This window comes from Psychrobacter sp. CX90 (genome assembly GCF_057396305.2).
Map to the genome: position 1 here is coordinate 230,685 of NZ_CM182008.1, position 57,671 is coordinate 288,355.

The following is a 57,671-nucleotide window of genomic DNA, read 5'->3' on the forward strand; positions in this document are numbered from 1 at the left end:
GTGAAGGTAGTGAGTGTAGTAAATTTAATAAATGTAGCGGATTAAGCTGTTTAACGGATGCTAGTATCAATACTGATGAAAGCCTTAACCCACTTGAGTGGATGGAGTTTTAGTGGTGGGTATATCGATCAGAAAAGATCTGTTCCAGCAGAGTAATACGACATCTGACCAGTATGGTTTTACTCTGATTGAGCTGATGATTACTGTCGCTATTCTGGCTATATTAGCGTCAATTGCCATACCGAATTATCAATCGTACTTGATCAAGAATAGAGAAGCGGAACTACAAAATAAGCTACTGTCTTTATCAATTGAATTAGAGCAGTGGCGTGCAAAAGCCTTGTCATATAGTGGGTTTGTACCCAAGGCAGGCTATGCAGCAACTGCGGGCACGGTAAATTTCCCCGCCACTGATCCGCAATATATTATTACGATCGGTCAGCTCATTGATAATTCAGGATCAGTGAGTGTGGTCCCGCTAAATGATGGTCAGGTGCGAGGAAACAGTTGGGTAATGATGGCGGCTCCTAAGGAGAGTAACTCAGACAAACGCTATTTTAAATTAAACAGTCAGGGGTTACGATGTGTTAATAATGTGGCGTTTGATATTACCGATGCTGGTTGCGGTGCGGGGCAACTCTCATGGTAAATTTCTGGCATAGCAAACCGATAAACAATGGTATTAGCGGGTTTACTTTAGTTGAATTAATGATTGTGGTGGCAGTGATTGGTATTCTGTCATCGATTGCGTATCCAAGTTACCTTGGCTATCGTGAAAAAGCCATTAGAGCAGATGCTATGGCAGAGCTACAGCAGGTTGCGGGTCGTATTGAAGCGCAGAAAATAAATTACAAGCGCTATGATAAAATTCCTTTAACGGCTATATTTTCTACGACGCTACAGGCTGATGGTAGTATTAAATATCCTACTTCTGATAAGGCGTATTATCAAATTAGTGTCGCCCCAATTGATACAACTAAAACCCCAGTTACACTAAATGGAGAGCGTTGGAAGCTATCTGCTACACCAATTGCTACAGAGCGTATGGCAAATGATGGCGTTATGACACTTGACTATACCGGTGTCAGGTGTCGTGCTGATAAATGTGGTAAAAGTGATGAATGGCGTCAATAAAATGAATTATTAAGATGTATATCATATGCTATAGGATTAGTGACAGGCTACATTAACAAATGAATAATTTTAATATATATGATATTATTCATTCAAGAATTCTTATTAAAAACAAAGAGTTATGTGAATATCTTAGAGTATAAACAAACCAAAAAAATAGATGGAAAGAAGAAAGCTGTACAAAAAAAGACAAAAAATGTTAGTTTTTGACATAAATTGTCAGGTAGTGTGCTTATATAGTTACGTCAAGTACTTTTATCAAAGAGCATTGTTGACAAATCAGGTTTTTTAAATACCAGGATTTTAGTAAGGGTATAATTAAGATTTAATACTAGTGATGCTATTAATAAAAAATGTTTAATAAACCAACTAAGTTATTGTATTCAATGAATATTTTTTTAAGACAAAAAGCTATGTTAAAACTTGGCATGACAAATGCACTATTATGGACATAACTTAAGGATATATATGCCACACAAGCTAAATATACATAGCTAAGTATACATAGGTGTGGCAAAGAAGATAAATTTAACCACTAATAAGTGAGTTCAATTTATCTAAAATATTTATTTTATGAATTTAACCATAGATTTAAGGCACTATTATGAACAATGCGACAAAAAATACGCAACAAGGTTTTACCCTAATCGAATTAATGATTGTTGTGGCAATTATCGGTATTTTGGCGGCTATTGCACTACCGGCCTATCAAAATTATACTCAGCGCTCAGCAAATACTGCATGTCTCGCTGAAGCAAGATCTTATATTGGTATAAGTGTCGCTGACAAAGCATCGGGTAATGACATTACGAAGTATGAGAAATCCGCTTGTGCGAGTGTAGATAAAGTGGGTCTTGAAAATACTACGGCTGCTACTCGTTTAGCAGCTTTTACTGGCCCAATTGTATTCACTCCTCCTAGTCGTGGTACTGCTTCAGAACTTAAAAAGACTGAATGTAATGCTGAAACAGGTGCTTGTAAATTTCAATAGTATATATATTTATGTCTTTAAAAAATAAATTTTTAAATGTAAAAAGCCAAATGAATTGTTTGGCTTTTTTATTGAAATTTTTTTACGAGCTAAATTATTTATTGGATGCTTATTAATGTCCATAATCGAAGCTGTAGTAATTAAGATTTGACAATATGGTTCTTTTATAAAGTATTGAATGAAATGCAATCAAAAAAAGGCTGAGCAATAAATGCACAGCCTTGTTTGTTTTTAGCTTTCAAAGTTTATTTAAATCTCTATCGCTCAAGATACTGTATCTTACCTTCAACACCATCCCACTTTTCCGCCTCAGGTAATGGGCCTTTCATTTCAGTAATATTTGGCCATTCTTCGGCGAGCTCAGCATTTAACTCTATAAACTCTTCTTGACCCTTAGGCACCTCATCTTCAGAAAAGATCGCATTAGCAGGGCATTCTGGCTCACACAACGCGCAGTCGATGCACTCATCTGGATGAATAACCAAAAAGTTTGGCCCTTCGTAAAAGCAGTCCACAGGGCAGACTTCGACGCAATCGGTATATTTGCAGCGGATGCAGTTATCAGTGACAACAAAAGTCATAGCGAGCTACCTTTCTTAATAGAAGTTACCTTAACGCAGTACTGATATTAGCTACCGTGGCTACTTAACAATTAAATAATGACTGCGCTTTTCGATACGAATTAGAGATGGAAAATTGAGTCATATTAAATGTTAAGTGGCTGAACCGCTAGGGTAAGTGTGTGTTATGAGAGAGTTATAAAATTATATCAAATTCTAATTTAATCAGCGCAGTAATCCGTCATTTAAAATCTGCTACCTAAACGGAGTAGCAAGACATAACATTAAAGCAATATTTAATTTAGGGGCGTATTTTACCTTGTTAAGCCGAATTTAACAAATCTATCTAGTCGCTTGATAAGCCTTGTTTTAAGCTATAAATGAAATCTAATGCTTGCTTGGGGGTTAGTTCATCTGGGTTTAGTGCTTTTAGCTGATCAATGATCTTGGTAGCCTTTTGATTACTAGGGTTTGCGTCGTTTTTTAAGTGTCCAGCCTCATCAGTCATTGAGTTAAATGTATCTAAGCTAAGCGGATTTTTTTCCAGTAATGTGAGCGATTTATCCGTTACCATGTTACGCTTATTGTCCTCATCAGCATAAGCTGTCTCTAATTGAGCATAACGATTATCGGTATGGTTTTTTGGATTGTCTGTCACGTTGCTTAGCGGATTTAAGGCAGCATGTTGTTGCAAATAGTACTGTGCCGCATTTAAAACCCTATCGGGTATACCAGCCATCTTTGCTACGTGTAAGCCAAAGCTTGAGCTGGCAGCGCCTTCTTTAATTTTATGTAGTAATAACAGCTGACCATCAATATGGCTGGCAGCGACATGTACGTTTCTTATACCTTGAGCTGCTCTTTTAGCGTTTTTACGTGTTACTTCATCTTTTGTATTGGCTATTAATGAGCTTTCTATCTGATTGTTTAATAGGCTTGGTAATTTATTGTCTATTTGATTTTTTAATTGAGGTTCTAATTGAGGTTCTAATTGATTTTTTGACTCATTTTGCAAGCTGTTGGATGGGTTTGGTTGATGGGCAAGTTCTGTAAGTTCAAAATAATGTGTCGCAAATAGCGTTAGGCTGCCCATCTCGCATAATTGAAGGGCGCAAGCATGGGCAATAGCCAACCCATCGGTCGTTGAAGTGCCACGACCCACTTCATCCATCAATACCAGAGAGCGATTGGTCGCTAGGTTCAATATTTGTGCAGTTTCAATCATCTCTACCATAAAGGTTGACTTACCCCCTGCTAAATCGTCGGCTGAGCCAATACGGGTAAATATACGGTCTATATCTCCAATAGAGGCATAGTCTGCTGGTACAAAACTACCGCAACAGGCCAGCAAAATAATGAGCGCAGTTTGGCGCATATAGGTTGATTTGCCACCCATATTAGGTCCAGTAATGAGCAATAACCGTTCAGGATAGTTCGCTGTGCCTAACTGGCAATCATTTGCGACAAAATGCTCGCTTGTGGGATGTGTCGCCCTTGTGCTTTCTGTGTTTATATGATCATTTAAGGGTTTGGGTTTGAATTGTGGCTTCGACATCGCCTCTACAACTAGGTGGCGACCCGCCTTGATATCAATATGGGTAGAGTGCCCATCATGACTAGAAGGCGTATTTAACCTGTCTAAATTGGCCGCTGTATTTTGGTTTAAATGTGGTCGTATCCAGCGGTTATCTTTTGCAAGTATTGCCCAGTTAAGCAGCACATCAAGTTGTGCCACTGCACTGCTTAAACGCTGCAAATGGCTGAGTTGCTCACTTAGTTTGGTAAGCAGGGCTTGATACAGTGCTTTTTCACGGGCTAGGGCATTGGTTTGAGCATCTAAGTAATCAATCTCAAGCGTTTTAAGCGCGTCTGTTATAAAGCGTTCGCTGTTTTTTAGGGTTTGTCTGCGGATAAATTCTGTAGGTGCCTGTGTGGCCTGCATTTTTGGCAGCTCAAAATAAAATCCACTGACCTTATTAAAGCCAACTTTTAGACTCGGCAACTTGTATTGCTGGCGGGCATCCTCTGCCATACTGTCAAGTGTCTCTTGGATATTATCATGCAAGTGCACCAGCCTATCAAACTCCTCATCGTAGCCTGTGGCTATCATACCCCCTTCTCGAATATGGGCTGGCGGCTCGGGTACAATGGCCTGATCCAGTAGGGTGGCTATCTGTAATAGCTCAGTATGCTGCTGGGGAAGCTGCAGGGCTAACAGGGGCAATAAACCTGTTTGTAAATTATCCAGCCCTAAGTTTATTAGAGTGAGTGACAGTTGCTCACTGGCATAAATACTGTCTGCTAAGCGCCTTAAATCACGTGGTTTAGCACTATTTAAGCCAATACGGCTGCTAATGCGTTCAATATCGGCAATGTCTTTGAAGGCTTCTTGTAGTGTTGTTAAGGACGATGACGATAATTGATTGAGCCACTCAACCGCATCAAGACGCAATGCTAACGTGTCATACGCTGATGCAATACGCAGGGGACGTTTTAGCTGATTTACTAATAAACGCTTTCCCATTGGGGTTTGACAGTGATTGACCACCGTGAGTAGACTAGTCCCATTTTGGCTAACTGGCGCAAATAACTCTAGATTGCGGCTGCTGATATCGTCAATAATAAGATAATCATCCTCACGCTCTACGATAAGCTCACTAACTTGTGGCGTGTGGCGCTGCTGAGTTTGCTGGGCATAATGAATTAATGCTGCACTACTGGTTTGTGCCAGAATACTATCGGCAATACCCAAGCCCTCAAGCGTTTGCACCTCAAATTGACGGCAAAGTGTCTGGCTGGCATGCTCGCTATGAAAGTCACTAGCGGCAACACTAATAACAGGACACGACAAACACGTTTGTAACCAGTGTCGCCAGTCGTCATTCATCGTTTCAGGAATGATGACCTCACTGGGTGCAAAGCGAGTCAGCACGGTTAACAAGTGGTGTTGTAAGAGCTTTGCCGCCTGTTCAGTGGTTTTATAGTGTTGATTTGGGCTAATATCGGCAAGTTTGATAGTTTGGGTGCGAATGGTCCCAGCATTTAGGTCTAACTGGCTGATCCCTGCTTGCCATTTATTAAGCTGTTTTTTATTAGTATGTATATCTATTGCCACCACACTGGGTGTATGATTTGGTGCAATGAGTGCATCGTCAGTCAGTGTTCCTGCCGTGAGAGTTTTAACCACTTCACGGCGCATAATGCCTTTAGCTGTAGGTTTACTGGTGTCGTCTAATTTGCTATTAATGTCATCTATATCTTCAATCTGTTCGCAAATAACGACAGTTTGACCCGCTGCAATAAGCCTTGCCATATAGCTTTCAGCAGCATGAAACGGCACGCCTGCCATTGCGATGTTGTTACCTGCTTTGTCGTTACCGCGCCGGGTTAAGGTAATATCTAAAATATCGGCTGCGCGCTGTGCATCTTCAAAAAACAGCTCATAAAAATCCCCCATACGGTATAGTAAGAGTGCATGGGGATATTTAGCCTTCAAGGTTAAATACTGCACCATCATGGGTGTGTGGTTGGCTAAATTGTATTGAGTACCAGCGATATCAATAATGTCGGGATTATTTTCGCTTTCTTCTAAACACAGTTGAGTTTGTGTGGGGTTGGTAGCGGTAGGCATAACAGGGTGGTTCATAGAGTAAATCAAGTGGTATTAAAGTGAGCATGTATTCTAACATTTATAAGCATATTTATATTGCTATTATAAAGAAGAGTATAGTCGAAGTCGTTCTAAACGGTTAGTTGTAACCTTCGCTTATAGTGCTAGTTTTTGCTTACAGTGGCAGTTTTGTCAACCCACTAATACCGACGCTTAGTTGGGTTTTATCAATTTGAGATTACCTATTAGAGTATCAACAAGATAATCAATAGGCGGCTAAAAAGGGTTTAAACTGAGGCGTCATAAGCCAGTTGATTAAATGATAATTTTGATTCATTTGCCCTTGTATCTATCAATACTGTTACCATATATAATACATAAAAAAATTTTACAGTAGGTGTGCAATGATGTGCATCACTGACACGAGAATTAGGTTTACGAAGATATGTTGTCAAAAATAATTGGAAGCGTCATTGGAACAAAAAACGATCGCGAACTAAAACGTATGCGTCAAATTGTCGCTAAAGTTAACGCGCAAGAAGATGCAATATCTGCTTTATCTGACGAGCAGTTACGTGACAAAACCGCAGAGTTCAAGCAGCGCTATGATGAAGGCGCGAGTTTAGATTCATTGTTACCAGAAGCTTTTGCTGTGTGCCGCGAGGCATCTAAGCGTCAGTTAGGGATGCGCCATTACGACGTTCAAATTATTGGCGGTATTACTTTGCACGAAGGTAAGATTGCCGAAATGCGTACGGGTGAAGGTAAAACGCTAATGGCAACCTTAGCCATCTATTTGAATGCCATTAGTGGTAAAGGTGTGCACGTTGTGACGGTAAATGATTACCTTGCTTCCCGTGATGCTGACCTAAACCGTCCGTTGTTTAATTTTTTGGGTATGACAGTAGGGGTTATTTACTCTCAGCAGCCTCCACACGAAAAAGTAGAAGCTTATCAAGCGGATATAACATATGGTACCAATAATGAATACGGCTTTGATTACTTACGTGACAACATGGTATTTAGTCTAGCCGAGAAAAAACAACGGTCGCTAAATTTTTGTATTATAGATGAGATTGATTCGATTTTAATTGATGAGGCTCGTACGCCGCTTATTATTTCGGGTCAAGCCGAAGACTCAGCAGCGACTTATACGCTTATTGATACCATTATTCCGCTGCTGGATCGTTCAACCGATGAAGAGGCGAATAAAGAGAACGAAGATGGCGATTTCTGGATTGATGAAAAAAATCGCCAGATTGAAATCAGTGAGAAAGGCTACGAAAAAATAGAATCTTTCTTAGTAAGTGTTGGCGAGCTTGGCGAAAATGAAAGTTTGTATAGTCCTGCTCGATTGCCGCTACTCGCCCATGTGCAGGCAGCGATTCGGGCGCACCATATTTTCGTCAAAAACGTACACTACATTGTTGATGAAGGTGAAGTGGTTATTGTTGATGAAAATACCGGTCGTACCATGCCAGGGCGTCGTTGGTCAGATGGGTTGCATCAAGCGGTTGAAGCCAAAGAAAAAGTTGAAATTAAGGCAGAAAACCAGACGTTAGCTACCACCACTTTCCAAAACTATTTTCGCTTATACGATAAATTATCAGGCATGACAGGGACGGCTGATACCGAAGCGGCAGAGTTTAAATCAACTTATGATATTGATGTGGTGGTTATTCCAACGCATAAGCCTATTGCCCGTATTGACTTAGATGACCAAATCTTTTTAACCAAGCTGGGTAAATATAAAGGTATTATCCGTGAGATTAAAGGCATTCAAGAGAAAGGCGCCCCCGTACTCGTAGGGACAGCTACTATTGAAGCCAGCGAGGAGCTGTCTTATTTGCTTGATCAGGAAGGCATTAAACATAATGTATTAAATGCTAAGCAGCATGAGCGTGAAGCGGAAATTATTGCTCAGGCAGGCAGCCCACGTGCGGTAACTATTGCCACTAACATGGCGGGGCGTGGCACAGATATTATATTAGGGGGTAATTGGCAAGCTCAAATTGTTGATCCTGAAAACGTGAGCCCTGAGGAAATGAATCGGTTAAGAGTGGTTTGGCAGGAAAAGCACGATGAAGTAATCGCAGCGGGTGGATTGCATATTATTGGTTCTGAACGTCATGAGTCACGTCGCATTGATAACCAGCTACGGGGTCGTGCTGGTCGTCAGGGGGATCCTGGTCAGTCGCGCTTCTTTTTATCGCTTGAAGATGATTTAATGCGTATTTTCGCAGGCGACCGTGTGGTTAATATGATGCGGGCAATGGGGCTTAAAGAAGACGAGGCCATTGAGCATAAGATGGTATCTCGCTCAATTGAGAACGCACAGGGTAAAGTGGAAAGCCGTGACTTTGATGCGCGTAAAAATCTACTTAAATATGACGATGTCGCAAACGAGCAGCGCAAAGTTATTTACTCACAGCGTGATGACTTACTGGCAGAAGCAGATCTTAAAGAAACTATTGAGGCCATGCACCGTGATGTTTACGATGCGTTAATTAGTCAGTTCGTGCCGCCAGGGTCTATCGATGACCAGTGGAATATTGATGCTTTAGAAGATGAGTTAGAAAGTGAATTTAAATACTATATGCCTATCAATGATTGGCTGGATGAAGACCGACGCTTAGATGAAGAAGGGCTCCGTGAAAAAATCATCCAGACAGCCATAGACCGTTATCATGAACGCCGTGAGTTAATGAATGAGGAAAATGCAGCTCAGCTTGAGCGTCATTTTATGTTGCAAAGCCTCGATCGTCATTGGAAAGAACATCTAACGCAAATGGATCAGCTACGCAAAGGCATTCATTTGCGCGGTTATGCACAGAAAAATCCAGAACAAGAATATAAACGTGAATCATTTGATTTATTCCAGATGATGCTGGGCGCTATTAAGTCTGAGACTGTGCAAGATTTATCGCGTGTGCATATTCCAACACGCGAGGAATTAGATGCGATGGAAGCGGAGCGACTAGCACAAGCCCAACGCCAGCAAATGCACTTTGAACACGACGAGGTCGATAGCTTGACAGGTGAGCATCACAATTCGCCAGAAGTAGAAGCTCGCAATCAAGATGCTGGCAATGTTAATATGCAAGTTAACAATCAAGTTCAACAAGTATCTGCTAGCGCAGTAGGTGCGGTAGATCCTACTAAACAGAACCCATATGCTGATATGAATATTAGCCGTAATGCACCATGCCCTTGTGGTTCAGGGCTAAAATATAAACAATGTCATGGCAAGATATAAATCAATCAATAGAACCCAAATAAGTACATGCTTTAAAAATTAACCATAAAATAAGGACAGTCAATAATGCGAGGATTGAATAAAAAGACAAAGGCAGCTTTATTGACAGCTTTATTAGCAGCTAGCTTTAGTGTTACGGGATGTCAAAAGAAAAGTGCTGATGCAGATATTGAGAAGGATGACACTGAAGAGGTAGTAATGTCTGCTGAACCTGCTCAAAATACGCCCCCTGCGATAGTTGCTGGCGATTTGGATGATGCGGATGCACAGCTCAATGTAGGCGATGAGGTTGATACTCCCAATGTTGATGCTCCCAATATTGTAGAGGGCGCTAATTCTAAAGAGGGTGTTCAGACTGAAACTGTACAGACTGACGATGTGCAAGAAGAGAAGCAGGCTATCGTACCTCCATTAGAAGGGGCGGAAGATGAAAAGAGCAATTAAGGTAGATAAATAATTAAGTAATTAATTAAGTGGATAGTTAAGTCAGTAAATATACACAGGCCACTTTTAGCACTAGCCTATGCGCCTAATTTAATGAGCCGTTTTGTTTGGTTGTTGTTTTCTATCATTTTATTGAATATTATCCATTACATCGAAGTATACGTTTTTTAGTCCATAATTGGCCATAAAAAAAGAGCCCCAAAGTTGGGGCTCTTTTGTGTTTAAAAGTAATCATAGTCGTTGAGATGCATGTAGTCAAAGTACTTTAAAGTCGATACATGGTAATCGAATGAAAGAAATGCAATTATAGGCTAAACAAAGTTAATACCGTAGTGATTTATAAGTTAGCCGACTATAGGTGTTAATAGTTATGCCACTTCAATAGCAACCGCAACGGCTTCACCGCCCCCGATGCACAATGAGGCAACGCCTTTTTTACCACCAGTACGTTTCAATGAGTTAATAAGGGTCACTAAAATACGGGCTCCTGAACAGCCTACTGGATGACCAAGTGCACAAGCACCACCCTCAATATTAACTTTAGAATGAGGGATATTTAGTTCTTCCATCGTTACCATCGTAACCATGGCAAAGGCTTCGTTGATTTCCCATAAGTCGACGTCTTCAACTGACCAACCGGCTTTGTCTAAAACTTTCTCAATAGAGCCAATCGGCGCAATCGTAAATTCGCTTGGATGGCGTGAGTGAGAGGCGGTAGCTACAATGCTGGCTTCGATGTTAAGCCCTTTATCTTTAGCTACTTGTTCAGAAGTAACCACGACTGCCGCTGCGCCATCAGAGATTGAGCTGGCATTTGCAGCAGTGATAGTACCGTCTTTAGCAAAAGCAGGACGAAGCGTAGGAATACGTTCCGCATTGGCATTACCTGGCTGTTCATCAGTGTCGATACTCACATCGCCTTTACGATTTTTAATAGTTATCGGGGCGATCTCGTCTTTAAAATGGCCTTCTTTAATAGCGGTTAAGGCACGATTTAATGACTCGATAGCGAAGTCATCCATTTGCTCACGGGTATAGCCCTTCTCATTAGCCATTTCTTGAGCAAATTGACCCATCAGCTTGCCAGTATCTGCATCTTCTAAGCCATCTAAGAACATGTGATCTTGGACTTCTTTATGACCCATCCGGTACCCGCCACGAGCCTGTGGTAAAATATAAGGGGCATTTGTCATAGACTCCATGCCCCCTGCAACAATAATATTAGCGCTGCCAGCTTTAATTGAGTCATGAGCTTGCATTACTGCTTTAAGACCAGAACCACAAAGCTTGTTAATGGTTACAGCGCCTGTGCTATCTGGAATACCTGCATTACGCATTGCTTGACGAGCTGGGCCCTGTTTAACTCCCGCTGTTAAAATACAACCCATGATAACTTCATCCACTTCTTCAGGCTTAACCCCTGAACGCTCGACAGCGGCTTTAATAGCTGTAGCACCAAGTTGGGGTGCAGTTGCACCACTAAGGTTACCTTGAAATCCACCCATAGGGGTACGTGCACCGCTTACAATAACAATTGAATTTGATGACATAATTTTATCCTTAATTTGAAACCTACTCACACATCAGAGTAGGGTAGTAGTGAGTAAGTTACGTTCTAAGTTAATTTAAGAGCGACTAAAAAACATATCTTCTGTCCCTATATTACAGACTTATTATATGTTTTTCCTCAAAAACTAATTAGTAAAGTTTATATTCAATCTAATTCGTGTAGCCTAATACGTACGATATTTGAGGTAATTGCTTCTAATGCTTCTATTTTATTTATGGCGATATTCATTTGACTTTCAACAACCGGTAGAGTCAAAATTATAATTGGAACCTGTCCTTTTTGATGGGCAGGCTTTTGTAATATTGCATCAATATTAATGCCAGCATCGCTTAAGATACGGGTCACGTCTGCCAATACGCCTGGTGTATCATTTGCTTGTAATCGCAGATAGTAACCTGCAATCATTTGTTCAGCGGGTAGGATGGGTGTGTTCGATAGCGCCTCTGGCATAAACGCTAGATGCGGCACATGGTGTCCCTCATCTTCTACCGTTAACACACGAATCAAGTCCATCACATCTGCCATTACCGCAGAAGCCGTGGCGCCAGCACCAGCCCCGTCTCCATAATAAAGAGTTTGGCCTAAGGGATGCGAGTTAACCAATACCGCATTTTTAACGCCATTGACATTCGCCAGTAGTTTATCTTGTGGAATCAAAGTAGGGTGAACTCGTAATTCAATACCCGTTGCTGTTCTATTACAGTCTGTTATATCTTGATCATCATAACGGCGGACGGCAAAACCTAAGTGTTTGATACGGTAGCCTAATTCTTCGGCATATGTTACGTCTTGTAGGGTAATGTTGGTTATGCCTTCACAGTAGACTTTATCAAATTGTAGAGGAATACCAAAAGCAATAGAAGCCAGAAGCGCAAGTTTGTGTGCTGCATCTATGCCTTCAACATCAAAAGTAGGATCCGCTTCTGCATAGCCGAGCGCTTGCGCTTCTGCCAATACATCATGGAAATCACGTCCTTTATCACGCATCTCCGACATGATGAAGTTGCCCGTACCATTGATAATACCCGTTAACCAATCTACTTTATTTGCAGCTAACGCTTCACGCATTACTTTGATAATAGGAATACCACCAGCAACAGCAGCTTCATAAGCGACATGCACGTTATGCTTGTCTGCTAATGCAAAAATTTCGTTGCCGTGTTCTGCAAGTAAAGCTTTGTTAGCCGTTACCACATGTTTGCCATTTTTAATGGCGTGGGTAATTACCTCTTTGGCAATGGTTTGCCCGCCGATGACTTCAATAACGATATCAACATCATCGCTCTCTGCGATTGCCATTAAATCACTGTTTTGTTTTATACTAGGCTCTATGTCATCACGTTGACGGCGAGTTCCTACTTGGGTGATATAAATGTCATGGCCACTACGTCTTTTAAGCTCTGATAGGTTGTCTTTTAGTAGGTCTAGCACGCCTGTACCCACAGTGCCAAGCCCTAGTATGGCAAGTTTAATTGATTTACTCACGGTATCCTCAGTAGTGTTATTAAGCATTATTATAGAGAGTAGATAGTATTAAGGGGGTGCAGCTATCAAATCAAATTATCATTATATAGATAGTACTTCATTACATTATATAGATAGTACTACCCTAGTGCTAACAAGCTAAATAATACAATCTAAAAGGTTAAATAGACTACAGGTTAAAGTTAACACGGTAGTGGTTTAAAAGTAACTTAGCGGTCAGCACTTTAACTGACGGTTTAGTCTAAAACGACACCCATACTATCAGTCAATGTAACGCGAATAAAGTGCTAACCCCCATAAAATCCTAAAGGTACAAAATAATCCGATGATCAGTGCTCTTGATTAACCTTTATATTTTATCAGCTTTTGTTGATTTGGCTTAGGGGTTATTCAGGGTAAGTGGCTGGGTCATTGTTTATGATCCCATTAATTTATAGTAATGATAAGTTATAGCAATGAAATGACCTGTTTATACCCTATTTAAGACGACCTACGACCTGAACTTCAACACGGCGGTCGGGCGCTAGACATAGTTTGGTTTGCTCATTACTCATATTTTGGCAGCTATTTGTTAAAGGTGAGGATTCTCCCATGCTGGATATAGTCATAGAGGAGGGGTTGAATCCTCTGCGAATTAACTCATCTCTTATCGCATTAGCACGTTTAAGCGCTAATTCATAATTATAGGACGCATTACCTAAGTAGTCAGTATGGCCTATTATTTTAATAGAATGAACCTGATTGTATGCTTGATGAATGCTAGAAGACAGTTTATTGATATTGAATGCACTCGAAGATTTTACATCTGCTGAGTCAAAATCAAAAAGTAAGTCAGAAGATAATGTAAAGGTGCGTTTTTTTGGTTGAATGGTTGTTGGTACAGGCTTTAAGGTTGTCTCAATAACTTCAGCACATTGCGGATTATTCCAGTAATAGTTCTCTACCACATCATCTTTATTATAATGTAGTTGTAATTGACACTGTATATAATTTCTTGAATTGGGTAGACGGATATTGAAAATGTAATTCCAATTATTCGAGTTAAACTCATTAAAATGTGGATTTCCGATTAACTGACGCACCGTATCATCGTTAATACCCCTGTCAATATGAGTCAGCTGTATAGGATCATACCGTGGAATATCTTTTAAATAAGATTTACTAACATCAGGAAATTCAATATCCTTATTAATAGGATTGACAGTATTCGCTGAAGCTGAAGCTGTGATGGCTAAAATAGTGCAGGATAGTATTGAAAATAGTCTTTTCATAAGTGATACCTTACTGATTTTGTAATAGTAAATAGGGGAGCCAGACTGGCTAATTCAGGAATAGCAAGTCTGATCAAGAGCATTAAAACTAAGATTTAATCAATAACACCTGAAACACCAATACGGAATAAAGGATCATTTTCTGTATTGGTTGATACGCCCCCATTTATAGACCAGCGACCGTTATCGGCAGTTCGACGCAGGCTAACACCTATTGCTGATTCACTATTATAATGACTTGCTCCTGCAGCATAAGTCCATTTACCAGCAACATAGGGTGCATTTTCAATTGCGGCTGCTGAAGCTATACCTGCAGATAGCTGATTTTCTAAGTCATCTATTTGAACAGCCATTTTATAGCCAAGATCGTTCAACTGATTCACATTGACTGCATCGGTACCATACACGCCTGGTGCAACGTTTTTAATAGTATTCCCCCCATTATTGAGGCCTTGATTAGTGACACTTATAGGATTATTAGCCGTATCTGGATTGGTTATAGTGATACCGTTGTTATCAATAAACGTATCACCGATGCTAACACTCTCCACTGTAATATTATCAGCCAATGCTACTTGAATCCCATCTTCTGAAGTCGTTGTAGCTATATTATTATCGCCTGTAATATTAACAGTATCACCAAGTTGGTAGTTGTTTGCAGTATTGCCATTACCAACATTTAATCCTTTACTGATATTAGCCGTGTTGCCTGCAATATCATTACGATTGGTTGCAATATTGCCAGCATTAAGTGCCACCTTCTGATTAGTATCATTTAATTGACTACCATTAATAGCATCAGAGCTGCCCGCATTAATATCACCATCAGCTACATTAGCCAGTTTTGTCGGTACTGTTGTGGAACCGTTGGCATTTTGAATACTCGTAATAATGTTAGCGTTTTTTACTACATTACCACTACCATCAATCGCAGTATTAAAGCTATTACCTATCTTATAAAGTTTATTTCCTTCAGTGTCTGTATAAACAACAGGTAATTGAGAATTGTTTGTGACACCTTGAGCATTTACTGATAGGTCATAACTGACGCCATTATCCGTTGTGGTTTCAATGACACTGACAGTACCATTATTAGAAGTAACTTTGGTACGGCCGTCATCAACGTATTGTTTGTTGGTCACTGAATCTGGCGTATCTCCAACATTTTTTACCGTCATATCATCAGCAGTAACCGAGTTAAATTTGACATTATCAGCCGTTGATACTTTAATACCGCCATTACCATCGTCTTCTAATTCGATGTTGTCACCCGTTACGAAGTTGGCTGTGTTAGAAGCTTTATCGAGTGTTTTAACATCTTTACCATCTATTTGGGTAATAACTGTTTGTAGGGCACTGTCAGCTATACCGCTAACTTCATTCAATTGACTGACATTAACGGCGTCTGTTGCGTTCACACCTGCTTTAACGTTGGTTATGACTGTATCACCTGCATCGATACCAGCATTATCAATAGTGATTGGACCGACTGTGACTGTATCAGAAATGACTGAATTGAAGGTCACATCCTTGGCTGTGGCTACTTTAATAGAACCATCTTCATCACTTAAGACAATGTTGTCACCGTTTTTAAAGTTGGCAACATTGTCGTCTTGATCAAGCGTTTTCACCTCAGTACCGTTGATCTGAGTAACCACAGTTTGCAGGGCAGAGTCCGCTTTACCTAGACTCACGATAGTGTCTTCAGTGAGCTCAACCTTATAATCAGTAATCTCGGTTGCCTCATCTTTAGTACCGGTAACGCTTAAGCTGTCTGATGACACCGTAGATTTATCAGCATTGATAGTATATTCAGTACCTTCAGCAGCATTAGTATCTGTATCAATAGTCACATTGTTACCTGCAGCTACTGTATTGTGCTTTTTACCGTTTGCGATTGCGTCTTTAGTAGTTTGATTAAGGTCAACCACATAGCCTGTTACGTTGTTGGCATCTGGATCAGTAGCTTCTACAGTTACGGCATCAGAGCCAGCAGAAGCAGTAGTGCCTTTGGCGTTAACCGTGTAAACATCTTGACCGTCTTCATCTTCGGTTTTGACCACCTCTTTAATGTTACTGCCAGCTTTGACTTCGGTTTTTGAAGCAGCAGCAGTAGCACTTAACTGACTGACATTCACCGCATCTGTTGGAGCAGTACCCTTGGCGACATTGATAATCTTGTTATTACCATTGTCTAAACCTGAATTACTAAGGTTCACATCACCCATGGTGACACGACCATTTAGTCCCAAGTCAACTTGCTCAGCAAGTTTAATCGCAATAGAACCATCGGCATTGGCAAGGGTTTGAATGTTGTTTTCGGTACTGTTAGTTGCACCACCTACTAAGCTTAGTGTTTCATTAGGTTTGCGAGTAATAGTGACACCTGCATTGTCGCCTTTGAACTGTTGCTCAGTGTTTGAAATGGCATTGAAAACGTCACCGCCATTAACCACATCTTGACTGCCTGCCGTGACATAGTCTTTATTGCCACCTTGAGCGATGCTGTCTGCGTTATCAACGGTCATGGTATCGGCAGCAACTGTATTTGAAATGACTGAATCAAAGGTGACATCTTTGGCTGTGGCTACTTTAATAGAACCATCTTCATCACTTAAGACAATGTTGTCACCGTTTTTAAAGTTGGCAACATTGTCGTCTTGATCAAGCGTTTTTACCTCAGTACCGTTGATCTGAGTAACCACAGTTTGCAGGGCAGAGTCCGCTTTACCTAGACTCTCGATAGTGTCTGTAGTCAGCTCAATCTTATAATCAGTAATCTCGGTTGCCTCATCTTTAGTACCGGTAACGTTTAAGCTGTCTGATGACACCGTAGATTTATCAGCATTGATGGTATATTCAACCCCTTCAGCAGCATTAGTATCTGTATCAATAGTCACATTGTTACCTGCAGCTACTGTATTGTGCTTTTTACCGTCTGCGATTGCGTCTTTAGTAGTTTGATTAAGATCAACTTCATAGTTCGTTACGTTGTTGGCATCTGGATCAGTAGCTTCTACAGTTACAGCATCAGAGCCAGCAGAAGCAGTAGTGCCTTTAGCGTTAATGGTATAGATGTGTTGTCCATCGTCGCCTGTGGTCTTAACAACGTCTTTGATGTTACTGCCAGCAGCCACTTCGGTCTTAGAGGCAGCAGTGGCGTCAGTTAACTGACTGACATTCACCGCATCTGTTGGAGCAGTACCCTTGGCGACATTGATAATCTTGTTATTACCATTGTCTAAACCTGAATTACTAAGGTTCACATCACCCATGGTGACACGACCATTTAGTCCCAAGTCAACTTGCTCAGCAAGTTTAATCGCAATAGAACCATCGGCATTGGCAAGGGTTTGAATGTTGTTTTCGGTACTGTTAGTTGCACCACCTACTAAGCTTAGTGTTTCATTAGGTTTGCGAGTAATAGTGACACCTGCATTGTCGCCTTTGAACTGTTGCTCAGTGTTTGAAATGGCATTGAAAACGTCACCGCCATTAACCACATCTTGACTGCCTGCCGTGACATAGTCTTTATTGCCACCTTGAGCGATGCTGTCTGCGTTATCAACGGTCATGGTATCGGCAGCAACTGTATTTGAAATGACTGAATCAAAGGTGACATCTTTGGCTGTGGCTACTTTAATAGAACCATCTTCATCACTTAAGACAATGTTGTCACCGTTTTTAAAGTTGGCAACATTGTCGTCTTGATCAAGCGTTTTTACCTCAGTACCGTTGATCTGAGTAACCACAGTTTGCAGGGCAGAGTCCGCTTTACCTAGACTCTCGATAGTGTCTGTAGTCAGCTCAATCTTATAATCAGTAATCTCGGTTGCCTCATCTTTAGTACCGGTAACGTTTAAGCTGTCTGATGACACCGTAGATTTATCAGCATTGATGGTATATTCAACCCCTTCAGCAGCATTAGTATCTGTATCAATAGTCACATTGTTACCTGCAGCTACTGTATTGTGCTTTTTACCGTTTGCGATTGCGTCTTTAGTAGTTTGATTAAGGTCAACTTCATAGGTGAGTAAGCCATCAGCATCCTCTGTACCGCCTGTGAAGGCTACCTTGCCGTCAGTAGCGGCAGTAAGGATGGTTTTAGTGGCGTTAACCGTGTAGATGGTGTGACCGTCGGCTGATGTTGTGTCTTTATCAACTGTCACTTGTTTGCCAGCTTTAACTTCGGTTTTCAAACCTTTAATTTGCGAAACATTTACGGCATCAGTATCTGATGTTCCAGCAGCAACATTAACGATTTTGTTATTACCATTATCTAAACCTGCTGTCGTTAATCTAACTCGGTCTTTTGAAGTATCACTAGGTGTCATAACAACCCCATTGCCAGTGACATTATTAATATTACCGTTAGCATCAATAAATTCAGCATCAGTTAAACCGGTTAAGTTTTTTGCCAGTTTAACGTCAAGAGTGTCAGCTTCGTTACTAACCACACCGATATTATTATCTGTTAACAATGTAGCATCTGTAACACCGCCTTCGACATTGATCGTTTCTCCAAGTTTACGCTCAAAATCAGCCCCTGTATCGCCAGAGAAAGTAAGAGGTGTCTGGGCAACTTGTTTTAACTGTGCAACGTTTACCGCATCGGTATCTTCAGAGCCTGCAGCGACACTGGTAATTTGACGGGTTAGGTCATTACTTACATCACCAACAGAAACTGCAGCTTGGGTGGCTCGCCATGTAGAGTCTTGGATAGTAGAGTTCGTATTCGTAAGAATATCGTAGCCACTTACAGTAGGGATGTCTCTAGTTGCCATAGATGCAGATCCAAGAGCAACACTATTTTCAATAGTAGCTTGGGATTCAGTACCAAGCGCTATTGCGTTTCCAGCTTCAGCTTGTGCACGCTCACCAATTGATATCGTATTGTTTATCGCCTCTGAAGTGCTACCTAAATTTATACCCGCACTTTCACCAATGGCAATATTAGAACTACCTTCTATGTTATTACCAGCACCGATACCTAAAGCAACGTTATTTTTGCCATTAATCTGTTGACCAGAGCGGTAACCAACTGAACTGTTGCCTGTACCGGTTACGTTTTGGCCAGACCAGTGACCTACTGCTGAGTTTTGAGCACCAACTACACCTTGTCCAGATAGTCCACCTAACGAAACGTTACGACTCCCTTCGACATTCTGACCAGCTTGATAACCGACAGATACATTATCTATACCAACATTTTTGTTGTTATCGTCTGTTCCTGAACCAGCTTGCATACCTAAAGAAGTATTACGAGAACCACTGGCATAAGCACCTGCTAATACCCCAACACTTGTATGACCGTCACCTGCGGTACTTCGGCCACTTTGTGAGCCTACTGAAGTAGTTCCTTCACCTTGTGCTTCGGTACGATAACCTATTGCGATACTTTGCTCGCTTTGCGCTTCAGCACGATAACCGACTGCGGTGGCGTTGCGGCCAGTTGCCTCAGTACTAAAACCAACGGCTATGCTACGATCTCCAGTGGCTTTAGCCTTTTCGCCAGCGGTAACAGTAGTTGCACCCGTGGCCCCTGCTGCTTCCTCTATTTTACCTAAGTTTGTGGTGGCATTACCTGTACCAGCGTTAGAACCGTCAGCATTATTAACGTGGAAATAAGTATCTTTATTTAGTTTATTTATCGTTTCATTAAGTTGACTACCATTGATAGCATCTTTGGATGAATCACTAATTAAACCATCAGCTATATTAGTGATTTTATTATTGTTTGCATCAAAGCCATTGGCTTTTACTAAGCCTTCAAAAGTTGGAGCATCAAGCAATTGAATATCAATTTTGCCATCTGTAACAACGGTTTTTACATTATTATTGCGTGAATCAGCAGTTGCTCCACCAGAGATTTCAAGCGTAGATCCTAGCTTTTGTTGTGAACCATCGGCATCTGTATCTTGTAAAACATTACCTGTGAAGGTTAGTGGGCTACTGGCTAAGTTATCTACCGCTTTTAACTGGGCCACGTTCACCGCATCAGTATTTTCTGACCCTGCTGCAACGTTTGTTATTTGACGAGTATTGTCAGCGTTACCGACAGACACAGCAGCAAGATTGCCTTTGACAGTCGCCGAAACAGCATCTTTATCCTTTTGAGTGGCCGAATCTAGAGTATAAACAGTATTGTTGGCAGCAGATGCCGTATTTGAGGTTACTGCACCAGCTGTCAATGCGGCACGATTAGCATCTGAATAAGCGCCAAGTGCGACTGCCCCATTGCCAGTTACTTTTGCCTCATTACCGAGTAATACGCTATTGGCTGTGTCTTCGGTAACTGTTGCGTTAGAGCCAATAATTTGATTATTAGAGATGTTTTTACCGATTTGACCAACAGCATCTTGGAAGCCAAGAATAATATTTCGTTGTGTATCACTACGGTCAGCTGCATCGCCTTCTAGCTGATTGTTATCCCCCATAACGATATTCTGGTTAGCATTTTTAATCGTATTGCTATTACCTTGCTGGGTTAAATTGCTGACATTCTCTGCACTATTTTTATAACCATCAATGGACACAAAGGCACTCGCATCACCACCAGCAACGCTAGTTAAAGTATTTTTAACCCCTTGTACATTAGAGAACAAAGCGTTATCAACTGTATTGCCACCGCCAAGAACACCTACAGAGCCCAATTCAGCATCTTTGATAATCTGATTTAAGCTACCAGGCGTTGTAATATCAGCAAAGCCAAGGTTGCCTGTATTGACATTAACTGCTTGGGCAGAGTTAGAAATAGTATTACCTGCGCCAACGATTAATGCACCATTACTATGATTAATGGTATTACCAGCACCATTGACCACATTTGCAATACCATCAAACTCATCTGCTGAATCTGCTTTGATGGTATTCAATGTGCCAGTCACTGTTGAAGCAAAGCCTTGACTATGAAGACTTCTTAATCCAACAGGTGTGGTTACCATAGGATCAGTTTGAATTTCAGAATAAGAGCCTAAAACAGTTGAGAAATGTCCGGCAGCAAAAGCATCCGCACCCACTGAAGTTACGGCTCTACGATTGGCACCTTTAGTTTCGTTTCCAACAGATTTAGCGCCAATATCAACCGTGCTTTCATTAGCATAGGTATCTTTACCAATGGCAATACCTTTAGTACTACCTGAAATGTAATTATCAACTGCAGGGCTGCTTGGGATAAACCCTCCAAGTGCGCCATCTCTTAACCCACCCTGAACCGATCTTGCATTGGTGCCAATTGCTATACCATCCGAGGTGTTTGAAGTTTTACCAGCTATTGCATAATTATCTACTCGTGCACCCTTACCAATGGCCAGGGCATTATCATCTAATGCCCAAGCGTTGTTACCTACAGCTACGCCAGAATTGCCCGTTGCTCTTGCATTAACACCCGCTGCTGTGGCTTTTACACCACTTGCACCAGCAGTTGCATCAAGTTTGCCTTTGTTAGACCCAACTAGCGGCTGTACCTTACCTGTGGCATTAGTGTGGAAGTAGGTATCTCTATCCACCGCATTGGTGTAGGATTTAAGCTGAGCAACATTTACTGCATCAGTATCTGCTGAGCCTGCCGATAACCCTGATATTTTACCACCATCATTAATGGTAACAGTACCAAACTTAGGCGTTTCCGCCAGTTGAATTTGTACTTGACCATCAGTTACTATCGTTTGCAGGTTTTTAGCAGAGTACGGACCTGCCGTGGCAATATTAGAGTCATCTTCTGCTAAGGTTATTGCAGTTTTTGAACCAATGATATTAAAGTTACTGTCAAGATTTTGTTGCGAACCATCAGCATCTGTATCGGCATTGGTATTACCTGTGAAGGTTAGTGGACTACTGGCTAAGTTACCTACCGCTTTTAACTGTGCCACGTTGACGGCATCAGTATCTTCTGACCCTGCTGCTACATTGATGATTTGGCGGGTATTGGTAAGATTTCCAACAGAGACAGCTCCTTTATTTGCTTTCCAAGTTTTGTTAGTTAGACTGGATGCTTGACCTGTACTAGCATCATAACCACTAACAGTTGGCACGCCTCTATCAGCAACTGATAATGAACCAAGTGCAACAGACTCATCAGCTTTCGCCTCTGATCGATAACCGATTGCTAGACCGTTTGCTCCAGTTGTAACTGAAGCATACCCTAAAGCTGTAGATCCGGGTTTTTCAGCATTTGAATAACCGCCAACAGCAGTGCTGGATACTTCAGAAGCTTTAGAATTTCTTCCTATTGCTACTGCCGCGCCTTTAGTTGCACTGGCTTCAAAACCGATTGCAATATTACCTCTTGCTAGTGCTTGTGTGTCTTTGCCTATGGCTATGGAGTCTGGTCCTGTAGCGCTATCATTGTTATAGTTGCCACCGCCTGTTGAGTTAACATCAAAGTAATGTGTCTGTGCTGCTTTTAACTGCGCAACGTTAACAGCATCGGTATCTTCAGAACCCGCTGCCACACTAGTGATTTGACGGGTTAGGGTAGTACCATCACCAACTGAGACGGCAGCTGTAGTCGCACGCCACGTAGAATCAGTGTTAGTTGAGGGTAGACCAGTTAAGGCATCATAACCACTTACAGTTGGGATATCTCGATTGGCGATAGACTTAGCACCAAGAGCAATAGAATCCACTAAAGTAGCAGTGGATGCGTTACCTATCGCAACAGATCTCGTTGCTTCGGCATTTGCACCTACATTGCTATTATAACCCCCACCTATCGCAACCGCTCCTGATCCACCTGCTTTAGCTGCGCCACTTGCTGTACCACCACCAATGGCAGTAGCTCCAGATTTAGTGGCTTGAGTTGAACGGCCAATTGCTGTTGTGTAAGTTGAAGACGCTTTAGTATCAGCACCTATAGCAATACTATTATTACTTGAAGACTGAGCTTTTTCACCTATAGCAATACTACTACTGCCGCTTGCATCTGTATTCATGCCGATTGAAACGGATTTACTGCCTGAGGCTTGCGCACTCATACCAGCAGCTAAAGCATTAACACCACTTGCACCAGCGGTTTCATCTAGTTTTCCTAAGTTAGATATTACTGGTGTTTGTACCGTACCTGTATCATTGACATGGAAATAAGTATCTTTATCCGCTGCAATAGCAACAGACCTAAGCTGAGCTACGTTTACAGCATCGCTATCTGCCGAACCTGCTGCAACATTAATGATTTGACGAGTTTGATCAGGGTTACCTATTGATAGCGGGGCTAATTCGCCATTTACCGTTGCTGCGATAGCCGTTTTTTCTGCTGTAGCAGCATAATCAGGGGCATAAACCTGTGAATACCCAATAAGCGTTTTATCTTCAGTAGACCTAGTTGAAGAGGTAGTAGTACCGTCATTTAAACTTCTAAGTTCAACATAATCAATTGAGAATACTCTACTTCTATCTTGCGTCGGTTGTGAGGAGGTAGCAGCGACACCTGCAGTAGTACTCAATATAGTAGCTTCACGATTTGCATCACTTTTGGTACCAATTGCTATAGCGCCTTTCCCCGACGCTTGAGCACTTTCACCAAAGGCTACCGTACCATCGCCATAAGCTGACGAAAAACCACCGATTGCGGTTGGCGTCAAGGCTTCACCTCTTGGATCTGAATCTTGAACGGCGGTTGAGTTATCCCCTATTGCCTTTGCACCATAACCTATAGCCACCCCACCATCAGCAGTTAATTTATATTGACCTTTGTCTTCTCTTATAGGAGCATAGACTTTAGAGTTCATTCCGATAGCGACCGCACCTTGCATTAATGCCTCAGCGTTATAACCACAAGCCACTTCAGACTTTAAACCTGTAAAATTATCAGGGTCTATTGCTCTCACATTGGCAAGCGTCTGTTCTTGACTCTGAACCTGTGTTATTCCACCCCCCAGCAAACACTTAACATCATCTTGCTGATTTGCCATAGCTGGAGCGCTCATGCCAAAAGCTGTGCAAATACCGATTACCAAAGCACTCCTATTAAAGACAGAGTTTGACTTAGGTTTTACAGCGGATCTATTGCTTCTTTTGCCTTGGCCTTTGGCGTATTCTGCAACAGCAACAAATGTACCAGTGGCTGTATTAAATATTACTTTATAGACGTGGTTCATGCTAGTTTTCCTAGGGGTATTCAAATATCCTTAGAGGATCTAAATAAGGTTGAAAAAAATAAGTCAATCATAAAAATAATTAATTTCTAAGTAAAAAAAACTAAAAATTTTTATGCTGAATTTATATAAATTTTTAATAATATGTAATATTATTTTATTTATAATTATTAATTGTAATATAGTGTAAATTTATATTAAATAAAACAGTATTTATATATTTTTTTCATGAAAATTGCAATGATGATTTATAACTAATGTTTATGATAATCTAAATTAAGTGATGTTAATCTTTATTAATATAGTGTTTAGTTTTTATAAACTATCTAATCAAAATTGAATCAATAGCTTAAATCGACTCGATAGCCAAACAAATCAGTCAATTAGAAAGGGTTGTCATAGAAAAAATCTAGGCTGAAATATAGTTTAAAACTTTATACAGCATAGCTTTGATGGGGAGTGAGGTTATAAAACAAAAATGCTCGTTATTTTGGTAAAAGACATACCAAAATAACGAGCATAAATAAAGCAAACAAAAGGATAAGTGTTTAAGCCTATAGAAGATTGTTTAATGACAAAGTGACTCAAATAGCATGCGTTGTATCTATTGACAAATAAACGCTATTTTTTAGCGCAAATTTCGTCCCTTGCACTAAGTACCCAATAAATCCTAGGAGATGTCAGACTCTGGCAATAAGGCTGAATGAAAGTTGAATATGTTGTAGAAAAAACTATCTTTTAGGCCATGGTCGAATAGGAACCATACCCCAAAAGATAGGATTGAAATATTTTATCGCAACAGCCAGTAGCTTATCTAAATTTAAGAGTTATCAATTGCCGCTTTAGCGAGTTGTTGAGCAGGCAAATAGCCCCCAATCTGTATACCAGACTCAGTAAATATGGCAGGTGTACCGCTGACGCCTAAGTTCATTCCTAACTTCATATGAGATATAACAGGATTTTTACATGATGAGGCTGTTATGGTCTCACCAGATTTCGCTTTATTCATAGCATCAACTTTGTCATCACTACACCAAATTGACTCCATCTTTGGAATACTTTTTTCACTGCGTGGCCACGCAAGATAACGCACCTCAATACCTAGTTTATTGATTTCTTCCATTTCTGAATGTAGTTTGGTGCAATAGGGGCAGTCGGCATCAGTAAAGGAATAAATAACTGCTTTTGTTTTTCCTTGTGCTGGGTAGATAATCAATTCATCTTTATCAACAGCTGCTAGTTTTTCTTTAGCATTTTTAGCCACTAAAGCAGAGCTTATATCAACAGGATGATCGCCACCTACTTCCACAATTTGACCTTGAATAACATATTTTCCTTCTTTATCGGTGTAAAATGCAGGTGTCCCATCTCCTGTTACCCAGTAGATATCTGGCATGTCGGTAGGTACTGCTGAGGTAAAGGTTTGTTCAATACCTGAAGCTTTGAGGTTGGTTTGAAGTGCACTCAATACATCATCGTTAGATTTTTTTTCTACTGATTTATTGTCAGCATTGTTTACTGAGTTTGAAGATTCAGTAGTTTTATCTACCTTGGCTGTGGTATCTGTAGAATTATTATTACAGCCCACCAAAGCGACACTAAGTGTCAACATGACTATGAGATTTTTAGTAAAAGGTGTTAATTTTTTAACACTGGATTGTTTAAGTATGGGTTGCTTAAGTGTTGAGTGTTTAATATGACGAATCATAATGAGCCCTTTTGGAATAAGCTTTTTAATAATTATTTGATTAAGATAACAGTAAAAAGATAGTAAATAATTTGAACGTTTCTTTTTACCCTATGTTTCTTTTTACCCTATTATATAGGTATTGCCATTTTTGCAAATATTGCTAAGTGTAGCATATTCTTTTTTAAGGGGTGTGTAAGACAGCGGTAAATAGACAGCATAATAAGAGGTTTAACAATGGGTTAAGGCAACACGTGTATCTTTATTAAAATAAGTGTTGAGTAATTAGAATAAGTGTTGAGTGTTAAATGCTAAGTTTTGAGAACACGCCCTGAAAAATGACATAAATAAAAACAGCCACCTTTATGGGTAGCTGTTTCAAAGCGGTCGCTAAACTTTCATAAATAGATGCTATTGATAGATGCTATTTATACAAATATGTCTTTCATTCATCAAAGACGTTTTGCGAGTTAAATATAATTTAGCGATATATTTAATTATTTACATATTAGATAACTATGATAATTAGATAGCTATGACAATTAGATAACTATGATAAACGATTATTTGATGATACAGTTCGCTTGGTAGTTTCTGCCGTTTTTCCACTGCACAGCAAATAAAGACTCATTACCTTTCGTATGCCATTCGATAGTAGAGTTAGGGTTTAAGCTATCCACATAAAGTTCGCCAGAGGCTGATACTTGACGATATAATCTAAGAGATCGGTTTTGAAGTTGCAGTTCAGGAAATGTTGCGGTAAGACGTACAACAGAACTATTATTAAACTCGACAACAGCATTGCCTGCTTCGCCACAGGTGTAATGCACTGGGGTCATGATCTCAGTGGTTTGAGGTGCTCTTTTATCTTGAGTGTTAGGAATATTTTCAGCGCCAAATCCTGTACTGTTGCTGCCACCAGATGCACAAGCGGTTAATAGTGTAATAGCAGGTAATGACATTAAAAATTTTGTTGTGCTTTTCATGGTTACAGCTCCTTCTAATTATAAAAAAACTAATGACGAAAAAAACCCATTATTTTCGTATTGATGAGAAATTTTAGAAAACCTTAATATCGATATATTATGACATTTAACAACTTGCATATGTTAGAAAAATTTTAACATTGAGTTATAGAAAAAATCTCTATTAATTGTTTAAGGTTTTCTAAAGTTAATAGCTAGTCACTTAATAGCTACTTACTCACTCTAGGTGGCAATCCTGTATGCTGTGTCTGGAAGTTGCCTTTTTGCACTTTTTTGTGCTGATTTCTAACAGGCTTAGATTCTGAGCTTTTACGAGAGTTAGCCCCTTTGCCTGAATTAGGTTTATTGCTACGCTTCACTGAATCTGAGCCCACACGGCTGTTTTTCTTACGTGCTGACTGATAAGTGTCTTGACTGTCTCTACCTTCTAAGCGTGAATTAAACGGAGGTACTAGACAATGACGCGCCGTTCCGATCAAATCTTCACGGCCTAAGCGTTTTAGCGCTGCACGTAGCATGCCCCAGTTTTTAGGATCATGATAACGTAGGAAGGCTTTATGCAATTTACGCTGTTTGCCTGACTTGACAATTTCGACATCGCCCTCACTACGTGTCACTTTGTGTAACGGATCTTTGTGCGTGTGATACATGGTGGTCGCTGTTGCCATCGGGCTAGGGTAGAATGCCTGTACTTGATCGGTTCTAAAGTCGTTACGTTTTAGCCACAGCGCTAGATTCATCATGTCTTCATCTGTCGTACCTGGATGAGCGGCAATGAAATAAGGAATCAGATATTGCTCTTTACCGGCCTCTTGGCTGTATTGCTCAAACATTTGTTTAAACGTATCGTACGAACCCATACCCGGTTTCATCATTTTCGATAACACATTGGTCTCAGAATGCTCAGGCGCAATCTTTAGATAGCCACCGACGTGATGGGTCACCAGCTCTTTGACATATTCTGGGTCTTTTACCGCTAAATCATAGCGTAGACCAGAGGCAATTAGAATTTTCTTAACACCCTTAATATCACGGGCCTTGCGATACAGCTTGGTCAGATTGCTGTGATCGGTTAATAGGTTTTCACAGATATCTGGATAGACACAAGAGGGTTTACGACAGTTCTTCTCAATCGTCTCATCTTTACAGCTTAGGCGATACATATTGGCGGTGGGGCCACCAAGGTCTGATATTACCCCAGTAAAGTTAGGCGCGGTATCACGAATGGCTTCTACTTCTCGCAGAATAGACTCTTCAGAACGGCTTTGAATAATGCGTCCTTCATGCTCGGTAATTGAACAGAAGGTACACCCGCCAAAACAGCCACGCATAATATTGACCGAAAACTTAATCATATCAAACGCAGGAATACGCGCATCGCCATAACTTGGATGCGGGACTCGCTGGTAAGGCAAATCAAACACATAATCCATCTCTTCCATAGACAATGGAATAGGGGGTGGATTAAGCCAAACATCGATGTCCGTTTGTGAGTTACCGCCACCCGTGCCATGACGCTGAACAAGCGCACGGGCATTACCGGGGTTGGTTTCCATATGCAAGATACGATTAGCATGGGCATAGAGAACTGGGTCAGATTTCACCTGTTCATAATCGGGCAGGCGAATGACCGTTTTCTCGCGGGGTGGTAATTTTAACTTATGCTTACGCGCGGTTTTTGGTTTATTGGGTTCTGAGAGGCTGTTTTCCGATTGTTGGTCATTATTTTTCGGAGTCTCAAGACCAACCATTTTTACAATCTGAACATCATCATTGACTTGATCGGCATTGATGACCTTATTCTCTACAGGCTCTGATTTAAAGCCTTTATATTGACGTTCCATAGATGACAGGCTTTCTTTTATGCTGTCCTTTTTGCTTTGGTTATAACCACTTTCGGTAATGCCTTTCTCTTTTTCAATAGAGCAACTGTCTAAGTCTTCTGTCATCACATAAGGATTAATAATTGGATCGACACGGCCCACGGTATCCACATCGTTACTAGCGACCTCAACCATGCCAGCCTTCCAGTGACGACGAGAAGGTGTCAATAGATAAGCCGTACCACGTAGGTCGCTCATTTGCTCAAAGGTATAGCCTTTTGACAGACCATGCACCACATCCACAATCGCCCGTTCGGCATTACCATAGAGTAAGACATCGGCACGACTGTCGAGCAAAATACTACGACGAACTTTATCAGACCAATAGTCATAATGCGCGATACGGCGCAAACTGCCCTCTATACCACCGAGTATAATTGGCACATCAGGGTACGCCTCACGGCATCGCTGACTATATACTATCGCCGCACGGTCAGGACGTTTGTCTGGGGCATTACCCGGCGAATAGGCATCATCACTACGGATACGGCGATCCGCAGTGTAGCGATTGATCATGCTGTCCATATTGCCTGCGGTTACGCCATACGCATAAACTGGCTTGCCCAGTTCCATAAACGCCTCTTTACTGGTCCAATCAGGCTGTGCAATGATACCCACACGAAAGCCTTGCGCCTCTAGCAAACGCCCGATAATCGCCATACCAAAGCTGGGATGATCGACATACGCATCACCCGAAATAATAATCACATCACAGGCATCCCAGCCAAGCTCGTCCATCTCAGCGCGTGACATCGGCAGAAAAGGCGCAGGGTCATAGCAACTTGCCCAGTGCTTATCGTAGTCATATAAAGGCTTAACACCTTGTTTAAAAGCGGTGCGGGCAATGGTTTCAGCTGACATGGGGATAACCTAGGTAATGATTTATGAACAAAGATATGATAAATGAGGGTAATAAATGAAAGAGGGGTTTTACGGTGATAGAAAGAATAACCCTCATTTTAACATGAATCTGCTTCAACTTGACACCCATCCGAGTTTTGTTACACAGTAAAGAATGGGTTAGGGTGTGATTACAACAATGACAACCTTAGATATCATTATGACTTATTCAACCTTCAATATGGAGTACTAACATGGAGTACTAACAAATAGGCTATGACAGATACGACGTAGAACACTCCATAACTGTAAAACCATGACTAAAAACTATTAACGCAATAAAAAGTGGCAAAAGATATGATGTCCAAAGTCCTTACCATCATCACAATGCTATTAATAGCACGTCCAGTCTATGCAAGCTGGCAATCATCGAGTATGAGTATCAGCTTCTTTTGGTTAGTTATCATTCCGTTTTTTCTTATTCATCTTATTTCGAGTACCGTGCTCAATTTAAAAGGTCAATACAAATCCAAAAAAGTCGCCTTTACCCATTTTCAAATTGCGTCACTTTTTCCTTTATTAGGCATCGTTATTTTGATGTATGAGTTTTTCAAATACTTTCCATATACCTACTATTACGTCAACGACTACGGTTTAGGCTTGGTTATGTATAGTCTATTGACTGGAATATCCGCTTTGCCGTACGTCATATGCCGCACAAAAGCTTGAGACTTTTGAGCTTTGGTTAACAATAAAATAGCGGAAGCAGTCATATATAGTATGTAGTTGTAGTATGCCACTAGAAAGATACTCATAAGGCTTAGTAATCGTTTTATCTTGACTATTAAATGTCTAGCCTACATACATCTAATGTCGCCTGTGTGTTTAGAACGATTAATCGTTAGCCCAAGCCGGTACGAAACAACGACCCGACAATCACAAAGCCAACCGACAGCACCGTAATCGTCACAATATGGCAAGCAAAAAACGGTAACGACTCCTTTGATAGTGTCGGTATCACTCGAAAGCGCGCGTGCAATGCCACCAAAATAGTTAGTGCGAGTAGTGCCAGCTTAGTCGTGATTAAAACACTAATATCATTGTCTAAAAACGTCTCAAACCCAAACCACATAGACACATCTGGCAATAGTTTATACGCCATCCACAGTCCTGTGACCATTTGTAATATCAAGGCAGGCATGCCGACCTTTTCAAACTGTTGTTCAAACGCCATTAACGCCGCCACATCCTTATTGGCTAGAATCTTCGGCAACAGCGCTAAGCACAATATCAAATGCCCGCCCGTCCACACACTGGCTCCCAATAAATGTGCTATCAACACATGGTTCATTTGCTAATCCTTGTATAACTTATAACTATCTCGATTATTTTTTAATCATTAATCACGCCATACCAAGCAGTATAACAGCTGATAGTCAGCGAACTACTAAACGGTTACGGTGTTAACCTTGCTAAGCCTACTTTAGTAGTACTTGCGCTCGGTTGCCTTGTAACCATTGTAGAATTTTTCGACTATAACAATTCTAATCAGAGTATGGTTTATGAGTTAACAATACCCCTTATTAACGACTATTGATGAATGGATATAAATAACGATATAGTTATGAAAACTCATCCTAAAAACCCATGCTAAATAATTAGGGTCTGTTGAACATTCAAATGTGGAACTGGCGGAGGCTATTTTTTAGGCAATATGCAGGGAAATTTTTGACGCTTAGTCATTCTAAGTTAGAAAATCTCTCAATATATTGGCAAAAAATAGCCCCGCCCCTTAGGGCTGATGATAAAATCGCCCCAAACGTTGTTATAAACCTAGCTAAGGTCCAGACATTATCGTCGGTTTACGCCTAGTTTGGAACAATTTTAGCTATCAGCAGTCCTAATATTTGAATGTTCAACAGACCCTAATCTAATCGCTAGATAAAATAAGAGGCTCATTATGAAAAGAACCTATCATCCTGCTAATGAGCGAGGCGGTGCACATCATGGTTGGTTAAAGAGTAAGCATACCTATAGCTTCGCTGACTATTATAACCCTGAGCGTACAGGCTTTGGGGCGCTAAAAGTGATTAACGATGATTATGTTGAAGGCGGAAAGGGTTTTAGCGCTCATTCGCACCGAAATATGGAGATTGTCAGTATTCCGCTGACAGGTGCCTTGGTACATAAAGATGATATGGGGAATGAAAGTACCATCCATGCAGGCGAAGTGCAAATCATGTCAGCAGGCACAGGCGTGGTGCATTCGGAGATGAATGCCAGTACTGATATCCCCGTAACCTTTTTACAGATTTGGGTGGAACCCAACCAAAAGGATGTAACACCACGCTATCAGCAAGTCGATCTACGAGATTTACTTATACCGAATGAGTTTGTTCAAGTCGTCTCGCCAAATCCTGATGACGCTGGCGTGTGGATTCATCAAAACGCATGGTTTAGTGTCGGTCAATTTAATAAAGGTGTGACCAAAACTTATGCGCTACATGAGTCAAGTAATGGGGTTTATGTGTTTATTATTTTTGGCGAAGTTATGATTGGCGGCCAGAGGATGACGGCTCGAGACGGCATTGAAATAATGGATACGAAGTATGTCACGATGGATGTGGTGTCTGATGCGCAGGTGTTGTTGATGGAAGTGGCTTTATCGAATTAAATATATTTAGAGTCTGTTAAACATTCAGAAAGTTAACTGCTGATAACTACCAATTAATCAAAGCTGTGATCTAGACTAGGCATCAATTTTTCACTGTTTGTTGCCTAAAAAATAGCCTGCGCTATTAACATACTTTGAATGTTCAACAGACCCTATTAACTCTGACATTTTTTTAGAGTTAGAGTCTAGCATTAGGGTAGTCTCCCTGCGTTGGAGAGCAGTTTCTTTGTTCTTTAGGTTGTTACTCCTTCCCCGTAATCCGCTTGTACTTCGACATCAAGTCTGACTCAGTTTCAGGATGATTGGGGTCTTTTGGAATACAATCAATCGGGCAAATCTGCACACATTGTGGCTCATCAAAGTGACCTACGCATTCGGTACACAATTCAGGATTTATCTCATAGATATCCTTACCCTCATAGATGGCATCATTCGGGCAAACGGGCTCGCACACATCGCAGTTGATACATTCATCAGTGATTAATAAAGCCATTACAATCTCCTAACCTAGTGCAAACGCTAAGTACATTATTGCCAATTATTCGCCCGCTTGTCATCAAATGCTTTTTGTACGCAAAGCGGCACAAATTTATCCACATCACCATCTAGTTTGGCAATCTCACGAATCATCGTGGATGAGATAAAAGAATATTGCGGGGCAGGGGTCAAAAATACTGCCTCAAAATTCTCATCAAGCTCGCGGTTCATATTGGCCAGCTGAAACTCGTACTCAAAGTCAGACATTGCGCGTAGCCCACGCAGTACAGCGGTCGCTTTTTGTTCCCGCATAAATTCCACCAACAGTCCCTCAAAACCGACCACAGACACTTGCGGTAAGTCAGCAAATACTGTTTCTACCAATTCAACCCGCTCCTCAAAGCTAAACATGGGTTTTTTGTGATGACCTAACGCCACGGCAATCACTACCTCATCAAAAAGCTTTACTGCCCGCAATATCAAATCACGATGTCCATTGGTAATGGGGTCAAACGTACCTGGATAAATGATTTTGGTATATAAAGAAGAAGTTTTTGTCATGGTGGTAGGCCGAGATAATGATTAAGAGATATAGGCGCCTATCGTAACAAATTTTTGATAACGAGGTAAGTTTAATCTAAAAACGTTTATTGGCAATAGGGGTTAAATGTAGTTCAAATACAGCGCTTTTATAGGTTGACTAAAAAGAGGAACAAGACAGAGGTAGCACCTACTAACCTTTATAAAAAGAAAACGACGGCTTAGAAGCCCAACTGAACGATAAAGTGAATTGTCGGTTAAGCGCTAATTAGCTCATAAACAAGCGGCTATTAGCAACCGCCATGCACAATAAAATAATTACAAAGCGATGAAATAGCACAGGGCACAAATTTGTTATACTGGGGGTTCGACCTAATTTAATCCCATGTGATTTTATTGGCTTATTGCCTGCCAGTTAACGTATAAGATTAAGATTAGGGACACGTACGACAAGCCAACTTTTATATCAGGGTATGGCTTGGCCTTTTAAGAGACAATATTATGGCGAAAAAAAACAAGAAACCTTCCAATCAAATTGCCGTGAATAAAAAAGCACGGCATGAATATTTTATTGAAGAGAGCTTTGAGGCGGGTCTGGTATTACAAGGATGGGAAGTCAAGGCCATTCGTGCTGGCAAGATGAGTATCACTGAAGCGTATGTGGTATTTCGCGGCAATGAAGCCTTCTTATTTGGGGCTCATATTCAGCCACTGCTTTCCAGTTCCACACACATTGATCCAGACAGCATTCGTACCCGTAAACTCCTGCTCAATCGTAAAGAGATAGACACTTTATTTGGTGCCGTTAATCAAAAAGGCTATGCCTGTGTGCCGTTAGAGGTCTATTGGAAAAACTCTTTGGTTAAATGCAAGATTGGTTTAGCCAAGGGTAAAAAGCTACACGATAAGCGCAAAACGCTTAAAGATAGAGATTGGGAGCGTGATCAGCAACGTGGATTTAAACAGCACTTAGATTAAGTAAATTAAGTCTTTAAACCCTTAATACAGGATATTGTGTTTCATTTAAGAGGATGTTTTATGACAAAATTACTTAAATTTTCTACGGTATTCTTAATAGCGCCTTTAGTTATTGCCTGTTCAAACGGACCGTCTGACGCTGAGGTAGAGTCATTGATTGAAGGACAATATGAACAAGTGGATAGTATGATGAATCATAGAATAGAAGGTGGAGGTATGGCTAATTCTGATATGGCGAGTGCTATGAGAAGTATGATGTCTGGCATGATGCCAGAGCTGGAAGGTGTTGATAATATCAATTGCGATAAAACGGATGGTAAAAATACTTATTTATGCACAGCGGATGTTACTGAAAAGGTTCAAGGCGAAAGCCGTACTGATAAAACCAACTTCACGGTTTATAAAGTCAACGATGAGTGGGTATTACGTCGATAATTATTAAACTTATTGTACTGAAAGTTTAAAATGCTTCCTAAAATTATTTAGGAAGCATTTTTTTGCTAAGCACCTTTTTTGCTAAGCACCTTTTTGGCAAGCAACTTCTTCCAACTGTCTTCCAAACAGTCAATCGCAAGCCAAGGTTCGATAACTTCCGAAGCTAGTTTGTCTTTTTGGTTGCTCAGGGTCCATAGCCTATCTAAAGTAGCAAAAGGGTAGGGGCGTTCGATTAAGTATACAGGTAGGTCTTTGTTAATAATGCCTTCTTTAACCACTTGAAAGTACCAACCCGCAATACCTTGACTGCTTATCCACGAGGCGATATTTCTGTTGCTAGCAGACACCCCAATCTGATCATTTATCTTATAGCAAGGCCGTCTTGGTTGTACAATGCGTAACTGTACACAGTCCTTACCGTCGCCATATTGGAATACGTCGCCAATACATACCGTGGCTTCGGTCATATCTTCAATGCCAGAAACAGGGATAGTGGTTAAGTTTTCGCCAAGCAAGCCTACACTAAGCTTTAACCCAAACTCTTGGTTAAGCGTATCATAAGTGGCAGTGGGCATTTGGTGTACCGCCTTTAAATGACCGCCATGATGGCGCCTATCTGCTTGCTCATCAGTGACCAGCCCCATATAGTTGACGGCTACTGGCTCAGCAACGGGTGTTTTGTTAATAGCACTCATTTGTTCGCGAGTAAACGGCATCGCTTTGCCGGCCCGTATGCCTGTTAATGTGGCAATATGCAGAGGTAAGTTCTGACCGTTAAAGCCATCTGCTTGTGGTGTCATACTTCATACACTCCTATAGATTTTAGTTGCCCTTACTGGCATTCAATGTCAACAGCATTGGCTATTGCAACTATTACAAGGCACACGTTGCCATGCAACTACCGCATCGTCACGAACTCTTCAGAACCTGTTGGATGAATGGCGACGGTGTTATCAAAGTCTGCTTTGGTTGCGCCCATTTTGATGGCCACGGCAAAGCCTTGAATCATCTCATCGACACCAAAGCCAATGCCATGTAAGCCTATGACTTTTTCATCATCCCCAAGGCATACCAATTTCATTCTGCACTTTTGACGATGCTGGGTTACCGCACTGTACATTGGAGTAAAGGTAGACATATAGCATTTGATATCTTCTTTGCCGTATTGGTCAATGGCTTGCATTTCAGACAATCCAATAGTACCAATCGGCGGATGTGTGAAAATAACCGTCGGCACCAAGCTATAGTCTAAATGCTCCTCTGGTTTGTTATTGAACAAACGCTCTGACAGTCGACGGCCTGCCGCAACCGCCACTGGGGTCAAGTCAATGCTGTTCTCTATAATATCGCCTACCGCATAAATACCCTCAATATTGGTATTCTGATATTTATCCACTTTAATCTTACCGATAGAATTGGTCTTAACCCCAGTGACTTCTAAGTTGATGTTATCGGTGGCAGGTACACGCCCAACAGCCCAAATTAAACAATCTACTGTCTTACTATGCCCGTTATGCTGCCGGTCTTCTAAGCAAACGGTTAAGCTTCCATCGTCATTTTTGATGATTTCAGTTGGAGTAGCGTAGGTATGCAGGTTAATACCTTCATGTTGCATCTCTTCAATTAGGACGTTGACAATATCATGATCAAATTGACGTAACGGGCTGTGTTGGCGTACATATAAATCTACCTCTGAGCCTAAGCTGCGAAGTACGCCCGCTATTTCAACGGCCACATATCCAGCGCCAACAATAGCGACTCGTTTTGGTAGATGGTCTAAAGCAAAGAAACCATCTGAATCAATACCATATTCAGCACCTTTTATATCTGGCAAGATAGGACGGCCACCAGTAGCAATCAAAATATGGTCAGCAGTCACGTGTTCGCCATTGACCTCAACCGTTTTCGCATCAACGAACTTGGCAAATCCTTGTATGACTTCGACATTGTTCTTAGCCAAGTTGGTCTCGTAAGAGCGGTGGATATTGCCAATGTATTTTTGACGAGTCTCTACCAGCTTTTTAAAGTCAAATCCTTTTACCTCCACATCAAAGCCATAATCTGGGGCATATTTGTGCATAGCTTCGGCAACTTGCGCACCGTACCACATGACCTTTTTCGGCACGCAGCCTAAATTTACACAGGTACCACCTAAGTGATTGGCTTCGATAATGGCGCATTTTTTGCCGTAACTTGCCGCACGATTGAGTGAGGCAATACCACCACTTCCGCCACCAATCGCAATGTAATCATAATGTTTTGTCATTGTTTAAACCTTTTGTTAGCAACTTCTTTATGTGAGCAAGTTCTTTACTCATAATTATAGAACAAATAATTATAGAACAAATAATTATAGGACAAATAATTATAGGACAAATAATTATAGGACAAATAATTATAGGACAAATAATTATAGGACAAAAACGACGGTGGGTTCTTACTAATCGATGTTCATTTCTTAAAATGAAGGTACAAGAAAAGTTAATCATGGTGTTGGACACCTCTAGAAGGTAGCCAAAATATCGATCTCTAAATATCAGTACTGTAATAGCGATACTGTTAGCGTCTGTTTGCTACTGTGCAATCAGTCGAATGGCTATGAACCAACACTCAGAAAATGTAAGTAGAGTAGACGGTATTAAGCTTAGAAGAAGGTAGAGTAACCCTTAATTGCTTTAATCATTAGCCGCTCAAACAATAGGGCGGCGTCTATAAAATAAAATACCAGGGATAGATAAGCCCAGCACCAAACCAGACGTGACAAATATAGCCTCAAATAAGTAGGTCATCATTTGGTTAAATAAATCGTACGAATAGCCAAAATAACCAATTTGTACCATGCTGACCATGGCTTTATAAGCAGCAATACCTGGCATCAGGCAAATGACGCTTGGCGAGATAAGTGCCTTAGGGGGCAGGGTGTATTTTCTAGAGAAATAAACGCCTAAAAAGCTTGCTAACATAGCGCCTAAAAAGCTTGCCAGTACGATATTAACATCATGATATTCTAACGAGGTCTTTAATCCGAATCCAAAAGCCGTCATCAACAAACATGGCAAAATATACCTTTTTGGCACCGTAAACATCAGTGTCCAACCCAGAGTAATAATGCAAGACAGCGCAATAGTTTTAATCAACCACATACTAAAACCCCCAGTGCTGTATTCTCAGCAAAATAAGCGCCATGACAATGCCGACACACGCCGATAAGGTCAGCATATAAGTGTAGACCGCACGTCCTACTCCAATATTGATATAGCCTTTCAAAATGTCCGATAAGGAGTTGATAAGCGGAAAGCTTGGCACTAGTAGCAAGACGCTAGAGGCAACCGCAATGTCGGCATTATTGCCAATATCAAAATAATAACTGGTCGCCCCAATTAAAGAGGCAATAAAAGCGGTAATAATGACCGTGACAAAGGGATTAAAATGATGCTTAGACAGATAAATCTTTGTGAGCATAGCCACCATGCCAGCAACAAATGTCACAGCAGTAATGGCCCAATTACCGCCATTGAGATAGGCAAAAGCAGCACAGGAACCCCCAACAAACACGCACACCAGCCACGTAGGGTAGACAGATTTATTCAGCCCATCAAGTGCCCGTATCGTGCGCTGAATGTGATCGTCATTATCATTGGGCGCGGCATCTTCGGCTTTATTCACAATTTGCTGAATTTGCACCAATAAGTTGACATTGATACTCTGATTAACGGTGTCACGAGTGGTGGTAATACAGCGCCCGTCAGAGATAGTAGTTAGCGTTAGTGCATTAAAATTAAGGGCGCATGCCACGCTATCCACCCCCAATGCAAGCCCCAAACGTTTGGATAAATCAACCACTACGGCAGACTCAGCCCCATATTGCATAAGGAGTAATCCGCAGCGTACACATAATCGAGTAATGCGCTGCTGCTGTGTATAACTGATTTGGGTCATAGATTAAGGGCGCATTATAGGTGGTGTTTTTGTAGTATGGACTTGATATACAGTTTTTTTAACATTGATGATTTTTTCAACAAGCTTCTTTCAACAGGCTCTTTCCAATAGAGCACTTTTAACACCGTTATTTTAACAATAGACTTGGTCAAGGTGTTGATTTAATTTAGCCAATGTTTCGATATCAAAAGATAAAAGCGAAAAAGCATAGCTTTAGTATCTGAGCCTTAGTATCTGAGCCTTAATATCTGAGCATTAGCATCTGAGCATCTAAAGAGGGGAGAAATATGCGGATCAAGAGTAGGTGTTCTTTAACCAGTCAGCTCGGTGCTCGTCCCTCGCACAAGAGCAGACACCGTCTTGTGAGCAGTTTATTAACAGGTCATTAAAGGTTTTCAACTGGTTTAGAGTTATTTATCAACTAATATTGCTTAGTCGATGCTATAGTCAGCGAACTACTAAACGGTTACAGTGTTAACCTCGTTAAGCCTACTCTAGTAGTACTTGCACTCGGTTGCCTTGTAACCATTTTAGACTTCTTTGACTATATGTATGTTTTTGGCTCTTATTTATATATAAAACTGGGCTTATATGAACCCAGCTTATATTAGGGTCTGTTGAACATTCAAATATTAGGACTGCTGATAGCTACCCATTTATCAAAGTTGTGTTCCAAACTAGGTGTAAACCGACGATAATGTCTAGACCTTAGCTAGGTTTATAACAACGTTTGGGGCAATTTTAGCATCAGCCCTGCGGGGCAAGGCTATTTTTTGTCAATATATTGCGAAATTTTCTAACTTAGAATGACTAAGCGTCAAAAATCTCCCTGCATATTGCCTAAAAAATCGCCTCCGCCAGTTCCACATTTGAATGTTCAACAGACCCTAATAGATAAAAAAACAGCCACCTAATTTTAGATGGCTGTTTTACTAAATTATCACACGTATTTTAGCGCTATAGCGCTTAAGTCTTTAACACTTAAGACTACGCAACGTCATAACGGTCTGCCATCATGACTTTGTTCCAAGCGTTAACGAAGTCTTTGACAAACTTCTCTAGGTTATCGTCTTGCGCATAGAGTTCAGCATAAGAACGTAAAATAGAGTTTGAACCGAAGACTAAGTCAACACGCGAGGCTTGCCACTTCACATTACCAGTATTGCGCTCTCGTATTTCATAAACTTGAGCCGCTTTATTGATTGGATCAGACGTGTTTGCCGATTTTACAGGCACCCAAGTGTAGTTCATGTCCGTTACGTTCACAAAAAAGTCGTTGGTTAACACACCTGGGCGATCGGTAAATACACCTTTATTACTGTGACCATAATTAGTATCAAGGACACGCATACCACCGATTAATACGACCATTTCAGGAGCAGTTAGGCCCATCAACTGTGTGCGATCCAATAGCATCTCTTCTGGAGACACCGCATAGTCCTTCTTGACCCAATTACGATAGCCATCGTGTAAAGGCTCAAGATCTGAGAATGAATCCACATCGGTCATCTCATCAGTCGCATCACCACGACCAGCTACAAAAGGTACTTTTACTTCAACGCCAGCTTCTTTTGCCGCTTGCTCAATCGCAGCGTTACCGCCTAATACGATCAAATCTGCTAGGCTAACTGGCTTATTAAATTCAGACTGAATGCGAGTCAAAGTCTCTAGCACACGTTGTAACTGCTCAGGCTCATTACCAATCCAGTCTTTTTGTGGAGCAAGACGAATACGAGCGCCATTAGCACCACCGCGATAATCTGACTGACGATAAGTACGTGCGCTGTCCCAGGCCGTAATGATCAATTCACGTCTAGCTAAACCGCTATCTAGAATTTGAGCACTAAGTTTAGCGATATCATCATCGGTTAAATTAGCATTACCTTCTGGGATAGGATCTTGCCAAATGAAGTCTTCGGCAGGAACATCAGCACCTAAATAGCGAGACTTAGGACCTAAATCACGGTGCGTCAATTTGAACCATGCTTTGGCGAATACTTGATCAAAATACTCTGGATCGTTATGGAATTTCTCAGAGATTTTGCGATACTCAGGATCTTTGATCATGGCCATATCGGCATCAGTCATGATTGGATTACGGCGTACACTTGGATCATGGGCATCAACTGGGCGGTCTTCTTCAGCGATGTTCACAGGTTCCCACTGCCAAGCACCAGCTGGGCTCTTAGTAAGCTCCCAATCATACTTGAATAATAAGTCAAAGTAGCCATAGTCCCACTGCGTCGGATGAGTGGTCCAAGCGCCTTCGATACCACTAGTAACCGTATCGCCCGCATTGCCTTTGCCTTTTGGATTGCGCCAGCCTAGACCTTGTTCTTTGATATCAGCGGCTTCTGGCTCATCTTCTAATAATGAGGCATCGCCATTACCATGGGTTTTACCAACTGTGTGACCACCAGCTGTCAAAGCAACGGTTTCTTCGTCATTCATAGACATACGACCGAAGGTTGTACGAATATCAGCAGCGGTTTTTAATGGATCAGGATTGCCATCCACACCTTCGGGGTTCACATAGATTAGACCCATTTGTACCGCAGCCAATGGGTTTTCAAGCGTTTCACGTTTGCTATCGTCGTCATAGCGGTTCTTAGTTTCTGCTAACCATTCACGCTCAGAACCCCAATAAATGTCTTTTTCTGGGTGCCAGATATCTTGACGGCCACCGGCGAAACCAAGGGTCTTAAAGCCCATAGATTCATAGGCCATGTTACCGGCTAAAATGAATAAATCAGCCCATGATAGCTTGTTACCATATTTACGCTTGATAGGCCATAAAAGGCGACGTGCTTTATCTAAGTTGGCATTATCTGGCCAGCTATTTAAAGGCGCAAAACGTTGATTACCAGTGCCTGAGCCGCCACGGCCATCGGCACGGCGATAAGTACCAGCCGAGTGCCACGCCATACGAATCATTAAACCGCCGTAATGACCCCAATCAGCTGGCCACCACTCTTGTGAGTCGGTCATAAAGTCTTTTAGGTCTTGCTTAACGGCTTCTAAATCAAGCTCTGAGAATGCTTTTGCATAGTCAAAGTCTGGATCCATTGGGTTGGTCTTTTGATCATGTTGGTGCAAGATGTCTAGGTTAAGCGTATTGGGCCACCAATCAGTGACTGAAGACGCCTTGGTGGTGTGCGCTTGATGCATTACAGGACAAACGCCCGCACTTGGTCGCTCAGGCGTATTACTTTGATCCGCATTTTCACTGTGGATTGTAGGGCCTTCACCGTTACCTTGATCGTAAGTTGTATTGGTTGCTTTTATATCATCAGTATTTGACACGTTAATTTTCCTATGGTTGGTTTAATGCAATTGAATGCTAAGTTTAAGAGTTCAGTATTAAACTTTTACCAGTGGGTAATTAAGGATATTGACATCACGAGGCGAGAAAAATTTCTCTTTAGCTTAATAAGTCATTATTAAGCTTTGATTAAAAAGTGATCTCTATTGCCTCGTTTTCTCCTCTATTCATACAATACATCAGGTTACAACGGTTAGGAATCTAATTTTTACAAAGGGTGTGATTTGTTTTATCAATCATAAATCCATAACTGTATAGCTTTGCTAAATTGTATAAATCATTAAGCTAATGAGCAATGTATCTGATTAATATACCATGTGACACTTTAACAAACGAGTTAAATCAACCTCACTTATCGTTTAGATAAATGCGTCAAGCAACACAATGTTTTGCTTGATCCTCCTCAAGGTTGGTAAGACAAAACCCCTTAAATAAGACTTTCTGATAAGACATTGTTTAATGTCCATGCCTTGGCTCTCGATGAGAGCAGTTCATAGGAAGTTTTTAAAATTTAGTTGATGTCTTTCTTTTAGTACTGCCAGTTTTTAGTATGGCAAAGTCTGCTCAATCTGGTCATCATTTTGAATCGAAGTTGAAATCAAACTGTTATAGGGTATGATCATGAGAATGGAGACTTAACAAAGTTGCTTAAAATCAGCTTTAAGTATCAATCCTAACCTTCAACTCGCTTACTTTGATGTCCCCACCAAGATAATGCTGACACCATTACCGCACCAAGAATCATCAAGCCTAAAGTTACAAACCAGTGTGCGCCAGTAGGGTAGTGCCACGGTGCGACATTATGAATGGCCTCATTACCTAAGCTACCCAATCCCCCTAAGCCATCTACCTTCCACGGCCATACCTTAACCAGTGACCCAGCGATGAATCCGGTCAACAGCGCCAATGTACCTTGATAATAACGGGACAATAACCATTTAAGCGCACGGGTAAACAGCAATAGACCGGTTACCATACCTATCATTAAGGTAAAAATGACGCTCAGATTAAGGGTATGCGCCGCCTCAAGCACCGCATGATATACACCGAACAATAACAAAATGAATGACCCTGAAATACCCGGCAATATCATGGCACAAATGGCAATCGCACCAGCAAAGAAGATATAAGGCAAGCTGGGTTCTGTCGTTAGTAAGGGCATATTACTGATGCCGACTGCTGCCACAATACCGATAGCAAACAGCCCTGCACGTGCCACATTCCAGCGCTTAATCTCCTTTAATAGTATTACCACGGTAGTGACGACCAAACCAAAAAAGAATGACCAGATGAATAGAGGCTGAGTGTCTAGGAGGTATTTAATGGTACCAGCCAAAGTGATAAAACTGGTAGCGATACCTAATAGCAAACACAATAAAAAAGTCGCATCGACCTCTCGCCAAACCGCAAGCAAGCCTTTAATTCCGCCATGCTCACGAAACACATGCCATAAGCTTGGGCCAATGCTTCCGAGTGCATTGATTAAGCGTTCATAAATACCCGCAATGAGGGCAATTGTACCGCCCGACACACCCGGCACGATGTCTGCCGAACCCATTGCCATACCTTTAAAGTAGACGCCTAGCAACTGTTTAGGGCTGTCTGTAGGATTTTGGGTTGTGGTTGATTTTACATCAGGCTGTTCGGGTAATGAGGATTGTTTTTTTATCGGTTGTGGTGGTCGAGGGGATTGCGGTGCCATCATCGACATTCCTTTTTTAGTTTGCCATTACGGGAAGTAATTTAAAAAATGCTATTAAAGATGCGCCATTTTATCAGGCTGTTATGGGTAATAACATAGTTAGTTTTGAGCGACTGTTTTAATAGAATGTACTCTATGACCGTTTTAATAAACAGCAAAAGCAATAAAAGCAATAAAAGAAACAAAAGAAAAAAGAGTAAAAGACTGGCCTCAGGTTATGAGTTCTTTAGTAGGGGAGAAATATGCGTTTTATAGGTAGGCGTTCTTTAAAGGATTAGCTCGGTGCTCGTCCCTCGCACAAAAGCAGGCATCGTGCGGTTGGATAATACAGTATTCTCTTTTACCGCTCTTACCTAGGTATGCAGAGTAAATAAGGATGTTGGGTATCTATCGCAAGCGCCACGCCAACCTACAATAAGCTTTGGAGTTTAGTAAAGAAAATGATTAATAATATGTGGTTATATTATTCATATTCACCCCAGTCCACTTCTAACGTACCAAAGTCAATACAAGTTATAGGATTTACAATTTCAACATTATCAATATCAAGTTCATTTATATCTTTGCTCAAATTACCAGAGATAGTAATAAGAATTTCCGATTTAAACTCTTCTTCAACAGTTCTACTTACACCACCCATTGAAATATAATCGCGATCAATAGAATCATAAATCGATAATGAAAAATCTCCTTCAGCTTCCACAGTAATAGTTGCCCACGCACCAATTACAATCGAATCTTCGCCATTTTCAATTATTTTAAAATCGTTGCTATCTAATTCAAATTCTTTAAACCAGCCATGTGCCCCATCAGGTTCCCAATAATAATAAGAATCTGCTTCTTGATCTGGAACAAAATCATTTAGTGAAAGTTCTAATTCAGATTCTATTCCAGCTAAGAAATTATCCGCTAGCCCTTTTTCTAAAGCTTGTTGTAGATTTTCTATCAGCAAATGAGGTGCTGTTTCTGTATTGAACAATGATAACCCTTCTGAGAAGTCTTCAATATAATCAATATTATTAGAGCCTTCGCAATAATTCTTCCAATCTTTATCACGTGCTACTGCTAGGACACTTTTGTTATTAGTTTTAGCCCATTTTTCTACTGCTAAAAGCGTGATTGCATCTGGAAATTCGCTTTTCTTTTTTCCAGTCTCAGCAAAAGGAGGCTGATTTTTGAAATATATATTTAATACTTCTGTGATAGATACGAATTGGTTACACTCGATTGCTAGAGCATCCGTATCGTCTATAAATTGTTCTAATATTGATTGAGCTAAAGATTCTATTCTTGTATTGTCCAAAAGTAGCCTTCTAGCTTCATCTATGATGTTATCATCAAGAAATAAATCATTATTTGCATTTTCTATGGACTTTTCAAGAGAGTTTTTTGAGCTTTTAATTTTCTTATCTAGGTGTGATAGTATTTCATTTTTTATAACGTCTGGCATTAATAAGTCGATCTTGGTTTTAGAAAATTGCTTTAGTCTAGCTAAAAGCCCACTCTCTAGATTTAATCCATTTCCATCAAATATGGAAGTATCAACTAATATAGCATCGTACTTAGATTCTGACATTTTCTAATAAACCCAGTTCAAAGAATGATTAATTTTTCTATATTATTATAGATGATACTATCAGTTTGTAATACAAACCTAATTAACTACAGCAATTACTATCATTATAGATTGAACTATACATTTATGAATGTGTAAAACTATACGAACACTTAATTATCAAATCAGAGAAAAAGCGGCAATAGCTACAAGAGACGTAAAAAAGGCCATCCCACTCAGGACGGCCTTTGTCTTATCTACACAACTACGAACAATTTACGACGCTTTCTCAAGCATCGGCTTCAAAAATGCACCTGTAAACGATGCTTTATTCTCAGCCACTTCTTCAGGCGTACCTTCTGCGATAATCAAACCACCATTCTTACCGCCTTCAGGCCCTAAGTCGATAATCCAGTCGGCAGTCTTAATCACGTCTAGGTTATGCTCAATGACGATAATGGTATTGCCCTTGTCGCGTAGTGCATGCAAGATATTAAGCAGTTTTGAGATATCGTGAAAATGTAAACCCGTGGTCGGCTCATCCAAGATATACAGCGTTTGCCCTGTATCGCGTTTGGCAAGCTCACGCGCCAGCTTAACTCGCTGTGCTTCACCGCCCGATAACGTAGGAGCAGATTGACCCAAACGAATATAGCTTAAGCCCACATCCATAAGCGCCTCAAGACGACGATGAATTGGCGGAATCGCTGAGAAGAACTCAGTGGCATCTTCCACGGTCATGTCCAATACTTCGGCAATACTCTTACCTTTGTAATGAATCTCAAGCGTCTCACGGTTATAGCGCTTGCCATGACAGCTATCACATGGCACGTACATATCCGGTAAGAAGTGCATTTCAACTTTAATCAGGCCATCACCCTGACAGGTCTCACAACGCCCGCCTTTAACGTTAAAGCTAAAGCGACCTGCTTTATAACCACGGGCTTTGGCTTCTTGCGTTTGCGAGAATAAATCACGAATGGGGGTGAACACACCGGTGTACGTCGCTGGGTTGGAGCGAGGCGTACGTCCAATCGGGCTTTGGTCAATATCGACCATTTTATCAAGATATTCAAGACCGGTGATACTGTCGTATTTATCAGGCACTAAAGTCGATGCGTTGTTTAATTGGGTGGCGGCAAGTGGCATTAGAGTACGGTTAATCAACGTTGATTTACCTGAGCCTGAAACCCCAGTAATACAAGTAAAGGTGCCGATAGGAATGGTTAAATCCACATCTTGTAAGTTATTGCCTGTTGCCCCTTTGAGTTCAATCTGCATCGGCACGATCTTTTTGGGTATTGGCTTGGCTTTCGCTTTCGCAGCAGCCGCTTTTTTCGCGGCAGCCGCCTTAGCTTTACCCATTGGCATAATTCGCGCTCTTTCAGGCGGATTATTTAAGTCGATAGTTTTGGCTTTATGTCGAGTCTTAGGGATGGTAATCTCTTTTTTACCCGATAGATATTGACCCGTTAGCGACTCTTCCACATCCATAATGTCTTGCATCGTGCCTTGGGCAATGACATGACCGCCATGCACACCTGCACCCACGCCAATATCAATCACATGGTCGGCTTGGCGAATGGCATCTTCATCGTGCTCAACCACTAACACCGTATTACCAAGATCACGCAGGCGAATAAGCGTCTGTATCAGACGGTCATTATCACGCTGATGCAGACCAATAGACGGCTCATCAAGCACATACATAACGCCCATTAAGCCTGCACCAATTTGGCTGGCGAGACGAATACGCTGGGCTTCACCGCCTGACAAAGTTTCTGCTGAGCGGGCAAGGTTAAGATAGTCCAAGCCAACACTAACTAGGAAGTTCAGACGTTCATTAATCTCTTTAAAAATCTTGTCACTGACTTCGCCTTTGGCTCCGCCCATGTGTAAATCAGCGTAATAGTTTGCCGCATCGCCAATAGACATTTGCACGATTTCAGAGATACCACGGCCATCAACACGCACATTACGAGCAATTTCATTTAGACGGGCGCCATCACACACGTTACAAGTGGTGTCGGCTAAGTATTTTGCCAATTCATCACGCACAAAGTTGCTTTGGGTCTTGGCATAACGTCGTTCAAGGTAGGGTAATACCCCTTCAAAAGGGGTGGTCTTTTTGGTTTTACGCCCACGCTCATCGGTAAAGTTAAAGAGTATTTTCTCTTTACCAGAACCTTTCAAAATAATATCTTGATGCTCTTTTGATATCTCTTGCCAAGGCGTGTCCATATCGATATCAAAGTGCTTAGCAACGGTGGTTAGCAGCCCAAAATAATAGGCATGACGTTTATCCCAACCATTGATTGCACCTTGATTGAGTGATTTTTCGGGATTGGTAATGAGTTTTTCAGCAGCAAAGTATTGGCGTTTGCCTAAGCCATCGCAGGCAGGGCAAGCGCCGTAAGGGTTGTTAAAACTGAACAAGCGAGGCTCTAATTCTGAAACCGCACGATCGCACACGGGGCAGGAGTGCTTGGCAGACAATACTTGGTCATCGCCTTCGGTATTAACATTGCTATTAGACGCATCAGGATTGGGGTTACCGTCCATGTAATGTAAGATAGCGAGGTCACCACCCAAACGTAGCGCCGTCTCTAAACTTTCAGCCACACGGTTACCCAAATCATCACGCACTTTAAAGCGGTCAACGACCACTTCGATGGTATGTTTTTTGTTTTTTTCTAAGGGCGGTAGCTCATCCATATCATAAACGTTACCATCCACTCGTATCCGCACAAATCCTTGACCTACCAGCTGTTCAAGTAGCACCACATGCTCACCTTTTCGGTCACGTACCACGGGCGCTAATATCATCAGCTTGGTGTCTTCAGGCAATGCCATAATGTCATCAACCATTTCGGTAATGGTTTGAGCCACCATGGGTAAGTCATGCACGGGACAAAATGGCGTACCGACACGAGCATAGAGTAAACGCAGGTAGTCATATATTTCGGTAATCGTACCGACTGTGGAGCGGGGGTTGTGGTTGGTGGATTTTTGCTCAATGGCAATGGCAGGGGATAAGCCTTCAATGCTATCGACTTCTGGCTTGTCCATTTGCGATAAAAATTGGCGGGCGTAAGCCGATAAGCTTTCTACATAGCGACGTTGACCTTCAGCATATAAGGTGTCAAATGCTAAGGATGATTTACCGGAACCAGACAACCCTGTAATAACCACAAATTTATCACGGGGAATGTCGATATTGATGTTTTTTAAATTGTGGGTGCGTGCGCCGCGAATTTTGATGTGTTCGTGTGCCATATAAAGCCTTTCATATTAAGTGGTTATCAAGTTTTAAGTGGTTATTAAGTTTATTAGGGTTGTTAAGACGTTTGATGTAAATAAAGGGCTACGCTGTTTTGAGTGATTTAATTTATTTTCATTGCTTTAATTTTTATAGTTTTGAGCTCAAAAGGCTGATTTTAATTTAAAAGACTAATGAGGCTTAGGTGTTAGTGCCTACATTAAGTTTGCGCCTAAGCTGTTGATCAAACCTTTATTAAACAACCCTCAACTTTACACTATTTGTATTTCGTTTGAGTTGAAATCATTAGATTTATGACTTAAGAGTAGCTAAATTAGAAAATAAGGTATATATACGTTATATAAGAGGTAAGTTTAATAAATGTGTCATTCGTTAGATTATTAATGGGTCTCTTTTGCCTATAATTCAAGGTCAAAGTTCGAGGCAGGCTAATATATAAAGCGTTTAATATAATGTCTTTCGCTAGTTATTGAGCTTGAATATGCTTGAATCTATAGTTATCGAGTTTGAATAGACAGTCCTTTAAATTTCGGCATAATGTTGCTGCCTATACTCAGGCTGAATCCATTATAATAATGCAGTTATTCGATAATCATTTAGATATATGGTTAATTATCAAGACATATAGTATAGTCTGCCTCATTTAAAACCACTGTGATGCTAACCCCGTTTGCTGTATATATAAACTTGGTTGCTTTGTAGTGATTTATCTAGGATAGACTATAGATGTAGCTACAGTGGGAGCAATATGAATAGCATCGAGAAACGAGCTATTGCTGGTATAGGCGGTATTTTTGCGCTGCGTATGATTGGGCTATTTATGATAGTACCGGTGTTTTCAGTTTATGGTCATGACTATGCGCATGCCACCCCGCTGTTGATAGGTCTGGCTGTGGGTATCTACGGATTGGGTCAAGCCATATTCCAAATCCCAATGAGTTTGGCGGCGGATAAATATCCCCGTAAACCTATGATTTTTTTAGGTCTCTTACTGTTTGCAGCAGGCGGCATCGTGGCGGCAAACGCTGATAGTATTTATCAGGTTATTATTGGTCGGGCACTGGCAGGTAGTGGGGCGGTGTCAGCGGTATTGATGGCGCTGCTTGCCGATGTAACACGTGAACAAGTACGCACAAAAGCGATGGCAACCATGGGGCTGACCATTGCCACCTCAATCATGTTGTCATTTGCCATTGGGCCAATCATGGTAGAGAGTGTGGGCATATCTGGTCTGTTTTGGCTAACCGCTATTTTTGCCGCTATCGCAATGTTGCTGTTGTTTATTGTTCCGACGCCCCTACGTGTACTCAAGCATAATTTGGCGAATAAATCGATTAAAGAGCAATTAAAGGAAGTGCTGCGAATTGGCGATTTAAACCGTTTGCATATCGGGATTTTTGCTCTACATTTGACCATGACTGCTATTTTCGTGATTGTGCCACAACAATTAGCTGATGTACTGGGTTTAAGTGTTCGTCAGCAAGGTCTGGTGTATTTGCCACTCTTGTTTATTGGCTTTGCTATTGCCATTCCTTTTATTATTATTGCTGAAAAAAAGCGTAAAATGCGTCAGATATTTTTAGCGGCATTAATGGTAATTGTACTGGCTTTTGTCTGTTTGGTGCTGGGTAGTCAGTTAAGTATTGGCCTAATAGTGGGGCTGGGGTTGTACTTTATTGGTTTTAATTTATTAGAGGCAACCATTCCTTCATGGATTTCCAAGAGGGCGCCAGTTGCCAATAAAGCGACCGCCATGGGTATTAACTCGTCAAGTCAATTTCTTGGGGCATTCTTCGGAGGTGCTTTAGGGGGTATGTTATTAAACCAAGGAACAATGCTATCATGGGGGCTATTAGGCGGTATTATGGCAGTGGCATTATTATTGATATTGCCTATCTCACAGCCGCCTTATCTTACCAGCACAACTTTAGCCATTCCTGAGGGCGTTGTTATTCAAAAGTGGTCACAGCAAATTATGGATATTGAAGGGGTTGATGAGATGGTGGTTATGGCAAAGGAAGGTGTGGCTTATTTAAAATTAGATAAGCTAAAGCTTGATGATGACTCACGACAGCAATTGTCGCAAATGACCAATACAAAACTAGATATTTAAATGAAACTTAGGTAAAGTGAATAAACCTTATTATATTTATCAAATTTTAAAGGAAACTCTATGCGTGGTGTTAATAAAGTAATTATTATAGGTCATTTAGGCAATGATCCAGAGTCTCGTCAATTCAGTAATGGCGGTAGTGTGACTAACATTTCAGTGGCTACTTCTGAGCAGTGGACGGACAAACAAACTGGCGAAAAACGCGAAGCGACAGAATGGCATCGTGTGTCTTTATTTAACCGTTTAGGCGAAATTGCCGCCCAATATCTGCGTAAAGGTAGTCAGGTGTATATTGAAGGCAGCTTACGTACTCGTAAATGGCAAGATCAAAATGGTCAAGACCGTTACACCACTGAAATACGTGCTGATCAAATGCAAATGCTGGGTGGTACTAGTGGCGGTGCTCAAGCGGGTGGCTATGCGCAATCGGCACCTGCGCAGCAGGGTAATACTGATTTTGGTAATACCAGTAACCAAGCCCAAGTTGGTTTTCAAGGTAATAACCAGACGAATCAAGGGGGTAATGGCTTTGCGCAAAATAACCCTATGCAAAATAACCAGACACAACAAAATAGCTTTAACAATCAGACGTCAGCTAGCCCTGCACCAATGAAAGATACGCCGCGTGATGATGATATTCCTTTCTAAATCTTATAAGTATATAAGTGTTGATTAATTTGAATAGAGCCTATATTTGATATAGGCTCTTTTTTTATCGATATTGAATAGAAATATCTTTCCATCAAACCTATTACTGTTCAATCAAACCAAGTGAAGCGATATCACTTTTTATATTATTTACCACGTCTTCAATATCTTCTTTGGTTAATAATGGATTGATGGCACAGAATCTTAAAACAATTTTATCATTTAGCATGGTCGTAAAGTAGATGGATTGATTCCTTTGTTCTGCCATTTCAGACAATTTATGGTTGATCTCATTGATCTCTTCTTCACTGTGGTGGTCATCATAATATCTTATATTAACAATACCTAACTGAGCAGGCGAGACAATGTTGAAGTAGTCTTCAGCGCGGAATAATTGTTCAAAATATTCTGCATTATCAAAGCCTTTATCAATGGCACGTCTCATCTCTTTAAGCCCCACTCGTTGTAGGGTGTACCATAAGCGCATACCACGAGCAGGCGCCGTTAACTCAATGCCCATATCCCAGAAGTTGATATTAGAATCATCTGATTTAACGTCGGTTAAATATTCAGGATTCTCCATAAACGTACGTGACATAGCTTGGCGATCTTTACAAATGACAGTGGCACAGCCATACGATTGAAATAGCCATTTATGACCGTCCCAGCTCACTGAGTCACTGCGCTCAATTCCGTCTAATAACTCACGATGAGAGGACAATAGTGCGCTCGCGCCATAGGCACCATCGATGTGTAACCAAGTATTGTATTCTTCACTGATGTCTGCCAACTCATGTAACGGATCAATAGAGCCGGTATTGGTCGTGCCACACGTACCTACTATTAAGAAGGGAATAAAGCCGTCTTTTTTGTCTTGCTCAATTTGCGCTCTTAGGTCATCTGTGATGATTTGAAAGCGCTCATTGGTTTTCACTTTGCGGATATTGGCTTTAGGAATACCCATTACACGGATGCCTTTGGCCACGGATGAGTGAGTTTGGTCTGAGACGTAAACGGTGCCTTTACCGAATTCCTCATCTTTGAGCTTCTCATCTCGCGCCACAATGGAGGCGGTTAAGTTTGCCATTGAACCACCAGAGACAAACAATCCGCCAAGTTCTTTAACCGGGTAACCAATTTGCTCACCCATCCAGTTAAGCAGTCTTTTTTCAGCAATTGCCATGCCCTGACTGAGCGTATGGCTACCACCGTAAGGCGAATAAAAGGCATTAATTGCATCTCCAACCACGGATATGGGAGATAAAGCTAAAGGGATAAAAGAGAAAAATCTTGGATTGTTTTGCTTGGTTCGATATTTATAGACCAGATCATGAATGTCCTGCAAAACGTCTTCTGCAGAACGCGATTCTTCAAGGAAGGGAATGTTTTTGATAGCCTCTTGTTTTTCTTTAGGCAAAGGGTTGAGGATATCGGTGTTGGCAACATTTGCCTGTTCTTTAACCATGATGGGCATGAATTTTTTAAGGGTTTTCTCCGCTTCTGCCCATTGAAATAAAGTAAAGTTTTCTGTGGTCATGATTCTCTCCTTTTATTTATATTTATTTAAATGTTTTGTGGTTTCACTGAGGTCTGTTGAACTTTTACCACGTCAGCATAATAATGAGTTAGGTTTGATAATTACTGAACGCTCAAGTAAAAACTGTCTGAATTTGCCTTATTCTTCGTTACTGAATGGGTCAATATCTAGCTGTTTACCGCATTCAAGACCTTGATTAAGACAAATTTCGCTCAACTCTTCCTTTGAGGTAAATGATCAAATAGACTTAAAGTTTTCTGGTTATTGACGTATCGTAAGCGGTCGGCAAATTAATGTGATTGCCTATTCGCTATTATGACATTACCTAATTTGTGAATGAGTGCTTGAGTATTTATACTGGAATTATGGATACAATAATGGCCTATAATTAAAGGGTAATCGAAATAATAAAGAGAAATAATAAAGATAAGTTATTGAGTTACATTCGCATTTATCTCAAGTACAATGGTGCGTTTTATATTTAAAGTTCTATTTAAAGTTAATGAAATAATATGACAGCTGACATGCTAGCGTATTATTTATTGTTGATGGTTTATATTTAATTGTAATAAAGTGATTAAAGAGACTCATTTTTTTAAAAGGGTGGGCTTAATCTATTAGGGGAATCTGGTTTGATTCCGGCTTAACAACAATATGTAATCATCTTGTCATCATTAGGTATAATAATGGACGATTTTTAGGTATGCTTACTAATTTTAGGTGCTCAATCTCTTAATCTCTTAACTGACTTGGATTTTTATCTATTTTGCAATCTACCATGTATTCGTCTTCTAAAAATACCTTTGAAAAAAAAGGCAATCCAAGCAAAGTATGGTGGCTAATAGGTGTCATCTTGTTGGCATTATGCATCGTCATTCAAATGCCAGCGGTGTGGCTGATTAATCAATTTATGCCGAACTCCCCCTATATACAGCATGTGTCTGGTAATATCTGGCAAGGCTCCGCTGTTGCCACCTTGCCAATACCCTCCGCTCAGCCCAATACCATGCCCTTGTCTGGCACGCTAACTTGGCAAATGAAACCTATGTCTTTATTTTTAGGTAAACTTAGTGCGGAGATTGATTTCAAGTCAGGAAAAACCCAATTAGATGGCCGAGTAGGTCGAGGGTTCAGCACTTGGGAAGTGACAGATTTAAGCGGAAAAATTGACAAGCAGACCTTAGCCTCGGTCGTAAACTGGCAACTTCCTGAAGCGCCCATCCAAGTTAATACGCTATCAGCTAAGCGGCATAAAGAGAAGGGTTTTAGCGATGTTGAAGGTCAGTTAACATGGTCGGGAGGAGAGCTAGACTATCCAAATGGTAACAAAGTTTATAAGATTATATTGCCGGCTATGCGGGCCGATATAACCCAAGAGGCGCGCAGTGAAACTAATGTGATCCATGCTAATTTAGTGGATAATAACAGCAAGCGTTTAGGCGATATTTATTTAGATGCGCAAGGTATGATAGATGTTAGCTTAACTCAGCGCCTGCTAGAGAATATGCCCAGCTATAAGGGAAGCGCACCTGCTGACACAGCAGTTGTAAGTGTGCGTCAGCCACTTCTAGGCAGTATGGCAAATGGGGGTGGTAGCTGATGTCAAATGCTTTTACCTCACTCGGTAAGACAGTAACTGACGGGCTCAATCGGCTGTCAGGATGGTTACTTCTTCTCGCCATTATTTGGCTATGTTGGGGCCTTGCCCGTATCGTTTGGTTGGTTTTAGCACCACCGCAAGTACCCAATCTACAGTTGGCTGAGCTACAAGTGAGACAAGCCCCACAGGTCAATGCAAGTACAGCATTAGCAATTTTTGAGAGTAATAACTCTGCTGCGCCGCAAGAAAAACCGCCAAACGTCAATTTGACTGGGGTTATGTTGGCAACACCAAGTGAGTTTTCATCGGCAATGTTAGAAGTTAATGGTGTTATGGCTAATTATCGTATTGGTGAGGCATTAGAAGAAACAAATTATACCTTAGTAGATGTTGCATGGAATCAAGTTATTATTGCCGATGCCAGTAATCGCCAGATTGTGATTGATATGCCAGAGCGCATGCCACTCGACCAAGGTAATGCAGGTATTGAAACTGAAAAAGGTAATATTCGTAACAGGCGCTTGCCCAATAGTCGCAACGCTACTAATGCTACCTCTGGTCCTGGGTTGGTTCCTAGGAATCGAGATGAGGAGAATACAGGTGATAGGCATCAAAACGAGGGTGCAGAAGAGCAGATCGGTGATGCTGATAGAGGACCTGCGTTAGAGAATACGCTTAAACCGAGCGTAGCAACCGCTATTGATAAGGCGAGTAGCGAACTTAAGAGTAATCCAGCCAGTTACCTAAGCAGTATGGGCGTTATGGCATCTGGCGATGGTTATCAAGTAACCGATGCGATGCCAGAAAAAATACGTAATCGACTTGGGTTAGAAACTGGCGATAAGGTGCTGTCAGTTAACGGTCAAAGCGTGGGCGCTAATCCTGCTGGAGATGCTGATTTGCTCAATCAGGTTAAACAGTCAGGTCAAGCTACTATAGAGGTTCAGCGTGGCGACCAAACTATAACAATTAGGCAGCAGTTTTAATCAACTGTGTCTAAATTGGCTTTAACCATGAGTTTTTTTTCGATATTTGTTTTTGGTGCTTGTTGTCTGTCATCTAATGGCAATTTAATCAATAATACCTTAATTTAATAGCCACGGTCATTCTAAACGCTTACAGTATTAACCTCGCTACCTGTACAAGCCGTACTAACTGAGCTCGGTTATCTGGTAACAATTTTAGACTACTCCGACTATATTAATACAATGCTCATAATGTTTACACTGTGTTCGCTCTTTGCTCTTATTAGGTTCATTTTGGTTTTATACTATAAGTATCATTATATTCATTTATTCCGCGTTACAACTGTAGGTACAAGACAGCATGTTTAATTTGCATTACTCTAAAAAGTTTGCATCAATTGCACCAGTAGCAACCAAGTTATCTCAGTCTTTATTAGTGCTACGTTTAGTAGCTCGGTTCCGTTTAGATGGCTTGCGTATAAATGGTGTGATTGATCTAAAAGCTCTGAGCTGGGCATTATTACCTTTAGCAGTGACGATATCTGTTAATGCGCATGCTGAAAGCTGGAAAGTAAATCTTCAGGATGCGCCTATTAAGGCCTTTATCAATGAAGTAGCCACCATTACTAATCAAAACTTTGTATTAGACCCACGTATAAACGGTAATGTTACGGTTATTTCAAACCGTGCCTTATCGAAAACTGAGGTTTATCAGTTATTTTTGAGTGTTATGCAAGTCAATGGCATTGCAGCAATTGATACGGGGACGACCATCAAGCTTGTGCCAGACAATGTAGCAAAACAATCTGGGATTCAGGTCGATCTAGAAGGTAATAGCAGTGGTGAAGCCCTAAAAACGCGGGTTATTTATCTTGAGAACACACAGGCTGCTGAGATTCTAACGGTTATTCGTCCATTGATGCCGCAGTCTGCTCATGCGGCTGCAGTACCGGGTGTCAATGCATTGGTATTATCGGATCGGGCAGATAGTCTGAACCAAATTACAACGTTAATCCGTGATTTAGATGGCAGTAATAATAATGCTTTAAGTGTTGTTCCGCTACGTCATGTTGATCCAGAACGCATGATGGACTTAATCAGTGGATTAACAGGTACAGCGAGCAGTGGTTCAGGTTCTGGGACTTTAAAGGTTATAGCTGACACTGCCAGTGATCGGTTGTTAGTGCAGGGTAGTCCAGAAATGATAGCTAAAGTCCGTACTATGGTCAATCAGTTGGATGTGATGCCATCTAAACGGTTAAGTGGACTACGTGTCTTTCGATTGAAATATGCAAGCGCAGGGCATGTGGCTAATATGTTACGTGGACTATTATCCAACCAGTCTTTAAATAGCTTGGGTGCCACCTCTAGCATTGAGTCAGCCTCCTTAGCAGGTAATGCAGCGGGCGGTGCCACTGGCACCACGTCACTTAATGGCCCCAATAGCAATAGCGCTTCTAATCCTACTGGTTCAGGTGCGAGTGCGGGCACAAATAACAGCTCAGTGGTTAAAGGTGACGACCCATTTAGTATTATCGCGGACGAAACGCAAAATGCGATTATCGTCAATGGTGATCCTGAGTTAATGGTTGAAGTAGAAGAAGCGATTAACCAGTTGGATACTCGCCGTTCTCAGGTGCTTATCCAAGCGGCGATAATTGAGGTATCAGGTAGTGATGCCAATCAGTTAGGGGTGCAATGGGCTATAGGCAATGCCAATAGTGGTTATGGCGTGGTTAATTTTGATAATGCCGGCGTGCCGGCGTCCGCAATTGCTACTGCGGCATTGACTGGATCTGGTGTGAGTAGTGCAGCAAGCGCTATTGCTGGCGCTTTAATAGGGGCGGGTAAAAGTAGTAAAGACAATAATGGTAATAGAGAGTTTTATGGCGCTATCTTACAGGCTTTAGATTCAACAACCAGCGCTAATCTACTGTCCATGCCTTCAATTTTAACGCTGGATAATGAAAAAGCCAGTATCCTAGTGGGTCAAAACGTGCCCTTCGTAACAGGTTCATATACCACATCAGGCAACTCATCGACCAACCCATTTCAAACCATCGAACGTAAAGATGTCGGTATAAATCTAAATGTC

Annotated in this window: 36 protein-coding genes and 1 pseudogene (2 of these 37 cut by a window edge); 15 read left to right on the top strand and 22 right to left on the bottom strand. The window is 41.1% G+C overall.

Annotation, left to right across the window (positions count from 1 at the left end; genetic code table 11):
• The 4 genes from AC2SLN_RS00950 to AC2SLN_RS00965 form a co-directional block, all read left to right on the top strand.
• A protein-coding gene (locus AC2SLN_RS00950) for a pilus assembly protein (RefSeq protein WP_486550582.1) crosses the window boundary here: on the top strand, nt 1-113 show its final stretch. The gene continues 3,841 nt to the left of window position 1, outside the view; 113 of the gene's 3,954 nt are visible here — the last part of the coding sequence; its start codon lies beyond the left edge, outside the window; it ends in the stop codon at nt 111-113.
• A 2-nt stretch (nt 114-115) separates the two neighbouring features.
• Nucleotides 116-649, top strand: coding sequence for a type IV pilin protein (locus AC2SLN_RS00955; protein WP_486550581.1), 534 nt, complete (start codon nt 116-118; stop codon nt 647-649).
• Complete coding sequence (locus AC2SLN_RS00960) at nt 643-1,134, top strand: type IV pilin protein (protein ID WP_486550580.1); 492 nt, start codon at nt 643-645, stop codon at nt 1,132-1,134. Before AC2SLN_RS00955 ends, AC2SLN_RS00960 begins: the two co-directional genes overlap by 7 nt.
• 604 nt (nt 1,135-1,738) lie before the next feature.
• Entirely contained in the window at nt 1,739-2,125 is a 387-nt protein-coding gene (locus AC2SLN_RS00965; RefSeq protein ID WP_486550579.1) for a pilin, read from the top strand.
• Nucleotides 2,126-2,382: 257 nt separating this feature from the next.
• Here the strand turns inward: AC2SLN_RS00965 and fdxA are convergent, their stop codons facing one another.
• The 3 genes and pseudogenes from fdxA to mutS all read right to left on the bottom strand — a co-directional run.
• Nucleotides 2,383-2,706, bottom strand: a complete 324-nt coding sequence (fdxA, locus tag AC2SLN_RS00970; protein WP_486550577.1) for a ferredoxin FdxA — start codon at nt 2,704-2,706, stop codon at nt 2,383-2,385.
• A 325-nt stretch (nt 2,707-3,031) separates the two neighbouring features.
• The gene (locus AC2SLN_RS00975; protein WP_495057377.1) at nt 3,032-3,700 is read right to left on the bottom strand and encodes a MutS-related protein; all 669 of its coding nucleotides are present in this window, start codon (nt 3,698-3,700) and stop codon (nt 3,032-3,034) included.
• Nucleotides 3,701-6,331 (bottom strand): annotated as a pseudogene (mutS, locus tag AC2SLN_RS00980) (DNA mismatch repair protein MutS); the annotation flags it as partial.
• Nucleotides 6,332-6,740: 409 nt separating this feature from the next.
• On the opposite strand from mutS, the gene secA reads away from it, so the two are divergent.
• A complete protein-coding gene (secA, locus tag AC2SLN_RS00985) occupies nt 6,741-9,551 on the top strand; it encodes a preprotein translocase subunit SecA (RefSeq protein ID WP_486550574.1) in 2,811 nt (936 codons plus the stop codon).
• Between the two features lie 66 nt (nt 9,552-9,617).
• On the top strand, nt 9,618-9,995 hold the full coding sequence (locus AC2SLN_RS00990) for a hypothetical protein (protein WP_486550572.1): 378 nt from the start codon (nt 9,618-9,620) through the stop codon (nt 9,993-9,995).
• Nucleotides 9,996-10,363: 368 nt separating this feature from the next.
• Here the strand turns inward: AC2SLN_RS00990 and AC2SLN_RS00995 are convergent, their stop codons facing one another.
• The 7 genes from AC2SLN_RS00995 to AC2SLN_RS01025 all read right to left on the bottom strand — a co-directional run bounded on the left by AC2SLN_RS00995 (nt 10,364) and on the right by AC2SLN_RS01025 (nt 29,832).
• Nucleotides 10,364-11,545 (bottom strand): thiolase family protein, encoded by a 1,182-nt coding sequence (locus tag AC2SLN_RS00995; protein ID WP_486550570.1) that lies wholly within the window; start codon nt 11,543-11,545, stop codon nt 10,364-10,366.
• A 164-nt stretch (nt 11,546-11,709) separates the two neighbouring features.
• Complete coding sequence (locus AC2SLN_RS01000; RefSeq protein WP_486550568.1) at nt 11,710-13,050, bottom strand: homoserine dehydrogenase; 1,341 nt, start codon at nt 13,048-13,050, stop codon at nt 11,710-11,712.
• 476 nt (nt 13,051-13,526) lie between these two features.
• Nucleotides 13,527-14,321, bottom strand: coding sequence for an OmpA family protein (locus tag AC2SLN_RS01005; RefSeq protein WP_486550566.1), 795 nt, complete (start codon nt 14,319-14,321; stop codon nt 13,527-13,529).
• 95 nt (nt 14,322-14,416) lie between these two features.
• The gene (locus tag AC2SLN_RS01010) at nt 14,417-24,418 is read right to left on the bottom strand and encodes an ESPR-type extended signal peptide-containing protein (protein WP_495057348.1); all 10,002 of its coding nucleotides are present in this window, start codon (nt 24,416-24,418) and stop codon (nt 14,417-14,419) included.
• An 817-nt stretch (nt 24,419-25,235) separates the two neighbouring features.
• Nucleotides 25,236-26,027, bottom strand: a complete 792-nt coding sequence (locus AC2SLN_RS01015) for a DsbC family protein (RefSeq protein ID WP_486548948.1) — start codon at nt 26,025-26,027, stop codon at nt 25,236-25,238.
• A 638-nt stretch (nt 26,028-26,665) separates the two neighbouring features.
• Nucleotides 26,666-27,088 carry an MliC family protein gene (locus tag AC2SLN_RS01020; protein WP_486548933.1) on the bottom strand — a complete coding sequence of 141 codons (423 nt, stop codon included), beginning with the start codon at nt 27,086-27,088 and terminating at the stop codon, nt 26,666-26,668.
• Between the two features lie 209 nt (nt 27,089-27,297).
• Nucleotides 27,298-29,832, bottom strand: a complete 2,535-nt coding sequence (locus AC2SLN_RS01025) for a YgiQ family radical SAM protein (protein WP_486548932.1) — start codon at nt 29,830-29,832, stop codon at nt 27,298-27,300.
• 336 nt (nt 29,833-30,168) lie between these two features.
• On the opposite strand from AC2SLN_RS01025, the gene AC2SLN_RS01030 reads away from it, so the two are divergent.
• Nucleotides 30,169-30,540, top strand: coding sequence for a hypothetical protein (locus tag AC2SLN_RS01030; protein WP_486548931.1), 372 nt, complete (start codon nt 30,169-30,171; stop codon nt 30,538-30,540).
• A gap of 172 nt (nt 30,541-30,712) precedes the next feature.
• Here the strand turns inward: AC2SLN_RS01030 and AC2SLN_RS01035 are convergent, their stop codons facing one another.
• Entirely contained in the window at nt 30,713-31,162 is a 450-nt protein-coding gene (locus AC2SLN_RS01035) for a CopD family protein (RefSeq protein ID WP_486548930.1), read from the bottom strand.
• A 609-nt stretch (nt 31,163-31,771) separates the two neighbouring features.
• Here AC2SLN_RS01035 and AC2SLN_RS01040 point away from each other — a divergent pair.
• Entirely contained in the window at nt 31,772-32,485 is a 714-nt protein-coding gene (locus AC2SLN_RS01040; protein WP_486548929.1) for a pirin family protein, read from the top strand.
• Between the two features lie 241 nt (nt 32,486-32,726).
• Here the strand turns inward: AC2SLN_RS01040 and AC2SLN_RS01045 are convergent, their stop codons facing one another.
• Nucleotides 32,727-32,978, bottom strand: a complete 252-nt coding sequence (locus AC2SLN_RS01045) for a YfhL family 4Fe-4S dicluster ferredoxin (RefSeq protein ID WP_486548928.1) — start codon at nt 32,976-32,978, stop codon at nt 32,727-32,729.
• Between the two features lie 35 nt (nt 32,979-33,013).
• A complete protein-coding gene (coaD, locus tag AC2SLN_RS01050; protein ID WP_486548927.1) occupies nt 33,014-33,523 on the bottom strand; it encodes a pantetheine-phosphate adenylyltransferase in 510 nt (169 codons plus the stop codon).
• A 480-nt stretch (nt 33,524-34,003) separates the two neighbouring features.
• On the opposite strand from coaD, the gene smpB reads away from it, so the two are divergent.
• Together smpB and AC2SLN_RS01060 are read left to right on the top strand one after the other, a co-directional pair.
• Nucleotides 34,004-34,480, top strand: a complete 477-nt coding sequence (gene smpB, locus AC2SLN_RS01055; protein WP_486531459.1) for an SsrA-binding protein SmpB — start codon at nt 34,004-34,006, stop codon at nt 34,478-34,480.
• Nucleotides 34,481-34,540: 60 nt separating this feature from the next.
• Nucleotides 34,541-34,915 (top strand): hypothetical protein, encoded by a 375-nt coding sequence (locus tag AC2SLN_RS01060; RefSeq protein ID WP_486548926.1) that lies wholly within the window; start codon nt 34,541-34,543, stop codon nt 34,913-34,915.
• A 65-nt stretch (nt 34,916-34,980) separates the two neighbouring features.
• Here the strand turns inward: AC2SLN_RS01060 and AC2SLN_RS01065 are convergent, their stop codons facing one another.
• From AC2SLN_RS01065 to uvrA, 8 genes are all read right to left on the bottom strand, one after another.
• A complete protein-coding gene (locus AC2SLN_RS01065; RefSeq protein WP_486548925.1) occupies nt 34,981-35,715 on the bottom strand; it encodes an MOSC domain-containing protein in 735 nt (244 codons plus the stop codon).
• A 98-nt stretch (nt 35,716-35,813) separates the two neighbouring features.
• The gene (gene gorA / locus AC2SLN_RS01070; protein ID WP_486548924.1) at nt 35,814-37,181 is read right to left on the bottom strand and encodes a glutathione-disulfide reductase; all 1,368 of its coding nucleotides are present in this window, start codon (nt 37,179-37,181) and stop codon (nt 35,814-35,816) included.
• Nucleotides 37,182-37,605: 424 nt separating this feature from the next.
• Nucleotides 37,606-38,058 carry a threonine/serine exporter family protein gene (locus AC2SLN_RS01075; protein WP_486548923.1) on the bottom strand — a complete coding sequence of 151 codons (453 nt, stop codon included), beginning with the start codon at nt 38,056-38,058 and terminating at the stop codon, nt 37,606-37,608.
• A gap of 1 nt (nt 38,059) precedes the next feature.
• Entirely contained in the window at nt 38,060-38,854 is a 795-nt protein-coding gene (locus AC2SLN_RS01080; RefSeq protein ID WP_486548922.1) for a threonine/serine exporter family protein, read from the bottom strand.
• Nucleotides 38,855-39,841: 987 nt separating this feature from the next.
• A complete protein-coding gene (gene katG, locus AC2SLN_RS01085; protein ID WP_486548947.1) occupies nt 39,842-42,088 on the bottom strand; it encodes a catalase/peroxidase HPI in 2,247 nt (748 codons plus the stop codon).
• A 761-nt stretch (nt 42,089-42,849) separates the two neighbouring features.
• A complete protein-coding gene (locus AC2SLN_RS01090) occupies nt 42,850-43,881 on the bottom strand; it encodes a DUF368 domain-containing protein (RefSeq protein ID WP_486548921.1) in 1,032 nt (343 codons plus the stop codon).
• Nucleotides 43,882-44,341: 460 nt separating this feature from the next.
• Complete coding sequence (locus AC2SLN_RS01095) at nt 44,342-45,454, bottom strand: PIN domain-containing protein (protein ID WP_486531466.1); 1,113 nt, start codon at nt 45,452-45,454, stop codon at nt 44,342-44,344.
• A 255-nt stretch (nt 45,455-45,709) separates the two neighbouring features.
• Nucleotides 45,710-48,709, bottom strand: coding sequence for an excinuclease ABC subunit UvrA (gene uvrA / locus AC2SLN_RS01100; RefSeq protein ID WP_486548920.1), 3,000 nt, complete (start codon nt 48,707-48,709; stop codon nt 45,710-45,712).
• A gap of 752 nt (nt 48,710-49,461) precedes the next feature.
• Here uvrA and AC2SLN_RS01105 point away from each other — a divergent pair.
• Both AC2SLN_RS01105 and ssb read left to right on the top strand, forming a co-directional pair.
• Complete coding sequence (locus AC2SLN_RS01105; protein WP_486548919.1) at nt 49,462-50,826, top strand: MFS transporter; 1,365 nt, start codon at nt 49,462-49,464, stop codon at nt 50,824-50,826.
• A gap of 60 nt (nt 50,827-50,886) precedes the next feature.
• Nucleotides 50,887-51,474, top strand: coding sequence for a single-stranded DNA-binding protein (gene ssb, locus AC2SLN_RS01110; RefSeq protein WP_486548918.1), 588 nt, complete (start codon nt 50,887-50,889; stop codon nt 51,472-51,474).
• A 103-nt stretch (nt 51,475-51,577) separates the two neighbouring features.
• On the opposite strand, the gene AC2SLN_RS01115 is transcribed toward ssb, so the two are convergent.
• Nucleotides 51,578-53,011, bottom strand: coding sequence for a pyridoxal phosphate-dependent decarboxylase family protein (locus AC2SLN_RS01115; protein WP_486548917.1), 1,434 nt, complete (start codon nt 53,009-53,011; stop codon nt 51,578-51,580).
• Nucleotides 53,012-53,789: 778 nt separating this feature from the next.
• Between AC2SLN_RS01115 and gspN the strand changes: the two genes are divergently transcribed.
• The 3 genes from gspN to gspD form a co-directional block, all read left to right on the top strand.
• Nucleotides 53,790-54,611, top strand: coding sequence for a type II secretion system protein N (gspN, locus tag AC2SLN_RS01120; RefSeq protein WP_486548916.1), 822 nt, complete (start codon nt 53,790-53,792; stop codon nt 54,609-54,611).
• On the top strand, nt 54,611-55,597 hold the full coding sequence (locus AC2SLN_RS01125; RefSeq protein WP_486548915.1) for a type II secretion system protein N: 987 nt from the start codon (nt 54,611-54,613) through the stop codon (nt 55,595-55,597). Before gspN ends, AC2SLN_RS01125 begins: the two co-directional genes overlap by 1 nt.
• Before the next feature lie 340 nt (nt 55,598-55,937).
• Nucleotides 55,938-57,671 carry the 5' portion of a type II secretion system secretin GspD gene (gene gspD / locus AC2SLN_RS01130; RefSeq protein ID WP_486548914.1) on the top strand. The gene runs 618 nt beyond the window's last position, so only the first 1,734 of its 2,352 coding nucleotides appear in the window; the start codon lies at nt 55,938-55,940; its stop codon lies off the right edge, out of view.

Bases quoted from the DNA above. Each gene is read 5' to 3' on its own strand.
- AC2SLN_RS00960 (WP_486550580.1), top strand. From the start codon at position 643: ATGGTAAATTTCTGGCATAGCAAACCGATAAACAATGGTATTAGCGGG.
- AC2SLN_RS00965 (WP_486550579.1), top strand. From the start codon at position 1,739: ATGAACAATGCGACAAAAAATACGCAACAAGGTTTTACCCTAATCGAA.
- fdxA (WP_486550577.1), bottom strand. From the start codon at position 2,706: ATGACTTTTGTTGTCACTGATAACTGCATCCGCTGCAAATATACCGAT.
- secA (WP_486550574.1), top strand. From the start codon at position 6,741: ATGTTGTCAAAAATAATTGGAAGCGTCATTGGAACAAAAAACGATCGC.
- AC2SLN_RS00990 (WP_486550572.1), top strand. From the start codon at position 9,618: ATGCGAGGATTGAATAAAAAGACAAAGGCAGCTTTATTGACAGCTTTA.
- AC2SLN_RS00995 (WP_486550570.1), bottom strand. From the start codon at position 11,545: ATGTCATCAAATTCAATTGTTATTGTAAGCGGTGCACGTACCCCTATG.
- AC2SLN_RS01005 (WP_486550566.1), bottom strand. From the start codon at position 14,321: ATGAAAAGACTATTTTCAATACTATCCTGCACTATTTTAGCCATCACA.
- AC2SLN_RS01010 (WP_495057348.1), bottom strand. From the start codon at position 24,418: ATGAACCACGTCTATAAAGTAATATTTAATACAGCCACTGGTACATTT.
- AC2SLN_RS01015 (WP_486548948.1), bottom strand. From the start codon at position 26,027: ATGTTGACACTTAGTGTCGCTTTGGTGGGCTGTAATAATAATTCTACA.
- AC2SLN_RS01020 (WP_486548933.1), bottom strand. From the start codon at position 27,088: ATGAAAAGCACAACAAAATTTTTAATGTCATTACCTGCTATTACACTA.
- AC2SLN_RS01025 (WP_486548932.1), bottom strand. From the start codon at position 29,832: ATGTCAGCTGAAACCATTGCCCGCACCGCTTTTAAACAAGGTGTTAAG.
- AC2SLN_RS01030 (WP_486548931.1), top strand. From the start codon at position 30,169: ATGATGTCCAAAGTCCTTACCATCATCACAATGCTATTAATAGCACGT.
- AC2SLN_RS01035 (WP_486548930.1), bottom strand. From the start codon at position 31,162: ATGAACCATGTGTTGATAGCACATTTATTGGGAGCCAGTGTGTGGACG.
- AC2SLN_RS01040 (WP_486548929.1), top strand. From the start codon at position 31,772: ATGAAAAGAACCTATCATCCTGCTAATGAGCGAGGCGGTGCACATCAT.
- AC2SLN_RS01045 (WP_486548928.1), bottom strand. From the start codon at position 32,978: ATGGCTTTATTAATCACTGATGAATGTATCAACTGCGATGTGTGCGAG.
- coaD (WP_486548927.1), bottom strand. From the start codon at position 33,523: ATGACAAAAACTTCTTCTTTATATACCAAAATCATTTATCCAGGTACG.
- smpB (WP_486531459.1), top strand. From the start codon at position 34,004: ATGGCGAAAAAAAACAAGAAACCTTCCAATCAAATTGCCGTGAATAAA.
- AC2SLN_RS01060 (WP_486548926.1), top strand. From the start codon at position 34,541: ATGACAAAATTACTTAAATTTTCTACGGTATTCTTAATAGCGCCTTTA.
- AC2SLN_RS01065 (WP_486548925.1), bottom strand. From the start codon at position 35,715: ATGACACCACAAGCAGATGGCTTTAACGGTCAGAACTTACCTCTGCAT.
- gorA (WP_486548924.1), bottom strand. From the start codon at position 37,181: ATGACAAAACATTATGATTACATTGCGATTGGTGGCGGAAGTGGTGGT.
- AC2SLN_RS01075 (WP_486548923.1), bottom strand. From the start codon at position 38,058: ATGTGGTTGATTAAAACTATTGCGCTGTCTTGCATTATTACTCTGGGT.
- AC2SLN_RS01080 (WP_486548922.1), bottom strand. From the start codon at position 38,854: ATGACCCAAATCAGTTATACACAGCAGCAGCGCATTACTCGATTATGT.
- AC2SLN_RS01090 (WP_486548921.1), bottom strand. From the start codon at position 43,881: ATGATGGCACCGCAATCCCCTCGACCACCACAACCGATAAAAAAACAA.
- AC2SLN_RS01095 (WP_486531466.1), bottom strand. From the start codon at position 45,454: ATGTCAGAATCTAAGTACGATGCTATATTAGTTGATACTTCCATATTT.
- uvrA (WP_486548920.1), bottom strand. From the start codon at position 48,709: ATGGCACACGAACACATCAAAATTCGCGGCGCACGCACCCACAATTTA.
- AC2SLN_RS01105 (WP_486548919.1), top strand. From the start codon at position 49,462: ATGAATAGCATCGAGAAACGAGCTATTGCTGGTATAGGCGGTATTTTT.
- ssb (WP_486548918.1), top strand. From the start codon at position 50,887: ATGCGTGGTGTTAATAAAGTAATTATTATAGGTCATTTAGGCAATGAT.
- AC2SLN_RS01115 (WP_486548917.1), bottom strand. From the start codon at position 53,011: ATGACCACAGAAAACTTTACTTTATTTCAATGGGCAGAAGCGGAGAAA.
- gspN (WP_486548916.1), top strand. From the start codon at position 53,790: ATGTATTCGTCTTCTAAAAATACCTTTGAAAAAAAAGGCAATCCAAGC.
- AC2SLN_RS01125 (WP_486548915.1), top strand. From the start codon at position 54,611: ATGTCAAATGCTTTTACCTCACTCGGTAAGACAGTAACTGACGGGCTC.